Consider the following 57671-nt stretch of genomic DNA (forward strand, 5'->3'; position numbering starts at 1 on the left):
GCAGCGCCCCGCAGACAGCGGGCGGAGGGCCATTTGGCACCCGCGAAGTTTGAGTTACATATCATTACGATATATAATTTTCCTGTCAGCCCTTTACGGATCCTATCATTACGCCCTGCTCAAAATACTTCTGGAGGAACGGATAAATGATCAGCATAGGCAGCGCGGAAATCACAATGACGCCATATTTGATCATATTCGCGGTGTCCGCCTGTTTGATAAGGGCCATCATCTGTTCCGCCGAAAAGCTCATGCCATCCGCCATGGCGGTTTTGGCAAACGTACTTTTCGTCAGTATCTCCCTCAGAAACAGCTGCAAAGGGAATTTTCCCCTGTCCTTGAGATAGATCATTTCGGTAAAATAAGAATTCCAGCGGCCCACCCCATAATAGAGTGTCATTACCACCGTGATCGCTTTGGATAACGGGAAAACGATTTTACCGAAAATCTGGAAGTCATTGCAGCCGTCAATAACAGCCGCTTCCTGGATTTCCCACGGGATAGCCGTCAGGAAATAGGTGCGTGCCACGATCAGGTTAAATGTGGATACCAGGCCGTTTATCAGAATGATACTGCGGGTATCCAGCAGTCCGAGGCTTTTAATATTTAGATAACCCGGAATCATGCCTCCGCTGAAATACATGGTAATCATGAAGAAAATCATCAGATATTTCTGCCCTTTCAGATCCTTTCTGGACATGGCATAGGCACAGGGAAGTGTAGCCGCCAGATTCAGCAGGGTTCCCAGGAACATATAGAAAACGGTGTTCAGATAGCCGGCCCAGATTTCTTTATACTGCAGCAGGTACCGGTACCCCTCCAGCGAAGGCCTGACCGGAAGCAGCAGCATCTCCCCGCCCGCAACGGCCTTGGGATCGCTGAAGGAAGCGCTCAGGACAAACAGCAGCGGATAGAGCATGATAACCGCAAGGAACAGCAGCAGGACATATATCACGATATTGAAAATACCGTTGTTAATCTTCGTCTTACCAGGCATTTTAATTGGCATCCCTTCTTACTCCTTTCTCAGAACAGACTTGTTTTCGTGGTGCGTTTGGAAATCGTATTCGCCAGCACCAGGACAATGGTATTTACCACCGAATTAAACAGATCCGCAGCGGCTCCAAAGGAAAAGTCCGACTTTTCCAGACCGGATTTATAGACAAACGTGGAAATCACCTCCGAAGCGCTCAGGTTCGTGGGATTCTGCAATAAAAATACCTTCTCGTACCCCACGCTCAGCAGGGAACCACAGTTTAATATCAGAAGAATGAGAATGGTAGGCACCAGGACCGGCAGATTAATATACCAGATTTTCTGCAGCCTGGAAGCGCCGTCGATTTCAGCCGCCTCAATCAGCGCTTTGTCCACCCCCGATAAGGTTGCAAAATAAATGATGCTTCCCCATCCCATTTCCTGCCAGACGCCGCTCAACACGTAAACCCATTTGAACATGGACGGTTCCTGGAGGAAATTAATGCTGTCCCCGCCGACCATGGCGATGAACTTATTGATGACGCCGGAGGAGGGGCTGAGAAACAGCGTGAGCATCCCGCACAGAACCACCGTCGATATGAAATGGGGGGCATAGGATATCGTCTGGAACCCTTTCCGGAAACGGCTGTTCTGCACTTCGTTGAGGACCAGCGCAAGAATGATAGGAACGGGGAAACCCAGCAGCAGGGTCAGCCCGCTCAGAGTCAGTGTATTTTTTAAGATGATGGGAAACCAGTAGGAAGAAAACAACCGTTCAAAATTATCCAGGCCGATCCATGGGCTTCCCATAATCCCTTTTCGCATACTATAATTTTTAAAGGCGATGATGATTCCATACATCGGTTTATAAGCGAAGATAAGAAAATAAACAACGGCGGGCAGGCACATCACATACAGCTGCCAGTTCCTCCATATACTCTTTTTCTTTTCCTGCTCCGCCCGGATGGATTTGCGTTTCATACGGCTCATATCTCTTCCTCCTGGATTCCTTTCCCGCAGGACAGCTGTCGGACACCATTGCCTGTACCCGCATCCGACGGCTGCTTCCCGCTTTAAATACCCGTTTCCTGTATCGGGTATTTCTATGATTATATTAGCAACCGCCCATTGATTTTGACATGGAGAGAATCCCAATTTGGGGCAAAAAAATATGGAGAAAACAGTCCATCCGTAAAAAGGACTGTTTTCTCCATACATTTTGCCGAATTATCCATAGCTTTACTTAACAACGGCTGCAAAACTCCACCGGCGTAATCGTTCAGACCGTTTTGAACAATTTGCCCTGCCCTCCCTGGACGCCGCCATAGGGTCAGTACAAAATTCCATCATAATATTTCAGCAGCAGCTGCACCACCCTGCTGTAGCTCTTCATGCCATCCTCCACCCCGTTCAGCTTCAGCGTCGCTTCCGTGAACTGGTTGGATGCTTTCTTGACCGCCGCCGTCTGGATCACCGCTTTCTCTTCCACCTTTTCCCACGCCTCCGCCGTCAGGAACAGGTCATCGTCGTAAACACTCCGGGCGATTTCCGGGTGTTCAAAATATTGGGATGCGTTATGGTTTACGGAGTCCCGGAATTCCTTTTCCACATAGCTTAACACGCTCATATAACCGCTGTACCGGAAGAAAAGGTCATCCGAACCGATACAGGCCAGGAAGCCGATGAAATTAGCCTCATCCTCGTAAATAAACCCCTTCAGATGCGCCAGCTCGTGGCAGATGGTGGCGGGCTTGTTCACCACATACATGGTTTTGTTATAATTCGCTTCCATGGAAAAAGGGAAGTAATATCCCATCATATGTTCCTGGCTCAGGAAATCGGAGGAATGAATGGTCTTGGCATTGGGATAATAACCGGAAAGCTGCCCGTACTCGTTTCCCAGGCTCTGCATGGCTTTTATCGCACCTGCATTGATTTCATCCTCATAGACCAGATACCCCTTTTCATCCCGTTCCATCTGCTCCGTCAGCCCGTTCAGCTGTGTGACGATATAATCCCGCACCGCCGCCAGTTCCTTGTCCGTATAGCCGCGTTCTGTTTTCTCCGGCATATATTTCTCATCAATCGGAGACGCATGATATAAAAGGAAACAGTTGCAGGTCATGATCCAGAACACCGCCAGCAGAATCCAGGCGAAGCCCTTATAAAACCCCCTGCATAGTTTCTTTACCCAGTCTTTTCTGACAAAAACCCTCACCAGCCCCAGAAGCAGCGCTTCCGCCAGCAGCAGGATGCCGAAGGCAATCATCCATTCCCCCACGGAAAAAGGAAAGACGGACATCATCCTGCCGTAAGTATTAACGGAAACCGGAAACACAAACCGGATGTGCCAGTCGCAAAATGCCGTGCTGTTCCACGCCACTATATTGGTTACTACCGCCGCTGCAAATAAGGCAAACCAAATCTTTTTTTTCAAAAAAACCATCCCCCGCTCTCTGCCCTTTCCGCCGCTTTTATTACGGCGGGACAGACTGTAATATCCCCTATTTATACTATACCCGCCGCCTCCTGCCAAAACAATAGAATCACAGAAATGCTAGAAAGAATTCACAATCTATTTACATTTCGGTAAAGGAAAGTTAACGGGAGGGGACGGCCGCGGGGCAGCTGTCCTGAAATGCCGTAAATGCAGGGGCTAAACTCTGCCGGGAATACGAAATGCATTAACCTGGCTTCCCATCCGGCGGCCCTGGTTACTTTTCTTGTAAACGGACAGGTTTACCTACTGTTAGGGCTTGCCGCCGCTTTTTTCTCCATTCTCGGAAACTTTATCGGTTCCGGCATGGTCGTAAAAAATGGGGCGAAAACAGTCCGCCCCATCATTATTGTTGTGCTTATTTTGTTGTTTTATAAAGGAATCGTATCCGCCTAGTGCCGCCCGGCACTAGTCAGATTTCCGGTTCCGCCACAGGCTGCGGTTTCTTGCCCGGAAGCTGCACCAGGATTACGGCGGCAAATACGAGTACGCAGCCGAAAATTTCCTTGCCGTTCATGGTCTGATCCAGAATCACCCAGCCCGCAAGGACGGAAACCACCGATTCCAGGCTCAATATCAGGGAGGCTACCGTAGGATCCAGATTTCTCTGCCCGATTATCTGGAGGGTATACGCAACGCCGCAGGACATGACACCGGCATAAAGCACCGGGACGGCTCCGCTTACCAGCGCATCCCAGGAAGGGGTTTCCAGCAGGAACGCCCCGATGGTACAGAGGATCCCCGCCACAAAAAACTGGATGCAGGACAGCTTCACGCCGTCCGCTTTGGGGGAAAAATAATCAATTACCAGGATATGTACGGAAAAGATCACGGCGCACAAAAATACCAGCAGATCTCCCTTGTTCAGGCTTAACGTCTCATTGACGCACAGCAGATACATCCCTGCCGCCGCCAGGGCCGCTCCGGCCCAGACAATCCTTCTCACCTTTTTCCCGAAAAACAGCCCCATAATAGGGACGATAATAATATAAAGGGTGGTTATGAACCCCGCCTTGCCAACGGTGGTATATTGGATCCCATACTGCTGGAACATGCTGGCGGTGCAGATGGCCAGACCACAGCAGCAGCCTCCCAGCAGGGTTACTTTACGGCGGGCCTTCTTTTTTTCCGGCGTTTCGGCTTCTCCGCCGTTCTTTTTCCTGCTTCTTTCCCGGACGGCAATTAACGGAAGAAGGACGATTCCGCCGATAAGGCTCCTGGCCCCATTAAAGGTAAAAGGCCCCATATAATCCATTCCCACGCTCTGGGCCACAAAAGCCACACCCCAGATGGATGCGGCAAGAAAAAGAAGCAGGCTGCTGCGGTATTGCCCGCCTGCGTTGTTCTGACTGTTCTGTTTCATAAATATCCCAACTTTCTATTCCTTATCGGGCAAAAAAAGGTCGGTCAGCTCCGCTATAATCCGGCGGATCCGTTTTCCTGTACAGCGGACAGTGACATCCGCATATTTTTCATACAGAGGGACTCTCTCCGCATACAGCTCTTCCAGAGTCTGTCCGTCCTTCAGGGCCACGCCCCTTTTTCGCAGGTCACCCAGCCTGGTTTCTATCTCTTCACAGGAAAGCTCCAGATAAACCACTGTTCCGATTTCCTTCAGATGACGCATGGCCTGTTCTCCGTAAACCACGCTTCCTCCGGTGGCAATGATACTGTTCTGTGCTTCTATCCGGCTGTTCACATCGTTTTCAATCTCCAAAAAGCCCGCAAGCCCGTCGCCGGAAATGATTTCGTGAAGAAGCCGTCCCGTCTCCTCCTGGATAACCAGATCCGAATCCAGGAACCGGCAGCCCAGAACCTTCGCCAGAACCACGCCGACCGTGCTTTTTCCCGCGCCCGGCATACCGATTAATACAATATTATCTTTCGTGCCCATACGGTTATCCCAGATAAGCGATCACTTCGACTTCACAGAGAACGCTTTTGGGCAGCTGCTTTACCGCCACACAGCTTCTTGCGGGTTTTTCGGTAAAATATTTTTCATAAACGGCATTGAACGCCGCAAAATCCGCCATATCGGCAAGGAAACAGCTTGTTTTCACCACATTGGCATAGCCGGTGCCGGCAGCTTCCAGAATTGCCCCGATATTTTTCATAACCTGCTCCGCCTGGGCTTCAATCCCTTCCGCCTCAATGTTCCCGTTCTCCGGATTAATGGGTATCTGCCCGGAAGCAAATAAAAAATCACCGGCTGCAATAGCCTGGGAGTAAGGTCCGATTGCTGCAGGCGCCTTGTCTGTTGCTATTTTTTTGAACATAATAAATCCTCCATTACCTCTGTTTCTAATTATACAACTCGTAACTGCACAGTCCCGTCACAGTTGCCACGGTTTTCATAATACCATTATTTTTCCCGGCGGGCAAGGTGAAATATGCCGGTTATAACGCCCCGGATGCGCAAAACGGGCTGGGGAAATTACCGGCGTAATCTCCGCAGCCCGTTGTCTTTCCTGTGAGGACTCATTCGTCAAAAGCCACCGTCACATAAAAACCTCTTTCATTTTCAATGACTGCCGTCACATCCCCTTCTCTGGCCGACAGCTTTTCCCGGAAAGGATAGTTGCCGGACATGGCAAGGGAAGGATCGATGGTGTAATAATAGTTGCTGGGAAGGACACCCTCCGTGACCGTCACATGATCGCCCTCCTTCAGAAGCCCCGGGCGCTCCATTTTGAATTCCATAGTACGCATTTTTCCGCCTGCTTTCCTGTCTTGTGCCGACAGGACCTTCTGTCTGCCGGCATTTTTATCACACCTGGTATTCCCAGGATACGATTCCATAACCGTTATTATACCTTTTCGGCCGGCGCTTGGCAATGATACGTTATTGACATGATACGTTTTTGCAGCGGCATCCAGCCGGCCCTGTGTGCCCTGCGGCATGCCCCTCCCCTGCTTTTCCCCGGGGCGGCGGTACGGTTACGATTGGCGGATTAAATTTACTTTACTCCGGGCTTTCCAGCACTACCGCATGAGCTATGCCCGGTACATTCTGCCCTTCGTTGAAGCTGGTCTTGCTTAAGAGCGCTCCGGTGGGAGCAAAGAGCACATGTTTCCATACCCCTTCTTCCAGCATTTTAAGGATATAAGCGGAAAGGGTTACCGCGGAACAGCCGCAGCCGGAACCTCCTGCATGGGTATCCTGCTCCTTGGCGTCAAAAATTTCTATACCGCAGTCCATATGCTGGCCGGAGATGTCAATTCCTTTTTTAGTAAGCAGGTCAATGAGTACGGTCTGTCCCACCGTTCCCAAATCCCCTGTTATGATCTTATCATAATAATCCGGCTTTCTGCCGAAATCCTTCAGGTGCTGTTCAATCGTGGATGCCGCTGCCGGAGCCATGCAGGCCCCCATGTTCATGCTGTCCTTCAGGCCGTAATCCACAATTTTTCCCGGGGTCAGCCCGGTAATTTTTGCCCTGGCTTTCCCGCCTTTGTCCGCAGCAAGTACAAAGGCACCGCTTCCGGTCACCGTCCAGGTGGCGGATAAGGGGCGCTGGTTGCCGTAGCCCAGGGGAAAACGGAATTCTTTTTCGGCGCTGGCGAAATGGCTGCTGGTAACACAGGCTGCTTTTTCGGCAAAACCGCCGCTGATGACAAGGGAGGCCAGGGTGATGGAAAGTCCGCAGGTGGAACACGCTCCATACAGGCCGAACAGCGGAAGTTCAAAGTCCATCAGCCCGAAGCTGGTGGCGATTTCCTGCCCCAGGAGATCGCCTGCAAAGAGGAAACGCACATCCTCCTGCTTCCAGCCGGCTTTTCTCAGCGCCGTACCCAGGGCCTCCTTCTGCAGGGTGCTTTCCGCCTCCTCCCAGGACTGGCTGCCGAACATATCGTCCTCTCCCACCAGGTCAAACAGCTCTCCCAGCGGGCCTTCTCCTTCTTTTTTCCCCACAATGGAGGCGCTGTCTATGATGTATACCGGCTTTTTCAGGTTTACGCTCTGCTTTCCCAAGATCGGGGATTCCTGTGCCGTACTTTGGTTTTTATTCATTTTTGTGCATTCCTTTCTGTATGGTCTGCTGTTATTATCTGGATTTTTACAGAAAGTATGCAAAAAGGATAGGAACCTGGAATTTTGTTTTTTTTTCAATTATTTTTATTAACCAGGAAACCGGGAGCCATACAGAATACAGGGAAGCTTACCGGTTTCTTACCACTTCCCCTGTATATGGGTTTTGTATCATTTCCAATGCTGTGAGAGCCGAGTTAACCGTTCCCTCTCCCAATGCACCCTGAATATTAGCCATGGTCGCGGAAAGGTTTACCACCCGGTATCCGCCGTCCTTCAGAACTACATCGGCGAGTGCGCCTTCCCCCTCCAGCAGCCTTCCATCCGTTAAGCTGCGGACACGTTTTTCAAATATGGCCCCCCGCCCATCCGTGTCCGCACTCTTTCCTTTTTTACAGGAAAACCCGAAATGCATTCCCTCCGGAGGCTGCGCGATTACCAGTCTTTTTATTTCACCCATATATAGTCCAAGCAGCACTTGTGCGCCCAGGGTTTCCAGCCGCAGCGCACGCAGAGGATCCCTGTCGTTTCCTTCCGCAAAAGCCTGAAATTCCAGCCCCCGCCAGCCGCTCACCATAACGGAGCGCAGAAGGAAACCGGTCACCACTCCCGACATGGCATTGCTTCCGTCCTCAGGGGCTTTTGCTTCCTTTTTCTGCAGCCTTGGCCTGATACGGGTACTTTCACAGAATGCCCTTTCCATTACCGTTTCAATCACCTTCGCGTCATGCTGGTAATCGATCGCAAAGCTGCGTCCGGGACTCATGGCTCCGTCCAGCAGCGCTGCGATATAGCTTTTATCCAGAAAGAAAAAACGGAGGCTTTCCGGCGGAAGCATCTCTTCTCTCACCGTCATATAGGGAAAGGGTACATCGTAGAGCAGTGCCCACTGTGCCAGGGAACGGAGGATTTCCTCCGGTACCTCCGGCACACCTGTCCAGTTAAAATAATCGAAGAGATTAGTTTGATCCTTCTCTCCTGCAAGCCAGCTTTGCTCCATCTTTATAACTTCCTTTCTTCCGGCAGCAAACAGGCCGACACCAGCCCATTTGCGGCCTGAGCCAGCATCTCTTTGATATACGCCTCCAGCACGGCGGCAAACTGTCCGGTCCCCTCAATACCGGCCGGATCCCTGCCTTCACCGGCGCCTTCCCTCTCTTGTTCCATGAGAGCAAGGCATCTGCTGCGGATATCCCGTTCGGCCCCCAGACCGCAGGCCAGCCTGTACCGCTGGCGGATTCCTGCTGCAAGTGCCTTATCCGTGCTGCGCCAGGTATGAAGGGCCGCAGAGTAGCTTCCATTCTGCAAGGCCAGCTGCCGGCCCAGACAATAAGCGGCGCTATAGCTGATGTCAAACATCCCCATATCCGGATCGTAATGCAGCCAGGCGTCCCCGTTCATCTTGGGCTTCATGCCGCTGTCTCTTTCCCGGTACGCCGCAAAAGGGCCGCGGTAAAAAGAGACTGTGGAGCTTGCATCCCGCAGCTGATGGTCTACAGGCGCATAGCCCATCTTCAAAAGATTACGCAGTTCCTCCGGCAGGCTGTTCTTCCTTATCTCGGGCAGCTGGAATGCACTTGTATCCAGGCCTTCAAAGACTGTTTTAAAGTCAAATTCTTCGGTTGCACAATAAAAACTCCAGCTGTACAATAACGGCACCCTGACGGTTGTATACATCTGCTCCCCTGCGATTTCCGCCCGCAGGGAAGGGTCCGTCAAAAATTCCCCGAACTGCTCCACGGATACCACATAGCAGCTGTTTTTAATCCCTTTTCCGCCTGGAACCGCTGCCGGATATCTGGTGGACAGCAATACGGAAAGCCATTCCTCAGGCGGATTTTCTTCCGTCACCTTATTATCCCTGCATACACAGCGGGCATGGGCACACAGAGAAAGATCCCCTGCGTCCGGACAGACACCCGCAAACAGCCCTGCCGCCACATCCAGTACCATGCAGTCTGCCGCCATGGAGGAATCATATACCACAGGGCAGTACCTGCCTGTCTCCGGCGTAAACGCTTCCTTTGCTGGAAGGGATCTCACCGCAGCATCCTCTGTTTCATCAAATAAAAGCAAAGCGAGCCAGGGCAATTTCTCCGCTTTTGCCACGTCCCGTTCCCAGGGCAGCGTCTTGTTTGTAAATACAAGGTTTGGAAGCACTCTCTCAAAGTTACCGAAGGCATCCCTGGGAGGGTAGACGGAATAAACATCACTTTGCGGCATACATAAGGGATCCGCTCCGCAGCGGAAGGAAAAAAACGCCGGTTCAACCGTGCTTCCAGGTATCGTGCTCTCCTGTCTTGCCTCCAGGGTATAGACTCCTGCGGTAAGTCCGGGTTTCAATTGGGATGCCAAACCGATTCTTTCCTGTTCCATCTTACTCTCCCATTCCCATAGGCGAAAGGACCGGCTCACCCAGAAGGATTTCTTCCAGGTTGCTGCCCCAGCCCACCATATCGGCCGCTGCTGCGGTGCTATAGTTTTCCGCCAGACAATTCAGAACACTGCTTCTTTTTACATTCCCCACAATTGATTTTTCAATCTGTTCCAGAACATCCCCCGGGTATTCCTTCGGTTGTATGGGATCCGTTTGGGGCCATACAAAACAGAGGGGGCCAAGCTTTTCATTTTCGCACAGTACCTTCATGGAATAATAGCCCTTTTGGGGGAGCCTGTTCTCAGGTATCGGTTCAGGGGCTTTCAGCCTGATCCCTAAAAGCTGGTTTTTTTTCAGCCCTTCCGTTCCGTAGGGATCCGGTTTGTGTGTATCCCACAGCGCTTTCGGTACATTTCCGTAAATCCACTCCGCCCTTACATCCTGTGCCTGTCCGGTCTTATCCGTGACGACTGCCTTCAGGGTACTTGCAAACGTTTCCAGCTTCATGGGCACCACCCCTATAGGTTCCCTGTTTACAGGCTCCGGGGCAAGCTCTTTTTCTTTTCCCTGTACGCTTATGGCGGTGGAGGGCAGCAGGCTTTTTACTTCCAGGACAAGCCGGTCCGTGCTGTACCAGGAAAGCCCGTCCTCTCCCTTTCCCGCACTGCTTCCCGCGGCCTGTACCGATAGAATCTTCTTTCCGCCGTTGGCGTCCTGCCCTGTCAGAAAGGCCTCCGCAAACTCCCCCCAGGCAAGCGCTTTCTCTTCGGGCTTCTCTGAGCCGAAAGAAATGGTGAAGGATATAATAAACCAGGATATATGCAGCTTTCCTCCGAAAGGCGGCCCATAACAAGTAAGGCTCGCTCCCACTTCCAGGGTAAAGGTCCTGTAAAAAGGAAAGAAATCCCAGCGGAAGCTGGCTCCCAGGCTGATTCCCACATAAAATTCATAGGCAAAGGGCTTCCACTTCATGTAAAATTCCAGACCTGCCCGGAACCAGGCCCGCAGCCGGCCCCGCTCGTAGGTAATGGAGGCATTGCCGCCGAGCATGACACAGCTGGGTGTCAGCGCAAAATAAAAAGAAGCGCTTAACACCAGATCCTTGTCTATGTTCCAATGTATCCCAATCCGATCCACTTTGGGGTAATGGGCTACGACAAACCCTTCTTTATAACCGCCCATTGTCAGGACAAAATCACCGCTGTGTTCGTTCTCCCCAAACCAGGCGGCAAAAGCAAAGCCTCCCTGCAGCCTGCAGTTTCGATCCAAAAGAAAAGACTGGCTGCTTAAAGCTCCCAGGATGCTAACCACGCCTTCCGAAGGAGATACCACTGCGAGCAGGGAAAGCTCCGCGTAAACAAAGGGCTTCGGGTTTCCCGGGGGAAGGGACAGGGTGGATACCCCCATAAGCGCAAGCTTCAGCCGGTTCCCCCATACCACGTTTAAAAGCAGAAAACTGTCCAGCAGCCCGAAGGAGGTAAAACGGATGCCTGCAGCGGCGAAAAACTGGCCTTTACAGGGTACTATATAGGTATTCATTGCTTTCAGCACCTGTGCAGGCGTCATCTCTTCCGTCAGCTGCCCTCCTCCCATGACCGCCTCCACAAAAGGAAAGCTTTTGACCGCTTCCGCCCCGGATGGCAGCAGCAGCGTCCGGTTATAACCAAAGCCTCCTGCTATCCCCGTTATATAGAAAACCGGAGGCCCTCCCAGGGGGTAACACAGCATCAGCCAGGCAAAAAAAGAAGCCTCTCCGCCGGGCAGCTTCCCGTAAGATCCCAAAACCATGAGCTGAAAATTCTTTACACGCACGGACAGTTCCCCTGTATAAAGCTCCACCCCCTGTTCCCTGGTAATGTACAGGCCCCCGGAAAGGATCAGGGGATCCTTGCGTATGCTCACCGTCAGTCCCTGCATTCCGAATGCCGCCGCTTTCCCCTTTTTCATGGGAACCGTGACATAAAGCCCCAGCACTTCAAACAGCAGGACAGACAAAGAGAGTCCCGCGTCCACATAGACTGTGATACTGCCTTCTCCCAGTACAAAACCCAGGCGGGACAGCCGGACCGGCCCCAGATTCTTTTTTATATCCACCCATTTTATATCACCGGCCTCCGTCTGCTCCCCATGCTCCGTCACCCCTGTGCCCACGCGAGTCTCTTCCACTCCGCCATTCTCTTCTCCCAGGGTAAGGGGCAGCCGGGTGTTTCCGAAGGCCACGGCAAGGCAGGCGGAAAGAGCCGCCCTTTGGCTGCCGCCCAGCTTAAGGGACAGCCAATCCAGTTCAACCGTCCACTCGTCGCCGATGCAATCCCCTAGCAGAGGCATGGCGGAAAGGGACAGCTTCATCCCAAGCTCCAGCGTAAAAACAAATTCCCGAAGGCCGCCGGCTTTTCCCGTGCGGATGGAAAGAGCGCCATATTCCGTGGTCGCCAGACGCAGGGAAAATTCCTCCGCCTCAAAGGCGTAAGCAAATCGCAGTTCTTTCAGGAAAAGGCCATACTCCGTGATGATTTCCGGTACCTGAAAGGAAAGGGGCGTGCCGGCAAGCTCCTCCGAAAGCAGAGCCAGGCCGCAGTCCTCCCCGCTTTTTCGGATCCAGGCCCCGGCAAGCTCCTTGCATTCTTTCCCGGCAGTATAAGAAACCAGGAAATGCAGTTTTCCTATCGATGCATCCGCTTCCAGCCGTATGTGGTTGGTAAGAGGGCTGGACCCTCCATTGGAAGGCCGGCCGTCGGGCAGTTCTCTCACTCAGTATCCTCCAGCATCTTTTCCACATCCACGATATTCATTGTACTCAGTATTTTGGCACGCCTGGTATTCCACACCATGAGGGAAAGCCTTTCCACATCGATAAAAGCCTGGCTGGGAAATACACCGTCCAGCATAACATCGATTTCCAGCGCATACTCCAGCTGGTGCCCTGTCATGAGCAGTAAAAACGCCTGATTCAGCCGGATTTTGATTTTATTGAAATCCAGGCCGTTTTCCACTGCCCGGATATCCGCTTCGTTCCCCGTCTTTTTGGCGGCCGCGCTGCTTACATCTGTCACCGCCCCTTCTACCTTATCCTGTGTCAGATCTGAGGTCATGGAAGGGTCATAATCTTTGCCGAACTGGTTAATCGCTTCTACCATCTCTTTTATAGTCATTCCCTCTGCGGACTGCAGTTCGCCCGGAAGAATCACAAAGGCATTTTCTTTCCCGATTTTGGAAAATGCCATTTTCAGTTTGGTGCCGATCAGTGTGAAATCCAGGGATGCCTGCACGTTGAAAGTCAGATCATTTTCCCCTCCAACCTTTGTTGCCAGTTCATTCTCCATATTCATCCTCCTTTTCAAAATGTGTAACGGTTTCTATAATTTTCTTGCAAAAAACAGATAACTAGTGCGCCCATATATGTTAATCATACCGTTTTCCCGATCTATAAGTCAACCAATAATTAGTAAATTAACATACAAATTTACAGAATATATTTTGTATATATTTTATATTGTCTGACAATTTCTTTTGTGATACGTTTACATTAAGTATCTCAGAGAGGAGGTATCTATGAAATCATATACTTTACTGGACAATGTGATCGAAGAAGCCAGGGAAGCGGGGGGAATCCTGGAGCTTGATTTTACCCGGGAAGCACACTACGCCTTTTTCCTGGAGCACCTGGGCGGTGAAGAACGTCTGAAACGTACCGCGCCGGAAATGCTTTCCAGCCTTCGTACGCAAAGAAACGGTGTCCTGCGTGCCGAACCAAGGAACGATTTGAATCTTACGGACGGTTATCTGGTCCATGATCTAAAGGTAGCCCCTAACCTGCGGGGCGAAACCAATGGACTGACCTTCCGGCTTTCGGCGAAAACAGAATTATCCTTATGCAGCGCCAGCCTGATTCCGCAGCTCAATGTGTGCCATTACTTCCGGGATGCCAGGACAAAAGACATTATAAAGCAAATCGACCAGACCGTATCCGGGGAAACCAACCGCTTTGTTTCCCCGGTATCCTGTGAGAGCCTTACCGCAGGCCTGACCGAACGTCTTATCCGTATTGACAGCATATACTCCACGGTGGATCAATCCGGTGACGGTAAACCCTATCTGCGCGGGAAGGTCTGCTCTTCCACAGCGATCATCCAGTCCTTCCAGGAGGATGTGTGCACGGTGGAGCTGAGCGATCCGGTAATCAAGCATCCGAATCGGACCTATCACCCCGATATGGTCTGCATCAGCTATGACCGGAAATCCCAGATGTCGGATCCGGATTATCATAAGGAAACGCAGCTGGACCCCGAGATTCAGGAGATGCCGGTTTATCTGCCATTTACCATAACCATATCCCTGAAAAACCAGGCTTATTTTTATAAGATGGCAAAGACCGGTTATTTTTATGAAAAATACCAGCCCAGAATCAGTCTTTACCGTATCCTGAACGATGAAAAAGAAATGCCCGGCTGTGCCCGCATGATCCAGCCCTGGTCACAGATCTCCGACAAAAATGTGGAGATATTGGAATACAACAAAACAGAGTCCGACGACATTATAACAGAGCAGCCGAACAAGCTGAAGATTACCTTCCCCGAAGACTGGAATTCCGACCTGACTTCCGCTTCCGTGATGGACCGTACCACAGAAGCCGAACTGTACGGCAATTTTCTCCTGAACATAAAGCATCCATCAGGGAGCACATACAAAGACGGTTATGTCAGTATCATAGCCCAATATGAGTACCAGAGTACGGATCCTGCGCAGGTGAAGGTGGAGCGGCTGTTTTACCAGTGGGGATGTGTTGCCCGGGATACCCTCCTCCTTACACCTATGGGCCTGCTTGCGGCACAGGATGTGAAAATCGGCGACGTGCTTCTCACTCCTGACGGCAGGTCCATGCCGGTGCGGGATATCATCACCGGTATGGAAAACACACTTCTCTGCATAAAAACATATCAAAATACCCTGTGGGTCTCCGACACCCATACCCTGTGCCTGGAAGGGGATAACGGTTCCTTCCGTCCGGTTCCGGCCTGTGACGCGCGGAGCGGAGAGCGGATTTATGCATGGAGTACCGGGGAAGGCCGTCCGGTTCCGGAAGAGATCCTCAGCATCACCGCCGTTCCCTATGAGGATATGGTTTATAATTTCTGGTTTGACGAAGAGACGTGGCTCATCGGAAACGGGCTGCTCATCGGGGATCAGGCCATGCAGGGCCATTACTTCCCGGGCAGGGCTTCCATGGAAATGCGACGCCTTTCACCGGAAGCCACAGCCATGCTGGAGCAGCTTTCGGTATTGGGAGCCTGCTTTCCTCCCAAAAAGGTTGCAGAACCCGTCTTCCGGCCCTCGGACAAGCCGGAGAGCTATGCCATGCATTATTTTGCGATCAAGTATTTGCTGCTTTATAATAACTTCCCCATGGAACAAGCTCAGTCCATTGCCGAATACTGCCAGTTTATGGCGGACAATGCCACAACGGCAAGCCTGCTGCTGGACTGGATCCCGGAATGGGTGAATACCTCATCCTTTTTCCGCCTGGCAGAAAACCAGTTTGAGGTACCCGTCATTCCCACCGCTATGGCCAAATGGTATGACACGGAGGAACTGGACAAACCAAAGCCATGGTATCCCGCAGAAAGCGGCAGCAGCGTTTTCCATGTCTGTGAAGAACTCCTGCGTCCTTTCCACTTCTTTCCGGGAGAAGAAATCCCCGAAAAAGCGGAAGGAGCGGAAAAGGAACTGGCGGATCGGGTAATCCCCTGTCCTGCCCGGTTAGAAGGGCTTCTCAAAAATCTTTCGGAGGACGTCGCTCTTTATAAGAAGGATCTGTCCGGGCTGCCGGAAGAACTCCTGATGAAATTGGGTATCTATCTGCATATCCTCACCGATACCATCCTGCATCAGAATTTCGGTGCCCGCCGTTCATGGATCAATATGGCTTACCGGGAAGGTGTTTTTACACCGGAAGGCAAAAATGCGGATAAGGATTATCCGCCCTATCAGGACATATTCGATGATGACGCGGCTTATGACGAGTCAGCCGTCTATCCTGCGGGCCTGGAAAAAATAGGGTGGACGGTAAACGAACCCTTTTTGAACCTGTCCTATCAGTATCCCATCATTACAGATGCCCTCGGGAACCAGTCGCTCTATGATCTGTGGGATAATTACGCCCAGCCCAACGCCTGGGCCTATGCCTGTGATCTTTCCCTGGTTAACGATTTTTTAAGAAACTGCCGGGGGCTGCCCGCCGATCCATCCTGGCAGACAAGTCCGCAGTTTACACGGATCCACAAGAATTTCTTATCTCCTGCCAATGAATTTGAATCTCTTTGTAAAATATGGCAAAGCGGACAGTCGTGTATGGATTTCCGTTATACCGCGGAGGATGTTTTCAGGAAGATTACCGGAGCTGATACAGCAAAGGTAACCACAGAAGAACAGTATCATAACTTTTTTTCCTATACAGAGATTCTTTATAATCTGCAGCACCTTTGGAAGGAGGAATAAACATGGCAATTACTCTGCAATACCGGTTGGATGACAAGCAAAACCTGGTTGTCCGGGCTGAAACAATTATCGCCTGTGAAACGGATAAAACATATCGTCTGAACCTGACCCTGTCAAAACAAAGAGAGAAAAATCCCATCCTCATGAAGGATGTTATCCTGGAAAACGGCAGAGGGGAAACAGAAGTAAGCTTCGATTACAGGCTGTACAACCTAAAAGGGGTAACTCTCACCGTAAATGCACACGTATGTATATTGCCAGATCCTCCCGAACCGGCATCTGCCGGAAAAGGGCAGGATGACGTCCTTAAGTCCCCCGCTCCCATTATTGTGGACAACCGGACCGAAGAACTTCACCTGTTTGGCCTCACGGAATGTCTGGAAAGCATACGGCTGGAACATACGCAGTCCTGCTGCCGTCTGGAATCCGCCAAAAGCCCGGCACCGCAGGCCAGGATTCTGGTACAGGTAAAGCTGAAGGAAGAATTCACTCTGCTGCGCTTTTATGAGGATTCCGTCGATCTTACCTGTCTTACGAAGGATGGGCCAAAATCGCCGGATTATCAAATGCTTATGAGCGCTAACCGGATGGAATTCCACATGGATGCGCTGACCGGCAGTATGGCCTCCGGTTTTTCAGCTGTCATGTGGAAGGGGACAGGGATCGTTTACCATCACCGTACCGGCTTGATGCTGGCTCTGTCTTTCAGCTTTGACAGCAGGAGTTGTTAATATGCAGGAGGAACAAACCTTACTCATCCCCATTACCGTGCGGGCATGTCTTTGCGGGCGTGCCCCCGCCAAAAAAATATATGCGGGCTTTCAGTTATCTTTCACGGATCTGGACGATCCCGATATTCCCATCGACAACGGCCTGTTCGTTCCCGGAAATACGCCGGAGCCGGGAGTGCACCTCTCCTTCAGCCTTCCGGAGGGCTTTACCCGCGGGATACAGGAAGAAGGGAAGGACGGCGCGCCGGCTTCGCTATCCTATCCTTTAGTCCCCAACCGCTGGGCTGTGGTCCGGATGTGGCTGGAGGAAGGGGATAGCAGGCTGAAGCAGAAGCTTTTTCTCCTGGAAAGCGACGCTCTGCAAAAGAAACGCGGGGCAGGCTATTATAATTCGGGAAGCAGTTCCTGGCCTTGGCCCCGGACACCGGAAAGGCCTTACCGGTATCTGGGCAGAAGCTATGCCCTTTCCCGGGCGCCGTCCGTCCCGCAGGATGTGGAACGCATCGCCCTCACTGCCGTTTCCCCAGTCAATCCTTTTTTTTCCGCCTATTATCCCCATTGCCGTAATGTATTCGGTTTTTATGACGATCTCGCGGGGGATGGAATCAAGCAGGCCTGTGTGAGTTACCTGGTGTGCGGCTGGTATCAGGATGCGGCAGGCCCTGAGCCGCTTTCCCTTCTTACAGACACAGAGCAGCTGAAAGAACAGCTTCTCATGGATGTAAAAGGGACCGGACTGCCCCGCACGAGCCTCTGCCACGGCCTGTTATGCGGCATCGAATGGAAGGGGGCCGGCTTTCCTTACCCCACCGGTGTTCCGGACAATCCGCAGCCCGGCGAAGTGGAGGATATCCCGGATCTGGCTATAGGGAATACTTCCGATGAGGCGGCAGCCGCCCTGGCGGGGGCGGACAGCGGCATATCCCCCCGCCTGTTCCAATGTTTTCTGAGAAACCTCTGCCCGGATCTTCTGGGTCAGCAGGGAACGGCGGAAGTGGAAAAGGAACTGCACGCCTCCGGCTTCTCCACCCTCCAGCCCCCCGATCTCCTATGTCTCTCTCCCGTACAGGGAGCCGATCATAAACAACCGCCTTCCGAAGCGGTGATGAAAAAAATCGCCGATCTTCGTTCCAGGCAAAGACAGCTTTATGCGGACCAAATGCGGCATAAACAAAGGCACCGCGCCGCTTATGAGACCTGGCAGCTTCTGTTTACCGGTCAGGGGGATCCGGATATCCTGTATGCCTCCCTGCAGGAATCCGTCCGGGAAATACAAAAAGAACAAAAAGCCTTATCGGACACAGCCGCGCAAATCGATATGGATATAAAGAGTTTGGATCCCGGTCCGGGGTACGAGCTGAAAACAGAACCTGCCCCTCCCTTTTACCAGCCCGCCGATCCGGTGCTTTTAATCAGACAGCTGGCCGACACGGAGGGAAAAGTGACCGGTAATCTCACAGCCTGCCGCCGTAGTGGCGAAACAAACGGCGCCGTCCGTTTCACCGGGTTATGCGCTTCGGAAGTAACCGTGTATGCGGAGGAATTGTTGGAAAACACAGAGGCCCCCCGCGGCCTGCCGGCAGAACTTTCCCCGCTGATTGGGGAAGCCGCCTTATTATCCACCGGTTTTGCCTCCCTGATAGCCGAAAAAGCCCTGGGAAAGGCAGGCTTTTTTCCGCCGGATCCCACCCGGACAGAAGAACTCGCCGCCCGGCTTAAGCAGGTGCAGCAGCAGTTCCTTCAGCTGCCTTCCATCACCTTTGACAGAAAACTGCCTGAGAACAGGGCGGTCACGGTTTACAAACCCCAATGGTACCCTCTGTATCTGGAATGGCAGTGCTTCTACTATCCCGATACGGCGCTTTTGCAGGCGCATCCTGATCTGAAAAACTGGAGCCTGGAGGATGGGCGGTATGACTACTGCGGGGAACGTTCGATTCTGGATCCCAAAAACCGGCATGCGGTTTCCGGCAGGCTGCTGCTCTCCGACAACGCGGCAAGACAGCTGGAAAACAGCATACAGGGCTACCTGAAGGATCGTGTCCTTTTCCCGAACGATCCCCGCACCAGAACCCTGTTATCCCAATCTCTGAGCGGTTTCAATGATACGCTGCTCATGCGGGATCAAAAAAAGCTGCTGCCCCAGTTTTCCACCGACAAACTGGTAAAGGCTTCCCTGGAGCTTCTCGGACAACTGTCCTGCGATGTATTTGGAACCGCTGCCGTATATGACCAGCTCTTTTCCCCCATACGGGCGGGTTTCCTGGCTTTCAGCCAAATACGGATCCTGGACAGGCTGGGCAGATTCCAGGATATTATGTCACCGGATCTTTATTGCAGTGAAGAAATGCGTTCGTCAAGTGCTCCGGCAAAACCGCATGAAGCCATGCTCCAGCCCCGGCTGGGGCAATACACAAGGCTGGATGCCGCGTGGATTTGTGCAACAGCCGGGGGCTCTATCGACGGGGCGGAAGCCTCCTTCGTACCCACGGCCTCTCCTTTGTGCGGCTTTCTGCTGCCGAACGGGCTGGATAACAGCCTTATGGCCTATACTGCAGGAGGTCTGCCCATAGGAAGCCTTGTTCTCACCCGGACCGGCACCGGCATAGCCTTCAAAAGCCCGCCCGGAGCTGAGATATCCCACAGTATCCCGGAGGATATTAACTCCCAGATGTACAGCCTGTTACATTCCCTGCAATTCGGGCCAAAGGAAAATCTCATTGCCCTTCTATCCTATATTAACCAACTGGGCAGTCAGAACATCCCTGTCCCTCATGGACCCGCAGATGTTGAGTTCATCGGCCATCCGCTGGTGCTGTGCAGGCTGCGCCTGAAACTGGAACAGGCAGGAGAACCTGAAACCTACCGTCACCTGCCCGGTTCCGTTCCCGACCCGACCCAGTCCGTCAATGTCACAAATGCTGTATTTCCCCTGCAAATCGGGGAACCACAGGACTACCGTGATGGGCTGGCCGGATTCTATCTGAACGGGGACTTTGACCACCTGTATATTTATCCGGGCAGCGGGACACAGACCTCCTATTTACGGGAGGATAACCGGGTTCCCTCGGCCCTTGACCCCAGCCTTCCCGCAGATGAGCTGTGCGTTCTTATGGAACCATATAGCCGTCTGACCATAAAACCCGCCATTTTACCGGTCAGTTCTTTCTCTTTACCTCCGGATCTGGTGGATACCGCACTCGACACGATACGCACCACATATTATGCAGGCCCCCTATTGAGCAGCGAAGCTCCGCTTTCCATCCCTGCTGCCTATCAGAACGACAGAAAATACTTCTTCTTACAGGCCGGGAAAGAATTCCCGGGCGGAATCTTTGCCGATGCTTCCCCCGCCCCCGCCTGGAAAATCACCGAACTTGGGCAGACGGACGGGCAGGCCTTCTCTGTCCCCTACCCGGTGAAGGCTTTGGAGGGGTATATGCAGATACAAAAAAATAAGGAGGAAAAGGAATGATCGTACCTAACCAAGATTTCGGCGGCGCCTTTTTTGATACGCACCTTACGGTAAATGATCCGGAAGGGAAAGTTTCTCTCTATACAGACAACACCTTATATTATTCCTTTCAGGCCCCCGAACCGGCAGAGGATGCCAGGCCCAAACTCAAAATTACCGCTTCCGCAGGCGAAGCCTCCAGCCATATGTTTGCATCCGCCGATACGGAATACGGAAAGATGTCCTGCCCCTGCTTTGATTACCGGGGCATCAGCCGGAATGGAAACCTGCTTTCCCACACCCTGACCTATACCGATGAGGCCGCGGCGCTGCGGGATCTCACGGCCCTTACTTTAGAATGGAGCGGTATCGTCACCACCGCGTCGGAAGGGATTTGCACCGTCATCGTGGAAGTAAGCGGTTTCGGGAAAGGAATGGACGGGAAATTCACCTATTATTTTTACAAAAGCCTGGCTTCCACAGAAATCTGCTATTTCAGGGCATCCCCAGCAAGCGCCTGTCCGGGTGAGACGATCACCCTGGAATGGAAGGTAAATAATGTGAATGCCGGTTATATTCTTCCCGGAGGCTACGATATTTTTGCAGAAGGCACTCAAAGCTCCTCCTCCTGTCAGGTTCCCATGCCCTCCGGAAGCACCAGTTTCTTTTTGTATGCGTCGGGCAGCCAACAGAGCGTTTACCGTGAAGTACAGGTTTTCACCCCGGTCCCCGTCATCAGCCTTTTACTGGAAGGACGCAGGGCGTCCTGGGAATGCCATTATGCCGCCCGATATGAACTGGCAGAAAACGGAGTCTACACGCAGGAAAAGGCAGCGGACAGCCGCACGCTGCAGGAGGATACCCTGACCATAGCGATCCGGTGTACGGGTGATCCGGTATCAGAGGAAGAAAAACGCCTCGTGCTTCCGGGATCCAATATCCTTTTCATAAAGTATATCCACAGCTATTTAGCGCACAAGGTGATAGCCGTCAGATGGAAGCTTCCTAAAGGCCGGACGGCTGTGGTTAAAATCTGGGATACCTCCTGTTATACCGTATCCTGTCTCCCGGACGGCATATGGGAATACCCATATGCCCCCGGAATAAATGTCACCGCGGAACTTATTGTTGATCCGGGAACCCCGCAAGCCCTGGATTTCAGACTATAGGAGAATGAAAATGTCCGGTTTGTATCTGGAACTGACCCCCGCTTATCTCTTTACCCAAAACGGAGAGCCTGCAAATATCCCCATACGGAATAAAATGGTTATTGCACTGCACAATCCCTTTCTTGAGGAATCCGTCACTCTGAAAAATGACGCACAAACAGAATACACCGACCTGCCTTCCTATGACAATGCAAGCGTCATGGAAGGGCTGACCTGCATTTATCTGCGTTTTGACCTGGGCACCTCACCCGGCTGTCTGACGGATGAAGAATCCTTTGCCAATACACTTTTTGCATGCCCGGATGACTGGTATTTCTGCAAAAAAGACTTAAATACCATAATCCTGTATCCCTCCCGGACCATTTCCCTGGAACCTTCTTCCTGCATTGAATTCCTTTTGGATCGGCTCTGTACCTCTCTGCCGAAAGATACTTCCACCTCCTGCTGCATAAAATATGTAAATGTTGCGGAAGGGTCAATTCAGGAAGGAACCTTTACCCTTTACAAAAAAAGAGTTCCTTTAAACATCCGGCATTTTGCCCCGGCTGCAGAAGATGTGGTTACCGGCTTTCGGGACACCGTACGCCTGGAATGGTGTGTTACCGGCGCAGACAAAGTGATTTTACAGCCCGGCGGACTTGCTCTGGACAAAGCGGGGAGCTGTCAGATAACAATAACCGCCAGGGCGGCTTATACCCTGACGGCATACTGTGGAAACAGGCAGGTATCCCAAAGTATTTTTCTGGAACCTCTCACGGCTTCCATAGAGTCCTTTTCCCTCACGCCGTCTGCTTCCGGCCAGGAAATCACACTCAGCTGGAAGGCGGCAAATACACGCCATGTGTTCCTCTCCCGCATAGGGCGTATCGACGCAGACACCGGTTCCCTTACCCTGAAACGGGACGCAAACGTGCGCATTTATACCCTGACCGTCGAAAACCAGGATGGTTTACTTACCTGCAGCAGACAGGAAGGCTGATGATTAGGGAATCAGAATTCGTGCTTTTCGTAAATCCGAACGGACAGCTTCAGGGAAAGAAACCATCCCGCCGCATCTAAAAGGAGAACGCCCCATTCTCCAATGGAAACGATATTTTCCAAAGTAAGCCGGAGTCCGTCCAGAACGGCCCCTTTGTCCTCCAACCTGCTGAAACCGATCAGAGCTATGCTCAGACACAGGAACACCGCCATATAGACAACTCTTGCTTTTTCCACACCCACTTTATAGATTACGGGAAGAAGCAACAGCTGCATCAGGACGGTCACCAACAATATCTGAAAGAGGGAATGCATGCTATCCGCCAAGCTGCCCTCCTGTATGAACAGGTAGCGCAGGAATACGAGTGCACCGCAGCCAATAGTAACGCCCGCATCAATAAGGAACACAGACAAATATCTGGCTTTTACAATATCTTTTCTTGTCAGAGGGAGGCTGTTAGCATAGGTATCCCAGCCGCAGGCATTATCCAGGCTGAATACGGTCATGCTACTCATGATTCCAATCAGCGCGGTAAGCATATAGAGAAAACTGTTGCCGTTCATGATACAGGCATAAATGAACAGAAAGGCCGCGACAATGAGCCAGCTCTTCATCTGGTTTTCCAGAAGATAATATTCTTTTCTCAGCAACCCAATCATAACCGTTCTCCCTTCACATAATAAAGCATGATATCCTGAATCCGCACCGGCTCGACAGTTAAGCCTTCCGCATTTTTCCTCTTTTTTCTCCAGGTATCCGCTTCCGTCATGGCCTCCGCCCCGAAACGGTTTTCCTTATAGCCGATGAGCTCCGAGGGTGCAAACAACGCAAATCTCTCCCTGGGGCCTTTCAGAATCACAAAACGCTCCAGCAGATGATCCTTCTCCTCCGAAATAAGAATCCTTCCCTTATGGATGAAGGTAATATAATCCGCAATTTTTTCCAAATCCTCCACAATATGCGTAGAAACAAAAATGCTGCGTGTTTCCTCCTGGATAAAGTCCATAAAAATATCCAGAATTTCATCCCTTATAATCGGATCCAAACCGCTGGTGGGTTCATCCAAAATCAGAAGCTCGGCGCCATGGGAAAGGGCGATTGCAATAGATAGCTTCATTTTCATTCCACGGGAATATTCCTTGATTTTCCGATCCTTTGGCAGACCGAACCGTTCCAGATTGCTAAAATATGCCGCTTTGTCCCAACCGGGATAAATACCTGACATCATATAGTTTATTTTAAGCCCGTTCATGGTTTCCGGCAGGTTCAGGTCTCCCAGCACTACCCCAAGACGTTCCTTAACGGCTTTTTCTTCCTCCAGGTTATCCTTTCCCAGGACCAGGATACGCCCGCTGTCCCTGTGAAGCATATTCAGGATCAGCTTGATTGTAGTCGTCTTTCCGGCGCCGTTCTCTCCGATAAATCCCATAATGCTCCCGCGGGGCAGTGTCACAGACACATCCTTGAGAGCAAAACCCGGATAGGTTTTTGTCACATTCTCAATTACCAGTGCATTGTCCATTTCCATATCTGATACCTTTCTGCCGGCAAAGCGGGCAATCTGAAAAAACGGAATGCGCCTGCGGCATTATTCATACAGGACCTTCAAAACTTCCGTCAATTCTTCCAGGGATATTCCATTTTCCCTGGCAATTTCCACGGCTTTGGAAAGATATTCCTCCGCCATCCGCAAACTCCCTTCTCTAATTATAGAGATATCCCGGTCTGCCACGAAGCTCCCTTTGCCTGTGATAGTCTCAATAAAGCCTTCCTGCTCCAAATCATTATAAGAACGTTTGGTAGTAATAACGCTGATCCGCAGTTCTTTTGCAAGCAGCCGCATACTGGGCAGGGCGTCCCCTGGCTTTAGTTCACCGGTTATAATATCGTTTTTTATCTGGGAAGTTATCTGTTCATAAATAGGCTTCCCGCTGGAATTGCTGATTGTGATATTCAATACGGTACCTCCGGAGTATATATTGTATATATCATCATATACACAATATATACTTATATGGAAAGCTTGTCAATAATGAAATATATACCAGGCTTTAAAACCATGCTATAATCTGATTTTACGGAGGTAACATAAAAAAATGAAACAAACTTTCTCAACCTCACAGGTTGCCCAAATAATCGGGATCCATCCCAATACCGTGCGGTTATATGAAGAACTGCAGCTCATCACCCCGCCGGAACGCAAAGCCAACGGTTACCGTATCTTTACGGATCTCCATATCCGCCAGTTCCGTATCGCCCGGCTGGCCCTCCGGGTTGAAGTCCTTCAGAACGGCTTGCGAAAGCAGGCGGTGGATATCATCAAAACAGCCGCGAAGTGCGATTTTACAGAAGCCGTCCGGCTGACGGAAAGCTACCTGCGCCAGACTGCCGTGGAAACGGAGCATGCGGAAGAGGCCGTCCGCATCGCCCGGAATCTGCTGGAGGAGATTCCCCCTTCCTCCGGCTTCTGTCCGCTCACCCGAAAGGAAACCGCGGAATGTCTGGGGGTAACGATTGATACCCTGCGCAATTGGGAGCTTAACGGCCTTCTCCAGGTAAAAAGGAAATGCAACGGTTACCGCGTCTATACGGAAAATGATATCCGGCGTCTGAAAATCATCCGCTCCCTGCGCTGTGCAAACTATTCCCTGGCCGCGATCCTGCGCATGCTCCAGGCCCTGACCGTCAACCCTGCCGCAGATATCCGCGCCGTCATCAATACACCGGAAGAACAGGAAGATATTTTCAGCGCCTGTGACAGCCTGCTCTCCTCCCTGTCCCATGCCGCTGCCAATTTCCGCCGGATTCTTGCGGAATTAAAAGAATTGGAAAAAGAACAGAAAACCTACCCTCCACTTTAACACCAGACTTTGCGCTGGTGTTATTCTTTGTTCTGACGTAACCGTTTCGTATCTTCAAAGTTACGTTTCAAAACATACCAGGAGGAGAACAATGGAAAAAACAATCAACGTAAACGGGCTGTGCAAGGCCTACCACGGAGTACCCGCCGTCCGGGATATTTCGTTTTCCGTAAAGTCCGGAGAGATTTATGGGCTGTTGGGAGAAAACGGCGCGGGAAAGAGCACCATCCTTGAATGTCTGTTGGGAACCCGCAGGCCGGATGCCGGCAGCGCGGAAATCCTCGGCATGAATCCGCTGCGGGAACGCAAAAGACTCTTTCAGAAAACAGGCGTACAGTTTCAGGAACCCTATTATCCGGATCGGATACGGGTAAACGAATTATGTGAAGAAACCGCTTCTTTGTATCAAAAGGCGGAAAATTATGAAAAGCTTCTGGAACAGTTCGGACTGGCGGATAAAGCAGACAGTATGGTCAGCGCCCTGTCCGGAGGGCAGAAACAGCGCCTTTTTATTGTGCTTGCCCTGATCCCCGGCCCTCAGGTGGTTTTTCTGGATGAACTTACCACAGGGCTGGATGCCAAAGCAAGAAGGGCAGTCTGGAAGCATCTGTCGGATCTCAGGGAAAAGGGACTCACCATTCTGCTGACCTCTCATTTTATGGATGAGGTTTCGGTTCTCTGCGACAGAATCGCCATGTTAAAAAACGGCCGGATTATTTTTGAAGGCACAGTGGAAGGCGCTGTAAAACGCAGTCCCCACAATACATTGGAGGACGCTTATCTTTGGTTTATGGAACAGGAGGAAGTTTGAAACAAAGTACGTTTCAAATATTGAATTAAAGTCCGCTGAAGCGGACAAGGAGTATAATTATGAAAACATTCGGAACTCTTTTTAAAATAGAAGCAAAGCTTTCCCTGCGGGGAATGGACATGTTTATTTTTGCCGTCTGCCTTCCGGTGGTCATGGTATGTATCCTTGGCATGATTTATGGAGGGGAACCTGCTTTTCCCGGTTCCTCCTATTCCTTTCTGGAGCAATCCTTTGGGGCTTTGACCACCATTGCCATCTGTGCCGGCGGCGTTATGGGACTCCCCCTGCTAGTCTCCGACTACCGGCAGAAAAAGGTGCTGAAACGTTTCCAGGTAACGCCTGTAAGCCCTGTCATGCTCCTTGCCGTGCATGTAGCTATTTACGCCGCTTACGCCCTGGTTTCCCTGATTCTGGTCTATGCATGTGCCACCCTTGTATTCGGCTGCCGCATGCCCGGCAGCCCGGCTGTCTTTCTCCCCTGCTATTTTCTGGTGATGCTTTCCATGTTCAGCATAGGAATGATGGTGGGCGGAATCGCACGGGATACGAAAACGGCCGGCATTGCGGCAAGCCTTTTATATTTTCCCATGCTGCTTTTGTCCGGGGCCACGCTGCCCTACGAGATCCTGCCGGATGCCCTGCGTCGTATAGCGGATATTATGCCGCTGACCCAGGGGATTAAGCTGCTGAAGGCCGCATCTTTAGGGCTGCCCCTGGAAAATGTCCTCCTGCCGGTGTGCATTCTCGGAATCCTGCTGCTTTGCTGCAGCGTGATCGCGGTCAAATTTTTCCGGTGGGAGGCTGAGGCAAATACCCCGTAGCGAGCGCAACGAACTTAAGTTCGCGGGTGTTTGACCCATATGGGGAGTACGATCATGTTCGGACAGTTTAAAAGCGGGTGCTCCCGCTTCAAAGACGGTTCTGTTTCAAATACATCAGAGGCCGCCCCTGCTATCTTTCCGCTTTTGAATATCTTTTGCGATCGTATCCTGATTAATCAATCCCTTCGTCTCGCTGGCCAAAGGAAAATGCCCTCTTTATTCTACGAGAAAAGCAGTTACTTCCGGTAACTGCTTTTCCCCTGTTATATATTTAAGATTTTTAAAGAACCTTTTTATCTTTCAAATACTTCTCGACCACTTCAATAAACTCCTTAGCCCTCTCGATCTGTTCCTCTGCGTCCTGCTTTGAGGCGATGAAGAAGTCCGAATAATCCGACTGTTCCCGCATGATGGAAGCGGTATTTTGCTAATGTCTCTACGCTGCCCATAGCACCACCCCTTCCTCTCTCACGTTTTTGTAAAATGGCAGAATATCTGCCCACTCCAGAAAATTTTTATAATCAATATTCAACACGGAAAACACTTGGTCATACTCCAAATCCATATCGACCGCCAGTTCAACCATTTGATTACGCATTTCCTCTGTTTCCCTGCCGTCCACCAGGATTGCTATATCAATATCTGATTCCCGCGTATTAGTTCCACGGGCAAATGAACCATATAGCAGAACGCTTACCAGCATATCCCCATAAATATCCCGCAGGCCCTTCACCAGCTTATCAAACATTTCCCGGTTATCCTCCACGCTGTTTTCCTCCTGTCTTATCATTTATATGGATATTGTACCGTATTTTTTACTTTTATTCAATCCATACCTGTTTTCTTGAATTTCCGCAGTTTTATCCACAGTACTCTAAATTTATCAGCCTTGTAATGAACAATTTTCAAAAAGATACACATTGTTGATCGATTGTTCAGGCCTCTTGAGAAAGGTTTTGATATTGTAAAGCATTTTATCAAAAGTACATTCTTCTTTGAGAAAGATTATAAGTCTGCAAATACGATCACTTTTCAGGCAAAGAAACAAAGTGAGTCTGGTCAAAGGTATCTCGGGCAGATTGACACCTTGAGAAAATTTACCCCTTCAAACCGGAGAATGCAATTCCTTCTATCAGATATTTCTGTGCCACACAGTAAATCAGTACCATAGGCAGCAGCGAACAGACCGTGCCAGCCATAATCAGCCCGTATTCCGCTCCGTATTCCGTCCGGAAGGCGGCCAGCCCGATTTGGATTGTTTTTAATTTATCCGTATTCAGGTAGATCATAGGCCCCATGTAATCATTCCACATGAAATTAAAGGTAAATACCACCAGCGTAGCCAGGCCGGGCTTGCACATGGGGAGTATGATTTGGGAATAAATTTTCAGTTCCCCGCAGCCGTCGATACGCGCCGCTTCGGACAGCTCCATGGGGATTCCCAGCATGAACTGCCGCAGCAGGAACACGCCGAAGGCGCTGAACAGGTTCATTAAAATAATGGACCAATGGCTGTCATAGAAACCCAGATTTTTAATGATGATAAACTGGGGGATCATGATGGCATGCCAGGGTACCATCATGGTAGCCAGATAACAGAGGAAAATTTTATCCCTCCCCGGATAGTCCATTTTGGCAAAGGAATAGGCGGCCAGGGAGCAGGTAACCACCTGCCCTGTGGTAACTATCAGCGACAGCTTGATGGTATTCAGATAATAGGTGAGGAAATTCACTCTGGTCCATACCTCCTCGTAATTGGACCAGCGGAGCACCTCGGGTATCCATTTGATGGGATACTCAAAGATTTCCCTGTCATATTTCAGGGATGAGGACAGGGTCCAGAAGAACGGCACCAGCATCGTCAGGCCGATCACCAGCAGTACCGCAAATAAAACGGAATGCTGGATGCGTAATTTTGTTTTATATGATTTCGTTAGCATTGTTTGCTCCTCCCATTTACTGCATATAGGTAACCCATTTCTTCTGCCCCCGGAACTGGATCAGCGTAATGATCAAGATGATAAGGAACAGGAAATAAGCCATCGCCGACGCGTACCCGAAGTTCAGATATTTAAAGCCCTCCTGATAAATCCGGTAAACCAACACGTTCGTGGCGCGCCCCGGCCCGCCCTCCGTCATGATGGATATCAGGTCAAACACCTGGAAGGAACTGATCAGGGAAAGTATCGTCACCATAAACATCGTGGGGGAAAGCATGGGAAGGGTTATATGGAAAAACCGCTTCAGCCCGTTCGCCCCGTCGATTTCCGCCGCTTCATACAGCTGCTTCGGAATGGACTGCAGCCCGGCAAGAATGATTACCATGTAATAGCCCGCCTGCTTCCAGACAGCGACGATCATGACCGACAAAAGAGCTGTGCTAGAGGACACCAGCCACTGGGGAGGATTGCTCATGCCGATATGGGAAAGGAACAGATTCAGAGGCCCCCTTGTGGGATGGAAAATCATGGACCATACGATTCCCACCGCAACCATGGAGCTGATATTGGGGAAAAAAATAAAAGTCCGAAACAGTCCCGTTCCCTTGATCCCCACATTCAGCGCCACCGCCAGAAGCAGGGCGATCACGATGGTGCACGGCACCGTAACACCGGTATATATCAGGTTATTAACCAGGGAAACCCGGAAATATTCATCCTTAAACATCTTGATATAGTTGCTCAAGCCCACGAAATCAAAGGTTTTGAAGCCGTCATAATTGGTAAAGGAAATGACAAGCCCCATAATAATAGGGATCCCCATAAAAATGAGGAAACCCGCAAAGTTGGGCAGAATGAAAAGATAACCCTTCAGCCATTCTTTTTTAAATTTACGTTTCGGCAAAGCCGCATTTTTTGCCATATTTTCACCCTTTCCAGAAAAAGGGAGCGTCTCCCGCCTATACGGTTTCCCGCTCCCTTTCCCTAATCCGTCTTTATTGATACCCGTTATGTTCCTTCCCGGTTCCCTTACGGTCTGTACAGTAAATGCACAGACCTGCTGAACAGTCACACTATTACCTCATCAATTCTTCCCTTTGCTTCAGGAAATTGTCCATGGTCTCTTCGATGGTCTTTTCCCCCAGCAGGTAAAGCTCGGAATTTTCCTTGTAGATGTTCAGAATCTGGTCAAAATTGCTGGATGCAGGGGATTCCTGCACTTTCTTCGCATTAAAAATAACGGATACGGAATCTTTGCCCACCGCTTCCTTATATGCCGCTTCCGCGCCTTCATCCGTATACGCATGTACCATGCCGGTGCTCGCATAAATTGCCGCGCCTTCCGGTCCGCACAGATATTTCAGGAAGTCGAAGGATTCCCCGGGATGCTTTGTGGTGGAAGTGATGCCCGCAAACTGGAACTGTCCCCAGGTGGTGCCGGGTTCCACGCCGTCCGGAATAGGCATAGGCGCAATTTCCCAGTTCACATCTGTTTTACCTGCGCTGGTATCGTTTAAAAGCATATTGATCATCCATTCGCCCTGAGGCATCAGCGCCGCTCTTTTATTTTCAAAATCCGCCAGATACTGGGTATCGGTGGCCTTCATCTCCCCAAGGCTCATGTGGGTTTTATCCACATTATACAGCTGGTTCAGCATCTCCAGGGATTCCTGTACGGCGGAAACATCATCCGCGTTTACATATACTCCCTGCTGTGTGGCAATGAACTGGGTATGCCAGTCCACCCAATAGCCGCCCCACTGCTTGTCCGGGCCGTCGCCTTTAGTCAGTTTCTTTGCCATTTGGGCATATTCGGTCCAGGTGAGCTGCTCCGGCATCTTAACGCCTGCCTCTTCCAGCAGATCCGGATTATAGAACAGCATCCAGCAGGTGGTTCTTGTGGGCAGCGCGAAGATCTGTCCGTCCGGATAGCTGGAATCCCACATAGCACCGTATTTGCTGATATCCAGCTCACTGTTTTTCACCAAATCTGTTAAATCGAGCAGCGAACCGGTTTCACGGTACTGGGTTACCTGGGCAAGCCCCCTGATATCCACGATATCCGCTTCATCCCCTGCCGCCATCATAACCTTAAGCTTATCGTCATAGCTGTCGTTAGCAATGCTGAGCATTTCCACATGTACGCTGTCACTCTGCGCATTATACTGCTCCACCACCTTGGAAATATAATTTTCCTCATCGCTCCAGATATAGAATTTCAGATTTATCTTTTCCCCGCTGCCGGTATCTGCCGCCGCGCTCTGCTTGGTGCCGTCTCCGGTATTCCCGGCAGGTTCGGATCCTCCGGCCCCCGCTGTGCTGCTGCCGCATCCTGCCAGAAGGCTGCAGGTCATCACCGCCGTTACAGCCATCGCCAATACACGTTTGCTTTTCATACTTTTTCCTCCCTTATTACTATTTATTTGTCGTAGATTTCGCTGACATGTCTTAGTATATAGGTATACTCAACCAGTGCAAAGGTTGAAATTTCATAAACTTTTAGGAGGATTGCACAATAAAAAAAGGTACCGGATGTAATTTCCGGGACCTTTTCTGCTTTGGGATGCGAGGTTTGCATTTTTTATAAATACTGTTCCTGATTCCGGAATACATCCAGCAGAGCCAGAATATTTTCCGGAGGTACGTCAAAAGGCAGCGCATGGGTGGGTGCAATAATCAGGCCGCCGTTGCTTCGCAGCGTCTTAATAATGCGCACGGCCTCCGCCCTGACACCCTCCGGCGACGCATAGGGAAGGCACTGCTGGGTGGACACACCGCCCCAGAAGGCCAGCTTTCCGCCGTACAGGGCCTTCATTTTCCCAATATCATAAATTTCCGGCTGGAACGTCTGATAACAGTCCAGTCCGATCTCGATTAAATCCGGAAAAATTTCATGACAATCCCCGCAGGAATGCTGCACAATATACTTGCCCTTCTTTTTGACACGATCATACAGACGGGCCATTCTGGGCTTGATGAAACGGCGCCAGTGAGCCGGCCCCATGATAAGCCCCTTCTGCTGGCCCCAGTCATCTCCGAAATATACACCGTCGATATCGTATTCCAGCGCAATATCCACAAGGCGGCAAAAATAATCACAGATTTGATCATACAGCGTTTCCAGTTCCTTGGGGCAGGTAATCATGCTCATAAGCACATTTTCCATCCCCATCAGAGACCAGGATCTCTCAAACATGGAAAACCCGAAGCCGGCCATCGTAAACCGCTCTCCCCTGCCCGCCACAAGCTCCTCATATTCCCGCCGCAGCCTCGCCTCATCACATACAGGGAAGGTATAATCACATTCCTCCAGATCCTCTATCTGCGGCTTCTCCACCACGCCGATATCCTTATCGGCCCCGTTCCGGTTCCACACAACGCCGAATTCATCCCGGAAATAGCCGGGACGCCCGTCGATCTCCGCAGGCCAGCCCCAATACTGGATATAATTCATACACACGCCCAGCTGCGCTTCAATATCCGGGTTCCCCGTATAAGCAATCAGCTGCTCCAGCGACTGCCCTGTAAAATCAATATGATAGGGAACCGGTGTGGTTTCTTCATGGTTCAATGCTGCGATAACTAATTCTCTTTGTGTCATGTTATAGCTGCTCCCTTCTGTATGCCGTGTTTTTGCCTGTGTTTTTTTATTCTACCAGAGCCATTTTTTGCATAATAGAGGCAATTGTGCTATTATTAGCATAATCGTTCAACAGCGGACTATTTTACCGCCATATATGGGGAGGGCATCATGGAAATTGTCTTTGATAAAAAGCGCCTGCTCCCGCTTCTCCGGGATTTCCACACCATTACCGGCCTGCGGGTGGGAGTGTTTGATCTGGCCTGCAGAGAAGTGGCCGCATACCCGGTTAACCTCAGCGGTTTCTGCAAGCTTATCCGTTCCCTTCCGGAAGGACTGGAACGCTGCCTGGCCTGTGACCGCACCGCACTGGAACAATCCAGGGAAAAGAATCCCGGTGAAATCCATATCTATCCATGCCACGCAGGCCTTACGGAGGCCGCCGCCCCCATCTGCAACGGCGGGGAAATCCTTGGTTTCCTGATGTTCGGGCAGATGCGCCGAACGGCAGTCCCCCAGGGGCCATGCCGCAAGGTAATCCACGCACTCACAGAGAAGGGAATCCGCCCGGAAATTCTTCAGTCGGCTTATGACTGCCTTCCTCTGGCGGAGGAAGCGCATATTCTGGCCTGCGCCCGGGTGCTGCAGGCCTGCGCCGTTTCCGTCTGGCTGGAGGACAGTATCCGGCTGCAATGCGAAAGCCTTCCCCGCCGGGCCAGGCAGTATATTGCGGCACACCTGGAGGAGCCGCTTTCCCTGGAACGGATGTGCGACGCTCTGGGTGTGGGGAGAACCACGCTCTGTTCCCAGGTTAAAAAGCAATATGGCTGTACGGCAGGCGATCTGATCCGGGAAGCCCGCATGGAGAAAGCCCGGCAGCTTCTGGAACGCACCGATTTACCGGTCGGTACGCTGGCCGGCCAAGTCGGGATCCCTGATTATAACTATTTCACCCGTCTGTTCCGGGAGCAGACGGGCGAAACGCCCACTGCCTACCGCAGGCGCCTGCGGGCCAAAACCCGGTGAACCCGGATGTTGTCATCCAACAGGCAGGAGGGCCGGTATGCGGAAATATCCGGATACGCCGCTGCAGACAGCCGGTATCTCACCGGCCTTTATAGGGGGGAAGGCACTATGTTTTACGTACTTTTCATTCTGCTTTTTATTATTATTTTCATGCTGTACCAGCATCACAGGGAAAGGCATACCATTCCGTTCACCCTTGTCCTGGTAGCCTACTTTTTTGCCATTTTCAGTATGATGATTTATTATTCCAGGGATGCGTATTACTATAATGTGATAAAAAATTACTTTTATCTGCCGGATCCGTTATGGCGTTATCTGTTTTTCCTCCCCATCTCCCGCTTTAATGTAATCAGGCTCATTAACGTTGCCAGCCTCAGCATCGTGCTTGCCAGCGTCTGTTTCGCCCTGAACTTCCATACCCCTTTTACGGTAAAAACCATACGGCGCGCCAAAACCGCCATCTGGATTTACCTCCTGTTTCAGCTTCTTATCTACGATCCTGCCCTCAATATACGCTGCTATTATTTTTTGTATCCCGCCTTTCTAGGTTCCAAACAGTTTTATGATGCTGAAAATATCATCTATATCCTCACCCGTTCCGGCAACAACCTGCTGGTACTGCTCAGTGTGCTTATGCTGTTGGTTTCTTTTTACCATTCCCCGCGCATCCAGCTGATCCGGTATAATTTCCTTCTTATGACCGTCTGCTTTTTCACCCTGAGCACCCTGTATTTCACCTTTATTTCCCGGACTCCCTCTTTTCTGCTGCGTATCTCCAAAATTGCGCAGTCCTATTATTTCTGGTATATTAATCTGGGAAATAGCATTGTTTTTTACAACATATTTCCTTTTATTTTTATCGTTTTTTTGCTGCTGATATGCTATAGCCTGTACCGGCTCACCCATATCAGCCATCAAATCAACGCGGAAGCCTTTGAAATTTCAAAGCAGATTGATGCAACGGAAACTACCTCCAAAGTATTCTGTCATTACATAAAAAACGAACTGCTTGCCATTCAGTCCGGACTGGAACTTCTTCCTGCCGCTGTAAATCCGGAGAAAGCATTACAGGAAGCAAAGGACCGTTGTGAAAAACTGTATTCCCGCATCGATGAAATCCATAAAAACACGAAAACAAGCGAACTGCATTTGATTGATATTGATTTGAAGGATTTGCTGGAGAAGGTCCTCTCGCCTTTCTGCGCGGAAACCGCCGGGATTGAAATCAGGAAGAATTTCGCCGAATACCCTGTGCTTGCGCTGGCCGATCCGGTCTATCTGGAGCAGGCACTCACAAACATCATAGGAAACGCCATGGATGCCATGGCAGCAAAAGAGGAAAGCGCCGGAATCCCGGCGGAACGTACCCTCACCGTCAATCTGCGCTATACGGATGACTGGATTCTTCTGGAAATACAGGATACGGGGACCGGGATATCGGAAAATAACATAAAAAAGATATTCACCCCCTTCTTTTCCTCCAAACCCACCGCCAGGCACTGGGGCATCGGCCTGTCACTGACCTACCGTATTATCCAGGCACATGAAGGAAAAATCGAAGTGCGCAGCACGCTGGGAAAAGGAACCGCTTTCCAGATACTCCTTCCTAAAATCACACAGATTTTCACCGAAAAGAGGAAAATAAATGGAAAATAAAATAAAAGTCCTCATTGCAGAGGACTTGCAGCCAATCCGGGAAAAATATGCGTATTATCTGGGCCGGTGCCCTGAGATTGCACTCGTTGGCAGCGTAAGCAGCGGGACACAGGCTGTCGCCGCCGCCCTGGCTTCCCCTCCGGATATCATACTCATGGATATTGAAATGGAAACAAAAGATGCAGGAATCCGCGCCTCCCGGGAAATCCTCGCCACCCTGCCTGATATCAGAATCATAATCCTTACGGTTTATGAAGACGATGAACTGATTTTTTCCGCATTTCAGCTGGGTGTATGTGACTATATGCTCAAAAATTCCTCCAACGAGGAAATCATCGCCGGCGTGAAAGCCGCCTATGAAGGCCGATCCCCCATCCGTCCCGAAATTGCAGGTAAAATCCGCAGTGAATTCAAACGGGTAAAGACCTACGAAACCAGCTTTCTTTATATGCTGAATCTGCTTTCCTCTCTCACCGTAACGGAACTGGATACCCTGTATCTGCTCTCCTCCGGAAATACCCGGGCAGATATCTGCGCGATACGACATGTGGAAATGTCAACCGTCAAATCACAGATACACAGTATCCTGCATAAGTTTAAAAAGAAATCCATATCCGAGATCATTACCAGCGCAGAGGATCTTCATCTGTTGGAGCTGATAATTAAGAACAGGCCCAATTAGCCTGCACATATCCGCCCAAACCCGCAGGATGCCCCGGTCCCCGGAAGTCATTACAGACCTGTCTCATCCAGAAAACGCTGTATTGTATCCGCTTTTGCAGCCTCCCTGAGCCATTTTTTCAGAAGCTCCAAATCAGATTCCTTAAGGATTACGGCACGCAGATTCTCCGGGACTTCGCCCAGTTCTTCCAACAATACCAGAACATCCTCTGCTTTTCCTGCTGCTTTTCCTGCTGCTAATCCCGCTTCTAATCCCGCTTCTTTTCCTTTTGCCATCCCCGCATCCCATCCGACATCGAATTCAGCAGCACGTATTTTTTTCATTTCCTCTGCTTCGTTATATTCAAAAATAGACATAGCTATAACCTCCGCCTTCTGTACGGTTAAAAATTCCGCCAGAATATCTTTCTGAATACATTCCCTGACCGCCGTTTCCACCGCATCCTCAATTTTCATGCTGGCAGCATATTTCCGTATGGTTTCCACAAACATACAGTATTCCTTCAGCGTTTTGCATTTCTGCATCAACTCCCGGTTATTCCCCAGGTTGATGTTAAGCATCAGCACCTTTAACTCCAGCTCCGGAACCGTCACTTCTTTTTCATAGGCATCTGACAGCTTTAACAGCTTGCGCTCCGGGTGTTTATCCGTCCCGTTATAAAACACTACAAAACGAGGAACCGGTATTTTCAGCAATTTACTGGAATACAAAGTGTCCATAGCCATATACTTTTCCAGCTGTTTTGCCACATAAATGAGATCCCGCAGCGGCATATTCGGATTAAATGACGCCTGATGTTCATAAAGGTTCATTTCTGAATCAAACAAAAACGAAACATCGTTTTTGATCCCCATATAGATGGCATTTTCCAGCGTACAGATTTCCAGTTCCTCCGCTTGCCTGTAATCCGTCCCGTTTAAAGCATTGTAAAGCTCAAGAAGATTCCCCTTGTCCTTATAAAGCAATCGGAACACAGTGTCTTTGTGGTTTCTAACCACATGCAGTTCTTTTTCCGTTTCTCCCATAAACTGCTCCTTTCTTTCTGCAATTGTACGCAGGAAGCAGTTTAAAGAAAATGTTCCGCACCTTTTCTTCCATCTGACTCCCTGCCTGTTTAAATGGATTGTAAGCATAGAGTCTCTGAATAAAGATAGAAGTAAGATGGCGTAACGCCCAGATTCATAGAAATTTATGCTTATTTTTATACTAACATAATACCGTCTGGAAAACAATAATATTTTATGTCATTATTTTATATCTTTATATTCCCTAACCATATAGCTCGTAACAGTTCAATGAACTGTTACCTCATGCATGGTGCCGTCCGGTATACCGGGTATGGAGGTTTGCTTTACAAAAGCGCAAAAATAATATATGTTTATTAATAACTTGAAGGGACTGAACAGTTATAAGGGGATTATTATGGGCATTTTTTCAAGAAGCATCAAAGAATTCAGATTAAACAGTATATTTGTAAGAATATTCCTGTATATAATGGCACTGGTCCTTATTTCCATCGTATTGGTGTCTTTTTTTTCGTACCGGAAATCTTCCGGCATGATGATCCATGAAGTGCAGAACAGCAATATGCTCATCCTGAAGCAGGCACAAAAAAGTATTGATCAGGAAATTAACTCTTTGCAGGCTAATATTATGCAGGCCGCCCTGAACCGAAGCCTGAATGAAGTCCTGTATATGTCCGGCCAGAATACCTATGATAATTTTGAACTGATTCAGGATTCTATGGCTTATTTAAGCGCACTTAAGGCAAACAATAACAACATTTCGGATATATGGCTTTATATAAAGAAAACGGATATTGTATTGGGAACCGAAGGAAAATATCAGCGTTCCCTTTTCTTTTCGGATGTCTGCAAATATAAAGAGGATATCGACTGGAACCGGCTGTTCGCCACCAGCGGCTTTCATTATATCGGCAGAAAAAAACTGTATCGGGGCACCTATGAAATTCCGGTAGCTGTTTTTACAGAATCGCTGCCTTTCATCGACCGTTCCCCAAAGGGAATGCTTGTCGTTAATATGAGTAAATCCCTGTTTGACAAAGAAATGTCCAACTATAACAATGAAACCATTGTTTTTAACTATGTTGTGGATAGCCTGGGTAATATCGTTTATACAAATGAAGACTACTATGCTGAATTTGAAGATCTGCCGTTCATCCAAACCGCCGTCCGCTCACAGCTGGCAACTATGACCGATGTGCAAAATACGGCGGAGCTGGTGGTGGAGGGCAGTCCGTTTACGATTCAATACATACAGTCCGACTCTCTTCATTGGAAATATATATCGGTTATACCTACCGGTTATATTAAGGAAAGCGTCAATCAGATCCGTAATGTTACGATTCTGGTTGCTTCAATAAGCATTGTCCTTTCCATCGTATTAACACTATATATAATCAATGGTTTATATAAACCCATGAACAAAATATTGAGCTATATAAATATCATCGGGGATAAAAAAACGGCCATAACCCGGAGCGGAAACAGCAATGAATTTACTCTGATCAACAGTATTATCGATTATGTATATAAAGAAAACCAGGTGCTGCAGGATAATTTTGAAAAAAACAAGCCTATGCTGCAGGACAAATATATATACGATATCATTAACGGAAAAGTCAGCAGCGATTATGAAAAGGTCGGGCTGGAGATAGGAATCGATCTCCCCCACCCTTATTATCAGGTTATTGTCTATGATATCGGGGAAGAAACTCCCCACAGCCTGAAAAAGTATAAGCGTTTGTTTAAAGAGGATACCAGGAACATGATGGAAATCGCAAGACAGACTTTATACGGACAATGCTGCTATTATTTTCTTGATAAAGACGACCAGACGATCGTCTCCTTACTCAATGCCCCAAAATCCTTCTATGAACGCAGCGGGATCAATGACTATCTTGAAAAAATACAGAAATACTTTATGGAAAAAAGCGATTTGCCTTATGTTATCGGTATAGGCCAAAGCTATCAGGGTATCAGGAACTGTTATCAATCGTATATCGATGCGCTTGAAACGATAAAATACCAAATTGTCAAAGGCCAGAACTCTGTAATCTACATTGATGAGGTAAGGAACAGTACCGGCGCCGTAATTACCTATCCGATAGAGCAGGAAACGCGCCTCATTACGATAACCAAATCAGGTAACTGTAAATCGGTAATGGAAATATTAGAGAGTATATGGGAGGAAAACCTGAGTGAAAAAGAACTTTCCCCTGAAATGGTTGACAATTTATTCCATGCACTGGCAAGCACGGCGATAAGAACCATTTTTGAAATGAGACTGACGAATGAACAGGTTTTGCCCGATAATCAAAATGTCTATAAAGAAATGGAGCATAGAAAAAGTATCGAGGAAAAGAAAGAATACATAATCCAGGTATTTACAGCAATTGCCCTGTTCGCTTCCGAAAAGAATCACGGACATCAAAACCATATTCTGGATAAAATAAATCAGTACCTGGAAGAAAACTACCGGAACGAGATATCGCTTGATACGGTAGCGGAGGTTGTAAATCTGTCCACCTCTTATTTAAGCTTTATTTTCAAAGAGAATTCCGGTCTGAATTTTGTGGATTATGTGAACCAGTTCCGGCTGAAAAAGGCTAAGGAGCTATTGGAAAACAGTTCCTATAACATTTCACAAATTGCCGAATTGTCCGGTTACAGCAGCGCCAACAGTTTCAGTAAGGTATTCAAAAAATATAACGGCATTTCGCCAGGTCAGTACAGAAAGCTCTGATTCCCTGTCCAAAGCCCTTTTCTCCGGTTATGAGAAAAGGGCTTTTTTATGTGCCAAAAACACGGTGCACAAAATCAAAAGAATTAACCCTTATATTCTATAATTTTTCCATAAATACTAAAAATCGGAAGATTTACACCCACCGGCATCAATGCTACTCTTAATGCACGCACAAAAAACAGCAAGCAAAAACGCAGCCGGACAAAGAAAGAGGTGCAGTCAATGGTTAAAAATTCTTCAAACAGCATCAAAAAAAATATGCCTTTTTACATTATGTTCATTCCCGTATTCATTTATTTTGTGGTTTTCAGATATGTCCCTTTGCTATTATCCCTTATTATATCCATTCAAAAATACCAGCCGGCCAAGGGTATTTTTAACAGCAAATGGGTTGGGCTGGATTATTACAGACAGTTTATTGATTCTGTTTTTTTCTGGCGGTTACTGCGGAATACCCTGGGAATTAATTTTCTGCAGTTAACAATCGGCTTTGCGGCTCCTGTCATATTAGCTCTCCTATTAAATGAAGTGGGCAGGATGCGTTATAAAAAACTGGTACAGACCGTCACCTATCTTCCCAATTTCATCTCCAGTGTTGTGGTGGTGGGTATGGTGGTTACGTTCCTGTCTCCAAGCACGGGCCTGATCAATAACGTTCTTGCCCATTTAGGGCTGGAACGGGTTAATTTTCTCACGGAGCCTTCGTATTTTTGGGGCATATACACCATTATGACCATATGGCAGACCGCCGGTTACAGCGCAATTATTTATTTAGCCTCCTTAACAGGCATAAGCTCTGAATTATATGAAGCGGCAAGAATTGATGGTGCAGGGAGGTGGGCCCAGTTATTTCATATAACCCTGCCCGGTTTAACCCCCACCATCGTTCTTTTATTCCTGATGAAAATCGGCAGGGTTCTTGACGTAGGTTATGAAACGATTGTGCTTATGTATAATCCAAGTATATATTCCACGGCAGATGTAATCGGTACTTATGTATACCGCAGGGGAATCCTGAACGGGGAATACAGTTTTGCTTCCGCAGTGGGATTTTTCCAGTCGGTTATCGGGCTGATTCTTGTATTATTCGCTAATCTGGCAGCTAAAAAAACTTCGGAAACAAGTCTTTGGTAAGGGAGATTAAAATGAAAGTAAGTAAAGGCCGCATTATATTTCAATGCATTAACTATACTGTCCTGTTCCTGCTGATGGCCGCTGCGTTATACCCGGTGCTCTATGTTTTGGCAGCTTCCTTAAGCAGTTTTGAATTCCTTGCCCAGGGAAAGGTGGGAATCCTTCCCATGGGATTTACCACCGATGCCTACAAGAGGATATTATCCTACCCCATGATCGGGAGGGCCTATCTGAATACCATTTTTTATACGGTGGCGGGGACAGCCATCAGCCTGCTGTTATCCTCTCTTGCTGCGTATCCTTTGTCAAGGCGTCCTTTTCCGGGACAGAAATTTATGTCCGGCGTCGTTGTCGTCGCCATGCTCTTCAGTGCGGGAATGATTCCCACCTTTTTGATCGTCACCAAACTAAATATGTACAATACGGTATGGTCCATCCTGCTGCCTACATCCGTTTCTTCGTTTAATGTAATCCTTCTTAAGAATTTCTTTCAGCAGATTCCTTATGAACTAGAGGAATCCGCCGCCCTGGACGGATGCAGCCAGTTAAAAATATTATTTAAAATTATCTTTCCCCTTTCCCTGCCGGGTATGGTAACCGTAGGTTTATTCTATGCTGTGGCCCAGTGGAACAGCTATTTCCCGGCCATGCTGTATTTACGGGATCGGGAGCTTGTTCCAATGCAGATCATTCTCCGCGATATCGTTATCCAGAATCAGACAAATGAACTGTCCATCGATCTGGTAAACGGTTCCGACCAGATTAGTGAGTCCGTAAAATATGCCACCATTATGGTAGCCACCATCCCTATTATGATGGTTTACCCATTTATCCAAAAATATTTCGTTAAAGGTATCATGGTCGGTTCTGTAAAAGGCTGACGGCAGCCTTTTTTCTATACAGATAACAAAAAATCAATTTATAACAAGTAGGAGGAAGTTATGGTAAGAAAAAAAGTAATCGCACTCGTATTAACAGCTGCTGTTTCTGTCTCAGCATTGGCAGGCTGCGGAAATTCCGCATCCGGCAGCACGCCGCAGGCTGCAGAAACTACGCAGGCTCCGGCAGCATCCGGGGAGGCCGGGGAAGAAAGTAAGGAAAACATCACGGTAAGCATGTTCCTTCAGGATTCGGCGGATCAGGCAATCAGCACCGATTTGCCTTTTATTAAGGAGATCACAAAGCGGACCGGCATCCGCTTTGAATTCGTACCCGCTCCCAATACCGAAGATCAGTTCCGGGAAAAATTCAATGTCACGGTTGCATCCGGCGACATCCCGGATATTATGGTAAGCACCTATCGTGATGATATGATGAAGGTTGCCGAACAGGGGGCATTTGCCGTATTAAATGATTATATCGATGAATATGCGCCTAATTTAAAGAAAATCCTGGATGAAAATCCGGACTATATCCGTGACATACGTGCAAGCGACGGTAATATTTATTTTATGCCTTTTATCGGGGCCGTAAGAACCTTTAAGGTATGGATGCTGCGCGGGGACTGGCTGGAAAAGCTGGGGCTGGATGTGCCCGTAACCCTGGATGACTGGTATACCGTATTAAAAGCCTTCAAGGAACAGGATCCTAACGGCAACGGGGAAGCCGATGAAATACCATATACCACAAGAAATACGCAGGCCGGTGTACTCGCATTTATGGAAGCTTTCGGAATCAGCGGTTTTGAAGCTAATGAACAGTTTTTTATTGAAGACGGCAAGGTGAAGTATGCCTACACCGATCCGCGCTGCAAACAGGCTCTGGAGTTTATCAATAAGCTTTACAGCGAAGGATTAATTGACCCCGAATATGCAACCAATGATACCAATGTCTGGCTTTCCAGACTGACCAATGAAGTCTCAGGCGCATGCCAGGATACCACAGCCCGTGCTTATGCTCTGGGAACGCAGGTACAGGCGGCAAATGAAGGTTCCGACGCTTATTTCACTGTAGTCGCCCCTCCCCAGGGACCGGACGGCACCCGGATGACCACCAGCCAGATGCAGCCTATCAGAGGTTTTACGGCAATCAGTGCGGATTCCCCTTATATTAAAGAGATTGTTCAGTTATTTGATTATTTCTACAGCGAAGAAGGAAACCTTTTGATGAATTTCGGGATAGAAGGTGAAACCTACACGATGGAAAACGGAAAACCTGTCTACATGGATGTTATTGCAAAGGATCCCCAGGGCAGATCCATTCTTTCCATGCTGAACATTTACGGACACAGAGAATGGGCATACAGGCAGGATATCGGTTATGAAGATGCCATGCTTGATGAAACTTATGTTAGTTACAGAAATGAAATGGAGCAGTATATCCGTCCCACCATTCCCGCCCTTTCCCTGACGGAAGAAGAAAGGGAAGTAATCAACAGTACTTATACGGAAATCCAGACTTACAAGGATGAGATGATTAACAAATTCATAATGGGAAAGGAGCCTCTGGATAATTTTGATAAGTTTGTCCAGACCCTGAAGGATATGGGAATAGATGATGTCCTTGCGGTGGAACAGGCGGCCTATGATCGTTATATGAAATAATGCCGAAAGGAGAATCTTATGGATTACCAACAGCTGCACAACCCCATTTGGAGTCGTTCGGACAATTTACGGGATCCTTCCGTTTTTAAAACTCCCGATGGCTTCTATCTGTTCTACTCCCGCTATTCCAACAACGACTGGACCAAACCGGAAAACTGGTCTGTTGCCTGTGCCTTTACCAAAGATTTTATCCATTTTGAAAAGGATCGGGACATATCGGCCAAAGGCTTTGCCTCCCCGGGAGATGTGATCCCCTGGAACGGAAAGTACCTTTTACCCTATCAGTCCTATCCTGATTCCCCAACGCTTCTGTGCTACAGCATTTCTGCGGATTTGAAAAACTGGACGGAACCCGTTTTCTTTCTGCAGGAGGCCGCATCGCTTCCCTGGAACCAGGCCAACCGGGTTATCGATCCCACCTTTGTCGCTGACGGAGAAAGGCTTCATTGCTTCTTTGTAGGTACCGACAGAATCCATTACCAAAGCCCCATAAATCTGGTAGGCCATGCATATACGGACGATCCGCAGCTGCAAAAATGGATCATTACCACCGTTGACAGCCCGCTGATCGGTGCCTGCGAAGAGGCCCCTGACGGTGCAGAAAATGTTACAGTCTTTCATAACGGAAAAGAATGGATCATGATATACAGCGAAGGATTGATCAACCAGCATCTGGCATCTATCGTTTCTTCCGACTTAATCCACTGGGGAAACCGGAGAAAAATAGACATTCCCGGACAAAGCTGGCTGGCAGTCAGATATGGGGCGCCGTTTGTCTGGAAAGAGGATGAAAACTGGATGATGATACTGATGGGAGAAGCGGAAAACGGCCATACAACATTTGGCATCCTGTCATCTGCAGACGGGTATCACTGGAATATGCCCGGACAGCAATCCTTGTAACACACCGGGCAAATCCGGACGGTTACGGATCATTTTATGTGGAGGAAGGTTATGAAACTATATGTATCAAAAGAGTCCCGGGGCGGGGATGGGACAAAAGAGTACCCGCTGGCCTCACTGGCCCGGGCCGCAGCGATTGCCGGACCGGGAGACGAAGTGATTGTTGCACCGGGAATATACAGAGAATATGTGAATCCCGCCTGTGCCGGCACACCTGAAAACCGAATCACTTATCGTTCTGAAGTCAAATACGGCGCGGTTATTACCGGGGCGGAGGAAGTAAAAAACTGGGAAAGGTATAAAGGCAGCGTATGGACGGCAAGAATCCCGAACGGCATATTTGGTACATACAACCCTTACACCGTCAAAATCTTCGGAGACTGGTATGATGCGGTGAAGCCGATGCATACCGGAGAGGTTTATCTAAATGATAAAGCCTTATATGAGACCGATACGCTGGAGGATGTCTTAAATCCGGCCGCATACAAGGGATCATGGGAACCCGGCGGTTCCCTGTATAAATGGTATGCGGCACAGGAGAACAACGAGACTGTGATTTACGCAAATTTCCGGGAGTGGGATCCGAACAGGGAGAACGTGGAAATTAATGTCAGAAGGAATTGCTTTTATCCTTCCAGGGAAGGGATCGGCTACCTTACGCTATCCGGCTTCACCATTACCAAAGCTGCAACGCAGTGGGCCCCGCCGACAGCTTATCAGGAAGGCATGGTAGGCCCCCACTGGTCCAAAGGATGGATTATTGAGGACTGCGATATCTCCCATTCCCGATGCAGCGGCATCTCTCTGGGCAAATATCTGCAGCCTGAAAATGACAACAAATGGGCCATCAGGCATACCAAGACCGGAACACAGACAGAACGCGATGCCGTTTGCCAGGCGCAGCGCGAGGGCTGGACAAAAGAAGCCATTGGTTCCCATATAATAAGGCGCTGCAATATCCATGACTGCGGACAGACAGGTATTGTGGGACACCTGGGCGGCGTGTTTTCTATTATTGAAGATAATGATATCCACCATGTCAATAACAAGCAGGATCTTGCCGGTGCGGAAATCGGCGGGATTAAAATGCACGCCGCTATCGATGTCATCATCCGAAGAAATAAATTCCATCATTGCACCAGAGGCTTATGGCTCGACTGGCAGGCACAGGGAACGCGCGTAACGCAAAATGTTTTTTATAAGAATACACCGCCGGACGGCACCGAACTCACAGAGCATTTATCCGTTGCCGAAGACCTCTTTGTGGAAGTATCCCATGGGCCAACCCTGATCGATAATAACCTTTTCTTATCAGAGGTTGCGGGCCGCCTCTGTACGCAGGGAATCGCTTTTGTCCATAACCTGATCGCAGGTTCCTTCGTATACGTGGGAAATGGTACGGATAACGGCAGCAAGGTATTTCCCTCTCCGCGCTACACCCCCTATCATGTTCCCCACAGAACGGAAATCAACGGTTTTATGACCATTCTTCATGGCGACGCCAGGTTTTACAACAATATTTTTGTTCAGCAGCCTGTCCGAAAGCTGTTAACGGATTACGCGAAAGACAAGAAAACCGATCGGCTGGATTTGATGAACTATCTCGTAGGTACAAAACCGTATGACGGATATCCGGACGCGGAAGAATACTTTGCTAAATTCCGGGAGGATAATTACAAAATCCGGGAAGAAAGAGATAAATATTATGACCATTTACCTGTGTATTCGGGCGGCAACCTTTATTTCAACGGAGCCAAACCTTATAACGGTGAAAGCAATTACTACGAAGATACCGTAAACCATATCGATTTGGAGCTTGCGGAAAAAGAGGATACGCTCCTTCTTCACACCAATCTGTACCATTATATGCCTGCGGCAGGAAAGGAAATGATTTCTACCGCCTTACTGGGGGAAGCGTTTGAGCCTGAGGAACTATTCGAGAATCCTGACGGTTCCCCGATTATATTCGACACCGATTATTCCGGAAAACACAGACGTCCCACACCGGTAAGCGGTCCCTTTGAATTATATGATAAAGTGACAGAGATTCCTTTGTGAATGATATAGCATATCCATCCCTTTCGTTGTATAATGAAAGAAGCATTCTGCCGCAGGCAGGGTGCTTCTTATACGAAGGGGGATTTTACATATGCATAAGAAAATTTTTGCGGACAGTACCGGCTTCTACAGGCAGATTTTCAAACTGGTTCTTCCTATTGTCATCCAGAACCTGCTGAGCGCCGCCGTCAGTTCCGCTGATATTGTCATGCTCAACTATGTGGGACAGTCATCCATATCCGCAGTTTCCCTGGCGTCCCAGTACGCCAATATCCTGTTCATGGTTTATTACGGCCTCGGCACAGGCGCCACCATGCTGTGCGCCCAGTATTTCGGGAAAGGGGATATGCGCGCCATCCAGGTGGTGGAAGGGATTGCCCTGCGTTTTTCCCTCGTAATTTCACTGGCCTTTTCTTCCGCCGCCCTGCTGATTCCGGAGCTTATGATGAAGATTTTCACCAATGATACGGAACTCATTACGCTGGGGGCTTCTTATCTGCGTTTCATGAGTGTGACCTATCTGTGCTGGGGCGTCACCGAGGTGTACCTGGCTGTGCTGCGGAGCATCGGAAGGGTTACGGTCAGTATGGCGCTCAATGTGCTTGCCTTTTCCCTGAATATTATCTTAAACGCCGTTTTTATCTTCGGCCTGTTCGGCGCGCCGAAGCTGGGAGTCACAGGGGTGGCCCTTGCAACCGCCGCCTCCCGTGTCATCGAATTGATCTGCTGTTTCTTTGTTTCCTTTTTCAGCAAAGATATCAAGCTTAATTTCCGTTATATGTTTCTGAGGAACAAACTGCTGTTCCAGGATTTTGTCCGGCTTTCCCTGCCGGCCCTGGGCAATGATGTTATCTGGGGCGTGGCGTTTTCCACCTATTCCATCATCATCGGCCATCTGGGCACCGATGCGGTGGCAGCCAACTCCTTTGTCATCGTGGTCCGTAACTTCGGTACCATCCTCTGCTTCGGCATAGCCAGCGCGGGCGGGATTCTTCTGGGAAAGGTAATCGGGGAAAACCGGCTGGAGGATGCCAAAGAGGACGCAAAAAAACTCATGAAGCTTACTGTCATAAGCGGCGCGCTGGGCGGCTTTCTGATTCTTGCCATCACTCCCTTTGTGCTGAAATATGCTTCTCTTTCCGAAACAGCCATGCATTATCTGAAATATATGCTGCTCATCAATACCTATTATGTCATGGGCGCCGCCGTCAACACCACCCTGATAGCCGGCGTTTTCCGGGCGGGAGGGGACAGCCGGTTCGGCTTTTTCTGCGATACCATCGATATGTGGTGTTATGCCGTTCCCCTTGGCTTTATTGCGGCCTTTGTGTTCAAGCTTCCCGTCATGTGGGTCTATTTCCTGCTGTGTACGGACGAATTCGTGAAATGGCCGTGGGTGTTCAGGCATTACAAGAGCGGGAAATGGCTGAATAATATTACAAGGGATAACCTGTTTTCTGAAAATACGGTTCAGGACTGCCAGTAACAGAGCGTATGGCCCGCAGAGGTTCTTTCTCGGGCCATGCGTTTTTTTATTGCCGCTCCCCTTCATTGGCATCTTCCATCACCAGCTCTTCGTCCGTCACCTCCTCTGCAAACCGGACGGACAGGACGGCCTGGGCCATGTTCACATGGATCCTGGCATACTTCCCTTTTTCCTGCGCCGTGTGTTCCAGCATCTGCAGAAGCCCGGAAAGCTTCTCCCGGGTAAGGTACCCGCCCCGCCAATGAAAGGTAAGCATTTTATTCTTTTTGGCGGCTTGTATGGCCCGTTTTTCCACATCTTCTATTTTCGTAAAGGAAAGCTTTTTGGTTATGTAGTAAGAAGAACCATTGTCTGTACAGGACGGTGTCTTATACATGACAGGTTCGTGATCCCGGAAAAGCCGGGTATCATCCAGATTAAAATAATCATACCGTACAGCGTCCCTGTCACCCAGCGTATTGTCGAAGGTGGCGTCCAGATGATAATAGGTTCCTCCGATTCTGACAACATTCCAGGCATGGCGGTACTTGATACTTTTCTCCGGATTTGCTTCGGAAACGGCGATCATACACCAGATCCCGAGGGCATCGCACAGCACCTTTACGGTCTTGGCTATCCCTTCACATACGCCCACACCCTGCCCCAGCGGACCGATGATTTCATGGGAATAGGCTTTTTTCAGCTTATCATAACGGACTGACGAACAGATAAAATCGTGGATATAAAGCTCCTTCTCCCATTCCGTCATATTCAGAGCGGGCCGCACCAGCTTTGCTATCCGGGATTCCAGCGCCTTTTGATGCTCTGTAATCTTTGCTTTATCAAACAGATATTCCGGAATCATTTCCACCTTATTGGATTCCGGATAAAAACGATAATGAAAGCCGGAGGCATAAAAAATGTCCGGGCAGTCCAGGCGAAGCCGGAAAAACAGGTCGCCCAGTTCCCGGTTTTCCAGTTTGGGAACCGTAAAAAGCGGGGCCATTGACCGGAGTCCCGCTTTCATGTCATAGTATGCGCTCTGCTGTAACTTGTTCATCCGGGTGTAATAATAGGGTTCCATTTTATCCTTTTCCTGTCTTCGTGGTTTACCGTTATTCTACCATGCCTTTCCGCCATATGCCACTTCTTCCTGTAATTCCTTTTCGTGAAATAAAAACAGAAAAAAGCAGAATAATAAAAGGCAGCAGCCATTTCATTATTCTGCAAGAAGAGACAGCTTTCTTAATTAAAACCAACCCATCAGTCCGCCCAGCCAATAAATAATCCCCAGCACCCAGCTGGTAAATATCCCATAGAGGATAACCGGCCCGGCTATGGTAAATATCTTACATCCCACGCCGAACACCTGTCCTTCTTTTTTGAATTCAATTGCCGGTGCCGCCACAGAGTTGGCAAATCCGGTAATCGGCACGAGCGCTCCCGCACCGCCCCATTTTACAATGGCGGGGTAAATATTAAATCCGGTGAGCACCACGCTGATTAAAACAAGCAAAAGTGCGGACCAGCCGCCCGAAGCATCCTTATCCAGCCCCATTCCCGCGCAGGTATTTAAAATCGCCTGCCCTATCACGCAGATAATTCCGCCTACCAGGAAGGCCTTGAGCATCTGCAGCCATAAATTATGGGTAGGAGTCACCTGTTTTACGTACTCCTGGTATTCTTTTTTCTGTTTCTCATCCATAGCCGACATTCCTTTCTGTTGTCATCCGCGCAAGGCAGCCTCAGCCCGGGGATCGGCGTCCAATACCATGTGCATCCCCGCTTTCGCGGTTCACCGGTCCGGTACGTGTTGTTTACGCAAGATGAAAGAATCTTTGTCAGTATATGGAGATAAGAATGGAATTATACAAAGGGACAGTTTTCCGGATTATATGTTTTCTTTTTATTCAAAATAGCCGATTTTAATTACATACTATTTATTTCGGTATCCAAAAACCTGCCGGTCCCATATGCGCGGTAACAAAGCCAGGGTATCCGTACAGGCAGCATTCTCATATTTCCAGCGGAATGCCGGCTATTCCGCAAAGCGCCTCCAGTTTTTGTATAAGCACTGCCTTTTCTTCCTCAGGCAGATCCAACTGCGGCGCGCGCATCCCGCCTGCCGGAAGGCCCCTCAGCCGGAGTGCTTCCTTAAACCAGGACATATTGCTGCCGCAGCGCAGCAGCTCGCAAAAACACACACAAATATCCTGCCATTTTCTCATTCCATCCATATCCCTGTCCAGGAAAGCGTTATATACTTCCAGAAAAGGCTCCGGAAAAACGCCTGCAACACCGGATACCGTGCCGTCACATCCCATCATCAACAGCTCTGCAAACATTTTATCACATCCATGCAGAACCGAAAGGGCAGGGATATGAAGGTAATCCAGAGTCCGCAGCATATCCGGAAAGCTGTACTTGATTCCGATTATATTGGCGCATTCACCGGCAAGCCGCCCGACTGTTGATGCGTTCAAATCATTGCCGGAACATTGCGGGATATTGTAAAGATACAGCGGGAAATCCGCCGGAACAAGAGAGGACAGCCGTTTGTAATACGCCGTCATTTCTCTGTCATCCACCCCCAGAAACATGGGGGTTACAATCCCGGCGCCGTCAGCTCCGGCGGCAAATGCATGGGCAAGAAGCGATTCTGTCTCTTCCTGCCGCATGGCGCCGCAATGTATGAATACCCTTGCCCGCCCGTCAGCCGCCCTGACCACAGTTTCCGCAATCTCCTTGCGTTCGTTTTCTGTCAGATGCACCATTTCCCCGGTAGTCCCGCAGGGATACAGACAATGGACTCCTTTTTTCACCAGTTTATCCGTCAGCACTGCCAGGCTTTCCGTATCCACCCTTCCGTTTTCCGTAAACGGGGTGATCATTGCCGCCGTAACACCATATAATTTTTTCATATCCTACCTCATATCCTCATTTTGTGCCCGCAGGAGTTCTCTTATTTTTTCCGGATCGGTATCCCGCAGCGCACATTCTTGCTGTACAGACACGGCTGCTGCTGCTCCTGCCGCCTGTCCCACCAGTCCGCAGGAAGCGATATAATGGATTTTGCGGCAGGCCGGCTTTCCGGTCACCAAAATGCCGTCCAGCCCTTTGGGAAGAAGTGCCGCGAGCGGTACATACCAGCCATCCGCATTTTGTCCGCTCATGGGATGCCCCAGTATCTTTACGATGCAGTCACTGCGTTCACAAATTCCCGTCTGTATTTCCTTTTGTGTAATCGTATATTCTGTAAACTCTGACGGCTCCCAGGTCTGGTGATAGGCTTTTGAAATATTGGCATAGGTATCCAGCAGCTGCGCGTGTTCAAATCCGGGTATGTACTTTTTAAAAAACTTATGAACCAGCCATTGTTGTTTTCTAACGGTGCATACTGCATTTGCATATACTGACGGATCGGAAATATCCGTATTGTGCAGCGTATCGTCAATTGCCCAGTATGCGCCCACCCCGTCCTTTTCATAAAAAAACATAAGGACATCACACATACGCGCGATCAACTCATACTCAGGATGATCGGAAACAGCAAGTTCCAGCGCTTTCGTAAAGCCATGAATAGCCAGCGGATTTCCTTCTTTTACCAACCTCTCCATTTCATCGGGATCCGGCGTTTTTCCAACCATAGGGCGAAGGAACCATCGATCCGGTGTATTCCGGATATATTCGATTACTAAATGAATATCAACTCCTGAAACCCGCGGCAGCGTCCCGAGATAGGCTTTGGGATGCGCGAATCTTTTCCCAGCCATGGCACAGACCGATGCCCCTTGGGTCGTGTCCACAACCCTTTTCGCCAGCACGGCAAAGTGTTCAAATTCTCCCTGCAGTATCACGCCGGTAATTCTGCCCTCCTCCTGCAGGACCTCCGCTACAGGCATTCCAAGGAACGTATGTACTCCCGCCACATCCAGCTCCTGCTGCGCCACATATCGGTATGCGTTAGGATTGACATATTGATCATTAAACGGATTCATAAACGTCCCCGTATCCATATAAGGCACATAGGAGGCCAGGCCGATTTCCTCCAGCGCGGCCTTCATTCCCTCTTGTTCCATAGTCCGGATGGAAATCCGGTCAAACATCGGATCACTGCCGCCTTCTTTCACGGTTTTCCATAGAATTTCCCAGGGATAACCGCCCACCACCTGATGCCCGTCACGGCTCATAAATCCATCCAGCCCCCAGGTATCAATCTCTGCCGCCTGTCCGCCCAACACCGCATTCTTCTCTGCCAGAACCACACTGCAGCCGGCCCTCGCTGCGGACAGGGCGGCGCATATGCCGCCAAGTCCTGCGCCGACCACAAGCACATCCGTCTTTTTCAAAATCTTTACATCCCGGTCAACCCGCCAGTGATATTCCCCGCTCATTTATTCTCCCTTCGTGAAACGCTGCTCCGCCTGGTTGGCAATGTCCACTCTTTCCCCGGCGCCCTTTGAAATCAACTCCTGCACGAAAGCATCCCAATCTTCAAAGGAACGTTCCCCGCTTATAAATTTATTGATTTCCGTCTTGCTGTAATCCATATAGCTTTGATTGATTTCCGTAATCCTGGCAGATTCTTCCGCCGTATAAGGTGGTTCAATCGGCTGCTGGATCACACAGTCCATATGATCTGCGTAAACCTTATGGATATTTTCCCTTGTCCAGGACTCTTCACTGGTGGATTTGAAAGCCGCATCATAATTGGAGTACCATGACATATCCAAAAACAGGTCGCCTATACCGATTTCAGAACCGGCTTCATAGGTAGGATCTCCCGTTCTGGATTTATATTCTTCCACAACACTGTCCAAAAACCGGGGTTTCTGATCTGTCATTTCCCAATGCGTACCTTCGATACCATAATTCATCAGCCAGCCGCCTTCTTCGCTGTAAAGCCAGTCCACAAATTTCATCAAAACTTCCTTTTTCTCCGTATCCGCACTGATTCCCCACACATTATAGTAGTTATTGGGATGCCCGTAATTTACAGTCTTCCCTTCCCCGTCTGCCAGGAACATAATAGGTTCCAGTTTTGCATCGGGATTGGTTTCCCGCAGTGTCTTATTCAGTGTATCTAAAAAGACGGGATTATCATAATAAAACAGATACTTTCCGGTACCCAGCCCTGATTTCCAGTCATCCGCCGAAACAATGAGATACTCATTGTCCAGAATGCCCGACTGATACATTCTGTGAATATACTGAAGCGCTTCTTTGTAAGATTCCTCCAATAAACCCATGTGCCACAAACCGTCTTCATCCTGATACAGACCATAATCGCCTCCCAAACCTTTTACCGGACTCATATAGTTAAATAGCAGCCTGTCATCACCCCGGGTACCATATGCAATGGAATCCGGGTATGCTTTGGCCAGCACTTCCAGCACATCATACAGTTCCTCCCAGGTCTTTGGTATGGAAAGACCCTGTTCCTCCAGCAAATCGGTACGGATACAGGGGACGGATCCCTGTTCCCAGTTATCATCCCGTCTGATCTGTGCCAGCGTATAAATTCCTCCATCCATCTTATACCGGGAAAGTTCCGGAATATTTTCATAGTCTTTTTGAATATTCGGCGCATACTGATCGATTAACCCGGAAAGCTCCATCAAGCATCCGGTGCCGACCACGTCACTGACATTTCCCCAGATTGTAAACAGATCCGGCAGCTGGTTTGCCGCCAGCAACGTATTCATTTTCGTTTCATAGTCTGAATAGGTGGATACCTGCAGATCAACCCCAAGGTTTTCCCGGATCCACTCCACCGTTGCACAGTCCGGATTATAAGGCTGCAGACTGCTTTCCGGCCTGGCGTATGTGATTGTTACTATTTCTTCTGCAAGCCAGGTATCCTTTTTTCCGCCGTCCGCTGTTCCTCCGTTATTCGCAGTGTTTCCCTGTCCCCCTGCAGTAGCGGAATCTGCTGTTCCCGCGGTATTACCGCATGCCGCTATCCCCAGTGCCATAATCAGCGCACAAACGCATATGGATACCTGTCTCCGAATTTTCCTTCCTTTCATTCCTGTTACCTCCTCCTTTTACTGGGAAAGACTTGTCCTATGCCAATTATACAGACATGCCAACAGGTCTTTCTGTTTCTTTATAGTTAAGTTCTTTCTGTTTACCGGTCCGCCCAAAGCAATACCTCTCAGAAAAAACAGATCTATCCCTTCACGGATCCCACCATCACCCCTTTTTCAAAATATTTGAATACAAACGGATAAACCAGGATCAGCGGTAAAGTCGTCACCGCAGTTACCGCATATTTGATCGATTTTGTATCGATGGGTACCGACAGGCTGCCCTCTGAAGATGCCATATAAGCCATCTCCGTGGTGGATCCTTCTATTACGATACTGCGCAGCACCAGCTGCAGCGGATAAAGCAATTTATCATTCAAAAACATCAGCGCATTATAAAATGAATTCCAGTTTGCCACTCCGTAAAAAAGAATCATAGTGGCGATAATGGGTTTGGAGAGCGGAATAATAATCTTACGGAAAATAATCCAGTCATTGGCTCCGTCGATATATGCCGATTCCGTTATTTCATAGGAAATGGATTGAAAAAAGGTTCTCATGACAATCACATTATAAACGCTGATACAGGAAGGCAGTAAAATAGCCCAAATCGTATTATAAATATGCAGATCCGTCACCGTAAGAAACAAAGGAATAATACCACCGCTAAAAAACATCGTAAACAGTATTGCCGCTGTAAATATTTTCCTTCCGTAAAAGTCTTTCCGTGACAGCGGATAGGCGCAAAGCGACGACAGCATAACCGAGAGCAGAGTTCCCGTCACCGTATAGAACACACTGTTCACAAACGCCCTGACAATTGCGGCATTTTGAAACACGATGGAATACGCATAAGCAGTAAAGCCTTTCGGATAAAAAATCACTTCATTTGCCCCTACATAGGCCCCGCCGCTGACTGAATTAATATAAATGTAATACAGCGGATATATAGCAGCCATACTGATGATAATCATCACTGCTCCCATAACAATATCAAAAACAGTTACTTTCTTTTTCATTCGCAGTTCCTCCTAAAACAGACTTGTATCGCTCACTTTGGAGGATACTACGTTCGTTGCCCCTAAGAAGAACAAGGAGATGACGGATTCCACAAGCCCCACTGCTGTGGCATAGCTGTACTGCATTCCCTGCAGGCCCCGCCGGTAAACAAAGGTGGATATTACATCTGAAGTATTATAAGTATTGGAATTCTGCATCAGCAGCACTTTATCGAAGGATACCGTCATAATGCTCCCCATTCTCAAAATGAACATGATTGTAATCGTCCCGGCAATACAGGGCAGCGTAATATGTAACAGTTTCATAAGCCTGCCCCCTCCGTCAATTTCACAAGCCTCATACAACTGTGTATCAACTCCGGAAATCGCGGCCAGATATATGATGGCACTCCATCCCATTTCCTGCCATATGTCTGAAATAACATATAGCGGCCGAAACCACGAGGAATCAAGCATATAGGATTTTGCAGTTCCGCCGAAAGCCATAACTATCTGATTTACCAGCCCGTCCCTCGATACCAGTGTGATCATAAGGGAAACCGTCACCACCACGGACACAAAATGCGGAAAGCAGCACACCCTCTGTACCAGCCCCTTCAGCTTGCCCCATCTGATTTCATTGACGAGAAGGGCGAACAGAACCGGAACCGGAAAGCAGATCAATATCTGCCAGAGGCTTAAGAAAACCGTATTCTTAAATGCATTCCAAAAATCCGGATCCTCCCAGAACTGCCTGAAATATTTAAGACCCGCAAAGGCACTCCCCAAAATCCCTTCCCTCACCTTAAAGTCCTTAAAGGCAATCAGAATCCCATACATAGGCTTATACTTAAATAGAATAAAATAGATAACCGGCAGCAGCATCATAGCGTACAGGTATCTGTTTTTATAAAGCAGCCGCCTCCTGTATGCACCCTTTTTCAAATCTTATCCCCCTCTCTCAAAGCTTCTTTACTTTGTGATGTCAGTATAGTAAAAAAAACAGAAGGAAAATATATAAAAATCCGAGTTTTTATGCAGAATTCCTGTCTTATAAAAATTAAAAATGTAGTTTTTGCATCGTTTTATATAGTTTTCTTCCCTTTACCGCTTGATTTTTATCACTATCAATAGTACTTTTAAAATATCTACAGAATAGGAGTACGCTTTATGAGACAATATGGCAATACACTGTATATGTATATCCGGAAATGGTTTGCGAACCTTTCCCTCCAATCTAAAATCCAGCTGATTTCCATAGCCTGTCTTTTCTCCCTGACAGGCGCTTCTGTCCTGATTACAAACGTACTTTTGAGAAACTATAATAATCTTCTTCTGGATTCCGTCAGTGCGTCCCTTTCCTATGCAAATGACGATATCACCCAGAAACTTGACAGTTCTTATGAGCTTTCCTACACCCTTCTGGCTGACTCCAGTCTGCAGCAGATGCTGACGGAACTGAAGGCAAAACCCGGATCCACAGAAACAGCCGGTCTTTATACAAAGATAAACAGCCGTCTTCATGCCTATTATCTGGAACACCAGAAAGAATATATTTCCTATATCAGCCTTTATACGGACAGCTTCGACTGCCATACAGATTCACGAAAAGCTGCCGCACTGTCTCCCGGACGCATCGGGGAAATCATGCAGACTGCCCGGAACGCCGACGGGAAAGCAGTCTGGATCACAGATGACACGATCGGCCACGGTCTGCTGCTGGCGCGCGAAATCCGTCAATATGATAACCTTTCCCTGACACCTCTGGGAACGGTTATCCTCTGTATTGATCTGGACAAAATGATCAACAGTTGTCCGATGTTTTCGGAATACGACTCCTTCTACTATCAGATTACCGACGAATACAGCCGGCTCATTTATGACTCCACCCCACCCGGTCAGGAAACGGGCAGCCAGGATTTATCCCCGGACAACCGGGCCTATAACGGACATCAGCTGATCAAACGGGGCAATCACTGGTATTTATCCCTCGCAGGAGAGCTCTATCCCAAAGGCTGGCACTACACCTGCCTGGTTTCCTATGATAAAATCAAAAATACCCTGGACAATTCACGCCTCCTGTCCCTTTTGCTTCTTCTGTCCTGCTGTGTCCTGATCGTACTGGCCTCCCGCTATATCATCCGCTCCTTCACCAGACACTTTGGCATCCTGCTGCAGAAAATGCAGCGTTTCGCCAGTTCCAGCGATGCCCTTACAAGCTTCGAGCCGGACGCCCGCTATAATTACAAAGATCGCAAAGACGAAATCGGCATGCTTCACCGCCAATTTGACCAGATGGCCGAACAGATATCCGATCTGGTGGAATCCAACTACACCAAAGAACTGCTCGTCAAGGAAGCGCAGCTGAAAGCCCTGGAAATGCAGATTAATCCCCACTTTCTTTACAACACCCTGGAATCCATCAACTGGCGTGCAAAAGCACTCGGCGCCTCCACCATCTCCTTAATGGTGGAATCCCTGGGAAATCTGTTCCGGGCTATTTTAAGCAGATCGGGCGAGAGCGTTACCATCTCAGAAGAAATTTCCCTTGTAGAAAATTATCTGACCATCCAGAAATGCCGCTTTGATACCCGGCTTGTTTATTCCATCTACACAGACCCTGCACTTTCCGGCGCACAGGTTCCGAAAATGATTATTCAGCCGCTGGTGGAAAACGCGGTCTCCCACGCCA

At 49.1% G+C, this 57671-nt stretch carries 50 protein-coding genes (1 of these 50 running past the window's edge); 20 read left to right on the plus strand and 30 right to left on the minus strand.

Features of this window, described 5'->3' with window-relative positions; translation table 11 throughout:
* Nucleotides 1-85: 85 nt before the first annotated feature.
* From DXA36_RS23070 to DXA36_RS23080, 3 genes are all read right to left on the minus strand, one after another.
* On the minus strand, nucleotides 86-1009 hold the full coding sequence (locus DXA36_RS23070; RefSeq protein WP_118681792.1) for a carbohydrate ABC transporter permease: 924 nt from the start codon (nucleotides 1007-1009) through the stop codon (nucleotides 86-88).
* Nucleotides 1010-1026: 17 nt separating this feature from the next.
* On the minus strand, nucleotides 1027-1965 hold the full coding sequence (locus DXA36_RS23075; protein ID WP_118681793.1) for an ABC transporter permease: 939 nt from the start codon (nucleotides 1963-1965) through the stop codon (nucleotides 1027-1029).
* Between the two features lie 340 nt (nucleotides 1966-2305).
* On the minus strand, nucleotides 2306-3412 hold the full coding sequence (locus DXA36_RS23080; protein ID WP_118681855.1) for a DUF3810 domain-containing protein: 1107 nt from the start codon (nucleotides 3410-3412) through the stop codon (nucleotides 2306-2308).
* A gap of 210 nt (nucleotides 3413-3622) precedes the next feature.
* On the opposite strand from DXA36_RS23080, the gene DXA36_RS23085 reads away from it, so the two are divergent.
* The gene (locus DXA36_RS23085; protein ID WP_182479229.1) at nucleotides 3623-3868 is read left to right on the plus strand and encodes a hypothetical protein; all 246 of its coding nucleotides are present in this window, start codon (nucleotides 3623-3625) and stop codon (nucleotides 3866-3868) included.
* 16 nt (nucleotides 3869-3884) lie between these two features.
* Here DXA36_RS23085 and DXA36_RS23090 read toward each other — a convergent pair whose 3' ends face one another.
* The 9 genes from DXA36_RS23090 to DXA36_RS23130 form a co-directional block, all read right to left on the minus strand.
* Nucleotides 3885-4835 (minus strand): DMT family transporter, encoded by a 951-nt coding sequence (locus DXA36_RS23090; protein WP_118681794.1) that lies wholly within the window; start codon nucleotides 4833-4835, stop codon nucleotides 3885-3887.
* Nucleotides 4836-4850: 15 nt separating this feature from the next.
* A complete protein-coding gene (locus tag DXA36_RS23095; protein WP_118681795.1) occupies nucleotides 4851-5366 on the minus strand; it encodes a shikimate kinase in 516 nt (171 codons plus the stop codon).
* A gap of 4 nt (nucleotides 5367-5370) precedes the next feature.
* Nucleotides 5371-5748 carry a RidA family protein gene (locus tag DXA36_RS23100; protein ID WP_118681796.1) on the minus strand — a complete coding sequence of 126 codons (378 nt, stop codon included), beginning with the start codon at nucleotides 5746-5748 and terminating at the stop codon, nucleotides 5371-5373.
* Between the two features lie 202 nt (nucleotides 5749-5950).
* The gene (locus tag DXA36_RS34300; protein WP_182479233.1) at nucleotides 5951-6181 is read right to left on the minus strand and encodes a hypothetical protein; all 231 of its coding nucleotides are present in this window, start codon (nucleotides 6179-6181) and stop codon (nucleotides 5951-5953) included.
* A 253-nt stretch (nucleotides 6182-6434) separates the two neighbouring features.
* Nucleotides 6435-7484 (minus strand): stage V sporulation protein AD, encoded by a 1050-nt coding sequence (locus DXA36_RS23110; RefSeq protein ID WP_118681797.1) that lies wholly within the window; start codon nucleotides 7482-7484, stop codon nucleotides 6435-6437.
* 148 nt (nucleotides 7485-7632) lie between these two features.
* Complete coding sequence (locus DXA36_RS23115; protein ID WP_118681798.1) at nucleotides 7633-8502, minus strand: hypothetical protein; 870 nt, start codon at nucleotides 8500-8502, stop codon at nucleotides 7633-7635.
* 2 nt (nucleotides 8503-8504) lie between these two features.
* Complete coding sequence (locus tag DXA36_RS23120) at nucleotides 8505-9878, minus strand: hypothetical protein (RefSeq protein ID WP_118681799.1); 1374 nt, start codon at nucleotides 9876-9878, stop codon at nucleotides 8505-8507.
* Nucleotide 9879: 1 nt separating this feature from the next.
* A complete protein-coding gene (locus DXA36_RS23125) occupies nucleotides 9880-12630 on the minus strand; it encodes a DUF6603 domain-containing protein (RefSeq protein ID WP_118681800.1) in 2751 nt (916 codons plus the stop codon).
* Nucleotides 12627-13202: a hypothetical protein gene (locus tag DXA36_RS23130; protein WP_118681801.1), complete on the minus strand. Its 576-nt coding sequence runs from the start codon at nucleotides 13200-13202 to the stop codon at nucleotides 12627-12629. Before DXA36_RS23130 ends, DXA36_RS23125 begins: the two co-directional genes overlap by 4 nt.
* Before the next feature lie 229 nt (nucleotides 13203-13431).
* Between DXA36_RS23130 and DXA36_RS23135 the strand changes: the two genes are divergently transcribed.
* The 5 genes from DXA36_RS23135 to DXA36_RS23155 are packed head-to-tail and all read left to right on the plus strand — an operon-like array spanning nucleotide 13432 to nucleotide 22707.
* Nucleotides 13432-16374: a DUF6765 family protein gene (locus tag DXA36_RS23135; RefSeq protein ID WP_118681802.1), complete on the plus strand. Its 2943-nt coding sequence runs from the start codon at nucleotides 13432-13434 to the stop codon at nucleotides 16372-16374.
* Nucleotides 16375-16376: 2 nt separating this feature from the next.
* Nucleotides 16377-17105 (plus strand): hypothetical protein, encoded by a 729-nt coding sequence (locus DXA36_RS23140; protein WP_118681803.1) that lies wholly within the window; start codon nucleotides 16377-16379, stop codon nucleotides 17103-17105.
* 1 nt (nucleotide 17106) lies between these two features.
* The gene (locus DXA36_RS23145; RefSeq protein WP_118681804.1) at nucleotides 17107-20580 is read left to right on the plus strand and encodes a hypothetical protein; all 3474 of its coding nucleotides are present in this window, start codon (nucleotides 17107-17109) and stop codon (nucleotides 20578-20580) included.
* Nucleotides 20577-21728, plus strand: a complete 1152-nt coding sequence (locus tag DXA36_RS23150) for a hypothetical protein (protein ID WP_118681805.1) — start codon at nucleotides 20577-20579, stop codon at nucleotides 21726-21728. The genes DXA36_RS23145 and DXA36_RS23150 overlap by 4 nt, the downstream gene beginning before the upstream one ends.
* A gap of 10 nt (nucleotides 21729-21738) precedes the next feature.
* The gene (locus tag DXA36_RS23155) at nucleotides 21739-22707 is read left to right on the plus strand and encodes a hypothetical protein (RefSeq protein WP_118681806.1); all 969 of its coding nucleotides are present in this window, start codon (nucleotides 21739-21741) and stop codon (nucleotides 22705-22707) included.
* Nucleotides 22708-22718: 11 nt separating this feature from the next.
* Here the strand turns inward: DXA36_RS23155 and DXA36_RS23160 are convergent, their stop codons facing one another.
* Genes DXA36_RS23160 through DXA36_RS23170 form a run of 3 tightly spaced genes read right to left on the minus strand, consistent with a single transcriptional unit; the run spans nucleotide 22719 to nucleotide 24664 of the window.
* Entirely contained in the window at nucleotides 22719-23366 is a 648-nt protein-coding gene (locus tag DXA36_RS23160; RefSeq protein WP_118681807.1) for an ABC-2 transporter permease, read from the minus strand.
* Complete coding sequence (locus DXA36_RS23165) at nucleotides 23363-24235, minus strand: ABC transporter ATP-binding protein (RefSeq protein ID WP_330425095.1); 873 nt, start codon at nucleotides 24233-24235, stop codon at nucleotides 23363-23365. The genes DXA36_RS23160 and DXA36_RS23165 overlap by 4 nt, the downstream gene beginning before the upstream one ends.
* Nucleotides 24236-24295: 60 nt before the next feature.
* A complete protein-coding gene (locus tag DXA36_RS23170; protein WP_118681808.1) occupies nucleotides 24296-24664 on the minus strand; it encodes a GntR family transcriptional regulator in 369 nt (122 codons plus the stop codon).
* A 139-nt stretch (nucleotides 24665-24803) separates the two neighbouring features.
* Between DXA36_RS23170 and DXA36_RS23175 the strand changes: the two genes are divergently transcribed.
* The 3 genes from DXA36_RS23175 to DXA36_RS23185 all read left to right on the plus strand — a co-directional run bounded on the left by DXA36_RS23175 (nucleotide 24804) and on the right by DXA36_RS23185 (nucleotide 27200).
* Nucleotides 24804-25568, plus strand: coding sequence for a MerR family transcriptional regulator (locus DXA36_RS23175; protein ID WP_118681809.1), 765 nt, complete (start codon nucleotides 24804-24806; stop codon nucleotides 25566-25568).
* A 91-nt stretch (nucleotides 25569-25659) separates the two neighbouring features.
* Nucleotides 25660-26379, plus strand: coding sequence for an ABC transporter ATP-binding protein (locus DXA36_RS23180; RefSeq protein ID WP_118681810.1), 720 nt, complete (start codon nucleotides 25660-25662; stop codon nucleotides 26377-26379).
* Nucleotides 26380-26438: 59 nt separating this feature from the next.
* Nucleotides 26439-27200 (plus strand): ABC transporter permease, encoded by a 762-nt coding sequence (locus tag DXA36_RS23185; RefSeq protein ID WP_118681811.1) that lies wholly within the window; start codon nucleotides 26439-26441, stop codon nucleotides 27198-27200.
* Nucleotides 27201-27214: 14 nt separating this feature from the next.
* On the opposite strand, the gene DXA36_RS34305 is transcribed toward DXA36_RS23185, so the two are convergent.
* The 7 genes from DXA36_RS34305 to DXA36_RS23220 all read right to left on the minus strand — a co-directional run bounded on the left by DXA36_RS34305 (nucleotide 27215) and on the right by DXA36_RS23220 (nucleotide 32741).
* Nucleotides 27215-27373 (minus strand): NAD(P)-dependent oxidoreductase, encoded by a 159-nt coding sequence (locus DXA36_RS34305; RefSeq protein WP_118681858.1) that lies wholly within the window; start codon nucleotides 27371-27373, stop codon nucleotides 27215-27217.
* Between the two features lie 107 nt (nucleotides 27374-27480).
* On the minus strand, nucleotides 27481-27609 hold the full coding sequence (locus DXA36_RS33890) for a HEPN domain-containing protein (protein WP_279221560.1): 129 nt from the start codon (nucleotides 27607-27609) through the stop codon (nucleotides 27481-27483).
* 27 nt (nucleotides 27610-27636) lie between these two features.
* The gene (locus DXA36_RS23200; RefSeq protein WP_412249879.1) at nucleotides 27637-27990 is read right to left on the minus strand and encodes a nucleotidyltransferase domain-containing protein; all 354 of its coding nucleotides are present in this window, start codon (nucleotides 27988-27990) and stop codon (nucleotides 27637-27639) included.
* A 307-nt stretch (nucleotides 27991-28297) separates the two neighbouring features.
* A complete protein-coding gene (locus DXA36_RS23205; protein ID WP_118681812.1) occupies nucleotides 28298-29140 on the minus strand; it encodes a carbohydrate ABC transporter permease in 843 nt (280 codons plus the stop codon).
* Nucleotides 29141-29156: 16 nt separating this feature from the next.
* Nucleotides 29157-30062 carry a carbohydrate ABC transporter permease gene (locus DXA36_RS23210; protein ID WP_118681860.1) on the minus strand — a complete coding sequence of 302 codons (906 nt, stop codon included), beginning with the start codon at nucleotides 30060-30062 and terminating at the stop codon, nucleotides 29157-29159.
* A 154-nt stretch (nucleotides 30063-30216) separates the two neighbouring features.
* Nucleotides 30217-31536, minus strand: coding sequence for an ABC transporter substrate-binding protein (locus DXA36_RS23215; protein WP_118681813.1), 1320 nt, complete (start codon nucleotides 31534-31536; stop codon nucleotides 30217-30219).
* Nucleotides 31537-31721: 185 nt separating this feature from the next.
* Nucleotides 31722-32741 (minus strand): uroporphyrinogen decarboxylase family protein, encoded by a 1020-nt coding sequence (locus DXA36_RS23220; RefSeq protein WP_118681814.1) that lies wholly within the window; start codon nucleotides 32739-32741, stop codon nucleotides 31722-31724.
* A 150-nt stretch (nucleotides 32742-32891) separates the two neighbouring features.
* Here DXA36_RS23220 and DXA36_RS23225 point away from each other — a divergent pair, with 150 nt between their 5' ends.
* The 3 genes from DXA36_RS23225 (at nucleotide 32892) to DXA36_RS23235 (ending at nucleotide 36084) form a co-directional block, all read left to right on the plus strand.
* A complete protein-coding gene (locus DXA36_RS23225) occupies nucleotides 32892-33746 on the plus strand; it encodes a PocR ligand-binding domain-containing protein (RefSeq protein ID WP_118681815.1) in 855 nt (284 codons plus the stop codon).
* A gap of 108 nt (nucleotides 33747-33854) precedes the next feature.
* Nucleotides 33855-35402 carry a sensor histidine kinase gene (locus DXA36_RS23230; RefSeq protein WP_182479230.1) on the plus strand — a complete coding sequence of 516 codons (1548 nt, stop codon included), beginning with the start codon at nucleotides 33855-33857 and terminating at the stop codon, nucleotides 35400-35402.
* Nucleotides 35392-36084 carry a response regulator transcription factor gene (locus DXA36_RS23235; RefSeq protein ID WP_118681817.1) on the plus strand — a complete coding sequence of 231 codons (693 nt, stop codon included), beginning with the start codon at nucleotides 35392-35394 and terminating at the stop codon, nucleotides 36082-36084. The genes DXA36_RS23230 and DXA36_RS23235 overlap by 11 nt, the downstream gene beginning before the upstream one ends.
* Before the next feature lie 50 nt (nucleotides 36085-36134).
* Here DXA36_RS23235 and DXA36_RS23240 read toward each other — a convergent pair whose 3' ends face one another.
* A complete protein-coding gene (locus DXA36_RS23240; protein ID WP_118681818.1) occupies nucleotides 36135-37109 on the minus strand; it encodes a hypothetical protein in 975 nt (324 codons plus the stop codon).
* 397 nt (nucleotides 37110-37506) lie between these two features.
* On the opposite strand from DXA36_RS23240, the gene DXA36_RS23245 reads away from it, so the two are divergent.
* From DXA36_RS23245 to DXA36_RS23275, 7 genes are all read left to right on the plus strand, one after another.
* Nucleotides 37507-39849 carry a helix-turn-helix domain-containing protein gene (locus tag DXA36_RS23245; RefSeq protein WP_182479231.1) on the plus strand — a complete coding sequence of 781 codons (2343 nt, stop codon included), beginning with the start codon at nucleotides 37507-37509 and terminating at the stop codon, nucleotides 39847-39849.
* Nucleotides 39850-40071: 222 nt separating this feature from the next.
* Nucleotides 40072-40983, plus strand: a complete 912-nt coding sequence (locus DXA36_RS23250) for an ABC transporter permease (RefSeq protein WP_243114723.1) — start codon at nucleotides 40072-40074, stop codon at nucleotides 40981-40983.
* A gap of 11 nt (nucleotides 40984-40994) precedes the next feature.
* Nucleotides 40995-41864, plus strand: a complete 870-nt coding sequence (locus tag DXA36_RS23255) for a carbohydrate ABC transporter permease (protein ID WP_118681820.1) — start codon at nucleotides 40995-40997, stop codon at nucleotides 41862-41864.
* A gap of 60 nt (nucleotides 41865-41924) precedes the next feature.
* On the plus strand, nucleotides 41925-43526 hold the full coding sequence (locus DXA36_RS23260) for an extracellular solute-binding protein (protein WP_118681821.1): 1602 nt from the start codon (nucleotides 41925-41927) through the stop codon (nucleotides 43524-43526).
* 18 nt (nucleotides 43527-43544) lie between these two features.
* Nucleotides 43545-44429, plus strand: a complete 885-nt coding sequence (locus tag DXA36_RS23265; RefSeq protein WP_118681822.1) for a hypothetical protein — start codon at nucleotides 43545-43547, stop codon at nucleotides 44427-44429.
* Nucleotides 44430-44480: 51 nt separating this feature from the next.
* Nucleotides 44481-46487, plus strand: coding sequence for a right-handed parallel beta-helix repeat-containing protein (locus DXA36_RS23270; protein ID WP_118681823.1), 2007 nt, complete (start codon nucleotides 44481-44483; stop codon nucleotides 46485-46487).
* A 91-nt stretch (nucleotides 46488-46578) separates the two neighbouring features.
* Nucleotides 46579-47973: an MATE family efflux transporter gene (locus tag DXA36_RS23275; protein WP_118681824.1), complete on the plus strand. Its 1395-nt coding sequence runs from the start codon at nucleotides 46579-46581 to the stop codon at nucleotides 47971-47973.
* 46 nt (nucleotides 47974-48019) lie between these two features.
* On the opposite strand, the gene DXA36_RS23280 is transcribed toward DXA36_RS23275, so the two are convergent.
* The 7 genes from DXA36_RS23280 to DXA36_RS23310 all read right to left on the minus strand — a co-directional run bounded on the left by DXA36_RS23280 (nucleotide 48020) and on the right by DXA36_RS23310 (nucleotide 55924).
* Nucleotides 48020-49036: a transglutaminase domain-containing protein gene (locus DXA36_RS23280; protein WP_118681825.1), complete on the minus strand. Its 1017-nt coding sequence runs from the start codon at nucleotides 49034-49036 to the stop codon at nucleotides 48020-48022.
* 165 nt (nucleotides 49037-49201) lie between these two features.
* Nucleotides 49202-49657, minus strand: a complete 456-nt coding sequence (locus tag DXA36_RS23285) for a SpoVA/SpoVAEb family sporulation membrane protein (RefSeq protein ID WP_118681826.1) — start codon at nucleotides 49655-49657, stop codon at nucleotides 49202-49204.
* A gap of 310 nt (nucleotides 49658-49967) precedes the next feature.
* Nucleotides 49968-50873 carry a dihydrodipicolinate synthase family protein gene (locus DXA36_RS23290; RefSeq protein WP_118681827.1) on the minus strand — a complete coding sequence of 302 codons (906 nt, stop codon included), beginning with the start codon at nucleotides 50871-50873 and terminating at the stop codon, nucleotides 49968-49970.
* 3 nt (nucleotides 50874-50876) lie between these two features.
* Nucleotides 50877-52346, minus strand: coding sequence for an FAD-dependent oxidoreductase (locus DXA36_RS23295; RefSeq protein ID WP_118681828.1), 1470 nt, complete (start codon nucleotides 52344-52346; stop codon nucleotides 50877-50879).
* Nucleotides 52347-53981: an extracellular solute-binding protein gene (locus DXA36_RS23300; RefSeq protein WP_118681829.1), complete on the minus strand. Its 1635-nt coding sequence runs from the start codon at nucleotides 53979-53981 to the stop codon at nucleotides 52347-52349.
* A gap of 143 nt (nucleotides 53982-54124) precedes the next feature.
* Nucleotides 54125-55000, minus strand: a complete 876-nt coding sequence (locus tag DXA36_RS23305) for a carbohydrate ABC transporter permease (protein ID WP_118681830.1) — start codon at nucleotides 54998-55000, stop codon at nucleotides 54125-54127.
* Nucleotides 55001-55012: 12 nt separating this feature from the next.
* A complete protein-coding gene (locus DXA36_RS23310; RefSeq protein ID WP_118681831.1) occupies nucleotides 55013-55924 on the minus strand; it encodes an ABC transporter permease in 912 nt (303 codons plus the stop codon).
* 225 nt (nucleotides 55925-56149) lie between these two features.
* Between DXA36_RS23310 and DXA36_RS23315 the strand changes: the two genes are divergently transcribed.
* Nucleotides 56150-57671, plus strand: partial view of a sensor histidine kinase gene (locus DXA36_RS23315; protein WP_118681832.1) — the 5' portion only. It continues 290 nt past the right edge of the window; only the first 1522 of its 1812 coding nucleotides appear in the window; its start codon is at nucleotides 56150-56152; the stop codon falls past the right edge of the window.

The sequence above is a fragment of the Eisenbergiella sp. OF01-20 genome (genome assembly GCF_003478085.1).
Lineage (GTDB): Bacteria > Bacillota > Clostridia > Lachnospirales > Lachnospiraceae > Eisenbergiella.

Coding starts and splice junctions, on each gene's coding strand:
- DXA36_RS23275 (WP_118681824.1), top strand. CDS start 46,579: ATGCATAAGAAAATTTTTGCGGACAGTACCGGCTTCTACAGGCAGATT.
- DXA36_RS23085 (WP_182479229.1), top strand. CDS start 3,623: ATGCAGGGGCTAAACTCTGCCGGGAATACGAAATGCATTAACCTGGCT.
- DXA36_RS23225 (WP_118681815.1), top strand. CDS start 32,892: ATGGAAATTGTCTTTGATAAAAAGCGCCTGCTCCCGCTTCTCCGGGAT.
- DXA36_RS23285 (WP_118681826.1), bottom strand. CDS start 49,657: ATGGATGAGAAACAGAAAAAAGAATACCAGGAGTACGTAAAACAGGTG.
- DXA36_RS23220 (WP_118681814.1), bottom strand. CDS start 32,741: ATGACACAAAGAGAATTAGTTATCGCAGCATTGAACCATGAAGAAACC.
- DXA36_RS23185 (WP_118681811.1), top strand. CDS start 26,439: ATGAAAACATTCGGAACTCTTTTTAAAATAGAAGCAAAGCTTTCCCTG.
- DXA36_RS23240 (WP_118681818.1), bottom strand. CDS start 37,109: ATGGGAGAAACGGAAAAAGAACTGCATGTGGTTAGAAACCACAAAGAC.
- DXA36_RS23155 (WP_118681806.1), top strand. CDS start 21,739: ATGTCCGGTTTGTATCTGGAACTGACCCCCGCTTATCTCTTTACCCAA.
- DXA36_RS23180 (WP_118681810.1), top strand. CDS start 25,660: ATGGAAAAAACAATCAACGTAAACGGGCTGTGCAAGGCCTACCACGGA.
- DXA36_RS23095 (WP_118681795.1), bottom strand. CDS start 5,366: ATGGGCACGAAAGATAATATTGTATTAATCGGTATGCCGGGCGCGGGA.
- DXA36_RS23140 (WP_118681803.1), top strand. CDS start 16,377: ATGGCAATTACTCTGCAATACCGGTTGGATGACAAGCAAAACCTGGTT.
- DXA36_RS23295 (WP_118681828.1), bottom strand. CDS start 52,346: ATGAGCGGGGAATATCACTGGCGGGTTGACCGGGATGTAAAGATTTTG.
- DXA36_RS23290 (WP_118681827.1), bottom strand. CDS start 50,873: ATGAAAAAATTATATGGTGTTACGGCGGCAATGATCACCCCGTTTACG.
- DXA36_RS23150 (WP_118681805.1), top strand. CDS start 20,577: ATGATCGTACCTAACCAAGATTTCGGCGGCGCCTTTTTTGATACGCAC.
- DXA36_RS23300 (WP_118681829.1), bottom strand. CDS start 53,981: ATGAAAGGAAGGAAAATTCGGAGACAGGTATCCATATGCGTTTGTGCG.
- DXA36_RS23115 (WP_118681798.1), bottom strand. CDS start 8,502: ATGGAGCAAAGCTGGCTTGCAGGAGAGAAGGATCAAACTAATCTCTTC.
- DXA36_RS23255 (WP_118681820.1), top strand. CDS start 40,995: ATGAAAGTAAGTAAAGGCCGCATTATATTTCAATGCATTAACTATACT.
- DXA36_RS23305 (WP_118681830.1), bottom strand. CDS start 55,000: ATGAAAAAGAAAGTAACTGTTTTTGATATTGTTATGGGAGCAGTGATG.
- DXA36_RS23200 (WP_412249879.1), bottom strand. CDS start 27,990: ATGATAAGACAGGAGGAAAACAGCGTGGAGGATAACCGGGAAATGTTT.
- DXA36_RS23250 (WP_243114723.1), top strand. CDS start 40,072: ATGGTTAAAAATTCTTCAAACAGCATCAAAAAAAATATGCCTTTTTAC.
- DXA36_RS23135 (WP_118681802.1), top strand. CDS start 13,432: ATGAAATCATATACTTTACTGGACAATGTGATCGAAGAAGCCAGGGAA.
- DXA36_RS23145 (WP_118681804.1), top strand. CDS start 17,107: ATGCAGGAGGAACAAACCTTACTCATCCCCATTACCGTGCGGGCATGT.
- DXA36_RS23270 (WP_118681823.1), top strand. CDS start 44,481: ATGAAACTATATGTATCAAAAGAGTCCCGGGGCGGGGATGGGACAAAA.
- DXA36_RS23235 (WP_118681817.1), top strand. CDS start 35,392: ATGGAAAATAAAATAAAAGTCCTCATTGCAGAGGACTTGCAGCCAATC.
- DXA36_RS34300 (WP_182479233.1), bottom strand. CDS start 6,181: ATGCGTACTATGGAATTCAAAATGGAGCGCCCGGGGCTTCTGAAGGAG.
- DXA36_RS23130 (WP_118681801.1), bottom strand. CDS start 13,202: ATGGAGAATGAACTGGCAACAAAGGTTGGAGGGGAAAATGATCTGACT.
- DXA36_RS33890 (WP_279221560.1), bottom strand. CDS start 27,609: ATGCGGGAACAGTCGGATTATTCGGACTTCTTCATCGCCTCAAAGCAG.
- DXA36_RS23165 (WP_330425095.1), bottom strand. CDS start 24,235: ATGGAAATGGACAATGCACTGGTAATTGAGAATGTGACAAAAACCTAT.
- DXA36_RS23120 (WP_118681799.1), bottom strand. CDS start 9,878: ATGGAACAGGAAAGAATCGGTTTGGCATCCCAATTGAAACCCGGACTT.
- DXA36_RS23160 (WP_118681807.1), bottom strand. CDS start 23,366: ATGATTGGGTTGCTGAGAAAAGAATATTATCTTCTGGAAAACCAGATG.
- DXA36_RS23075 (WP_118681793.1), bottom strand. CDS start 1,965: ATGAGCCGTATGAAACGCAAATCCATCCGGGCGGAGCAGGAAAAGAAA.
- DXA36_RS23100 (WP_118681796.1), bottom strand. CDS start 5,748: ATGTTCAAAAAAATAGCAACAGACAAGGCGCCTGCAGCAATCGGACCT.
- DXA36_RS23215 (WP_118681813.1), bottom strand. CDS start 31,536: ATGAAAAGCAAACGTGTATTGGCGATGGCTGTAACGGCGGTGATGACC.
- DXA36_RS23230 (WP_182479230.1), top strand. CDS start 33,855: ATGTTTTACGTACTTTTCATTCTGCTTTTTATTATTATTTTCATGCTG.
- DXA36_RS23245 (WP_182479231.1), top strand. CDS start 37,507: ATGGGCATTTTTTCAAGAAGCATCAAAGAATTCAGATTAAACAGTATA.
- DXA36_RS23090 (WP_118681794.1), bottom strand. CDS start 4,835: ATGAAACAGAACAGTCAGAACAACGCAGGCGGGCAATACCGCAGCAGC.
- DXA36_RS23070 (WP_118681792.1), bottom strand. CDS start 1,009: ATGCCAATTAAAATGCCTGGTAAGACGAAGATTAACAACGGTATTTTC.
- DXA36_RS23210 (WP_118681860.1), bottom strand. CDS start 30,062: ATGGCAAAAAATGCGGCTTTGCCGAAACGTAAATTTAAAAAAGAATGG.
- DXA36_RS23175 (WP_118681809.1), top strand. CDS start 24,804: ATGAAACAAACTTTCTCAACCTCACAGGTTGCCCAAATAATCGGGATC.
- DXA36_RS23280 (WP_118681825.1), bottom strand. CDS start 49,036: ATGGAACCCTATTATTACACCCGGATGAACAAGTTACAGCAGAGCGCA.
- DXA36_RS23205 (WP_118681812.1), bottom strand. CDS start 29,140: ATGCTAACGAAATCATATAAAACAAAATTACGCATCCAGCATTCCGTT.
- DXA36_RS23260 (WP_118681821.1), top strand. CDS start 41,925: ATGGTAAGAAAAAAAGTAATCGCACTCGTATTAACAGCTGCTGTTTCT.
- DXA36_RS23265 (WP_118681822.1), top strand. CDS start 43,545: ATGGATTACCAACAGCTGCACAACCCCATTTGGAGTCGTTCGGACAAT.
- DXA36_RS23110 (WP_118681797.1), bottom strand. CDS start 7,484: ATGAATAAAAACCAAAGTACGGCACAGGAATCCCCGATCTTGGGAAAG.